The organism is Methylobacterium terricola (assembly GCF_006151805.1).
GTDB lineage: Bacteria > Pseudomonadota > Alphaproteobacteria > Rhizobiales > Beijerinckiaceae > Methylobacterium > Methylobacterium terricola.
Map to the genome: position 1 here is coordinate 1 of NZ_VDDA01000022.1, position 55934 is coordinate 55934.

55 protein-coding genes and 2 pseudogenes (1 of these 57 running past the window's edge) are annotated in these 55934 nt (G+C 71.3%); 30 read left to right on the plus strand and 27 right to left on the minus strand.

What is annotated here, in order from left to right; translation table 11 throughout:
* The 6 genes from FF100_RS28720 to serB form a co-directional block, all read right to left on the minus strand.
* A partial coding sequence (locus tag FF100_RS28720) for a 1-deoxy-D-xylulose-5-phosphate synthase N-terminal domain-containing protein (protein WP_139039212.1) occupies window positions 1–138 on the minus strand: 138 nt, incomplete at its 3' end.
* Between the two features lie 69 nt (window positions 139–207).
* Complete coding sequence (locus FF100_RS28725; RefSeq protein WP_139039213.1) at window positions 208–498, minus strand: exodeoxyribonuclease VII small subunit; 291 nt, start codon at window positions 496–498, stop codon at window positions 208–210.
* Window positions 499–639: 141 nt separating this feature from the next.
* Complete coding sequence (locus FF100_RS28730) at window positions 640–1152, minus strand: tyrosine phosphatase family protein (RefSeq protein ID WP_139039214.1); 513 nt, start codon at window positions 1150–1152, stop codon at window positions 640–642.
* A gap of 32 nt (window positions 1153–1184) precedes the next feature.
* On the minus strand, window positions 1185–1799 hold the full coding sequence (locus FF100_RS28735; RefSeq protein ID WP_139039215.1) for a YfbR-like 5'-deoxynucleotidase: 615 nt from the start codon (window positions 1797–1799) through the stop codon (window positions 1185–1187).
* Window positions 1796–2425 carry a DNA-3-methyladenine glycosylase I gene (locus tag FF100_RS28740; protein ID WP_139039216.1) on the minus strand — a complete coding sequence of 210 codons (630 nt, stop codon included), beginning with the start codon at window positions 2423–2425 and terminating at the stop codon, window positions 1796–1798. Before FF100_RS28740 ends, FF100_RS28735 begins: the two co-directional genes overlap by 4 nt.
* A gap of 36 nt (window positions 2426–2461) precedes the next feature.
* Window positions 2462–3358: a phosphoserine phosphatase SerB gene (gene serB / locus FF100_RS28745; protein WP_139039217.1), complete on the minus strand. Its 897-nt coding sequence runs from the start codon at window positions 3356–3358 to the stop codon at window positions 2462–2464.
* Between the two features lie 59 nt (window positions 3359–3417).
* Here serB and miaA point away from each other — a divergent pair, with 59 nt between their 5' ends.
* A complete protein-coding gene (gene miaA, locus FF100_RS28750; protein ID WP_139039218.1) occupies window positions 3418–4350 on the plus strand; it encodes a tRNA (adenosine(37)-N6)-dimethylallyltransferase MiaA in 933 nt (310 codons plus the stop codon).
* A 238-nt stretch (window positions 4351–4588) separates the two neighbouring features.
* Here the strand turns inward: miaA and FF100_RS28755 are convergent, their stop codons facing one another.
* The 5 genes from FF100_RS28755 to FF100_RS28775 all read right to left on the minus strand — a co-directional run bounded on the left by FF100_RS28755 (window position 4589) and on the right by FF100_RS28775 (window position 13291).
* Window positions 4589–6667 carry a hypothetical protein gene (locus FF100_RS28755; RefSeq protein ID WP_139039219.1) on the minus strand — a complete coding sequence of 693 codons (2079 nt, stop codon included), beginning with the start codon at window positions 6665–6667 and terminating at the stop codon, window positions 4589–4591.
* Window positions 6668–6695: 28 nt separating this feature from the next.
* A complete protein-coding gene (locus tag FF100_RS28760) occupies window positions 6696–9518 on the minus strand; it encodes a DUF4159 domain-containing protein (RefSeq protein WP_139039220.1) in 2823 nt (940 codons plus the stop codon).
* 9 nt (window positions 9519–9527) lie between these two features.
* Window positions 9528–10442 carry a DUF58 domain-containing protein gene (locus FF100_RS28765; RefSeq protein ID WP_139039221.1) on the minus strand — a complete coding sequence of 305 codons (915 nt, stop codon included), beginning with the start codon at window positions 10440–10442 and terminating at the stop codon, window positions 9528–9530.
* Between the two features lie 4 nt (window positions 10443–10446).
* Window positions 10447–11454 (minus strand): AAA family ATPase, encoded by a 1008-nt coding sequence (locus tag FF100_RS28770; RefSeq protein WP_139039222.1) that lies wholly within the window; start codon window positions 11452–11454, stop codon window positions 10447–10449.
* A 169-nt stretch (window positions 11455–11623) separates the two neighbouring features.
* On the minus strand, window positions 11624–13291 hold the full coding sequence (locus FF100_RS28775; protein ID WP_139039223.1) for a tannase/feruloyl esterase family alpha/beta hydrolase: 1668 nt from the start codon (window positions 13289–13291) through the stop codon (window positions 11624–11626).
* A 173-nt stretch (window positions 13292–13464) separates the two neighbouring features.
* Here FF100_RS28775 and FF100_RS28780 point away from each other — a divergent pair, with 173 nt between their 5' ends.
* Together FF100_RS28780 and FF100_RS28785 are read left to right on the plus strand one after the other, a co-directional pair.
* A complete protein-coding gene (locus FF100_RS28780; protein WP_139039224.1) occupies window positions 13465–14016 on the plus strand; it encodes a DUF3237 domain-containing protein in 552 nt (183 codons plus the stop codon).
* 40 nt (window positions 14017–14056) lie between these two features.
* Window positions 14057–14626, plus strand: coding sequence for a Uma2 family endonuclease (locus tag FF100_RS28785; RefSeq protein WP_139039225.1), 570 nt, complete (start codon window positions 14057–14059; stop codon window positions 14624–14626).
* Window positions 14627–14635: 9 nt separating this feature from the next.
* Here the strand turns inward: FF100_RS28785 and aroB are convergent, their stop codons facing one another.
* Both aroB and FF100_RS28795 read right to left on the minus strand, forming a co-directional pair.
* The gene (aroB, locus tag FF100_RS28790; protein ID WP_246102490.1) at window positions 14636–15745 is read right to left on the minus strand and encodes a 3-dehydroquinate synthase; all 1110 of its coding nucleotides are present in this window, start codon (window positions 15743–15745) and stop codon (window positions 14636–14638) included.
* Between the two features lie 43 nt (window positions 15746–15788).
* Window positions 15789–16472 (minus strand): shikimate kinase, encoded by a 684-nt coding sequence (locus FF100_RS28795; protein WP_139039227.1) that lies wholly within the window; start codon window positions 16470–16472, stop codon window positions 15789–15791.
* Window positions 16473–16705: 233 nt separating this feature from the next.
* Here FF100_RS28795 and FF100_RS28800 point away from each other — a divergent pair, with 233 nt between their 5' ends.
* From FF100_RS28800 to FF100_RS28820, 5 genes are all read left to right on the plus strand, one after another.
* Window positions 16706–16852 carry a histidine kinase gene (locus tag FF100_RS28800; RefSeq protein ID WP_139039228.1) on the plus strand — a complete coding sequence of 49 codons (147 nt, stop codon included), beginning with the start codon at window positions 16706–16708 and terminating at the stop codon, window positions 16850–16852.
* Window positions 16853–16862: 10 nt separating this feature from the next.
* Entirely contained in the window at window positions 16863–17783 is a 921-nt protein-coding gene (locus tag FF100_RS28805) for a site-specific tyrosine recombinase XerD (protein ID WP_139039229.1), read from the plus strand.
* Between the two features lie 80 nt (window positions 17784–17863).
* Window positions 17864–18934, plus strand: coding sequence for an endonuclease/exonuclease/phosphatase family protein (locus FF100_RS28810; RefSeq protein WP_139039230.1), 1071 nt, complete (start codon window positions 17864–17866; stop codon window positions 18932–18934).
* Between the two features lie 103 nt (window positions 18935–19037).
* Entirely contained in the window at window positions 19038–19793 is a 756-nt protein-coding gene (locus tag FF100_RS28815; protein WP_246102492.1) for a FadR/GntR family transcriptional regulator, read from the plus strand.
* Window positions 19794–19809: 16 nt separating this feature from the next.
* Window positions 19810–20736, plus strand: coding sequence for a dihydrodipicolinate synthase family protein (locus FF100_RS28820; RefSeq protein WP_139039231.1), 927 nt, complete (start codon window positions 19810–19812; stop codon window positions 20734–20736).
* Between the two features lie 143 nt (window positions 20737–20879).
* On the opposite strand, the gene FF100_RS28825 is transcribed toward FF100_RS28820, so the two are convergent.
* From FF100_RS28825 to FF100_RS28840, 4 genes are all read right to left on the minus strand, one after another.
* Window positions 20880–22028, minus strand: a complete 1149-nt coding sequence (locus FF100_RS28825) for an acyl-CoA dehydrogenase family protein (RefSeq protein WP_139039232.1) — start codon at window positions 22026–22028, stop codon at window positions 20880–20882.
* A 248-nt stretch (window positions 22029–22276) separates the two neighbouring features.
* The gene (gene pimC, locus FF100_RS28830; RefSeq protein WP_139039233.1) at window positions 22277–23485 is read right to left on the minus strand and encodes a pimeloyl-CoA dehydrogenase large subunit; all 1209 of its coding nucleotides are present in this window, start codon (window positions 23483–23485) and stop codon (window positions 22277–22279) included.
* 236 nt (window positions 23486–23721) lie between these two features.
* Window positions 23722–25827: a 3-hydroxyacyl-CoA dehydrogenase NAD-binding domain-containing protein gene (locus tag FF100_RS28835; RefSeq protein ID WP_139039234.1), complete on the minus strand. Its 2106-nt coding sequence runs from the start codon at window positions 25825–25827 to the stop codon at window positions 23722–23724.
* A 77-nt stretch (window positions 25828–25904) separates the two neighbouring features.
* On the minus strand, window positions 25905–27107 hold the full coding sequence (locus FF100_RS28840) for an acetyl-CoA C-acyltransferase (RefSeq protein ID WP_139039235.1): 1203 nt from the start codon (window positions 27105–27107) through the stop codon (window positions 25905–25907).
* Window positions 27108–27351: 244 nt separating this feature from the next.
* Between FF100_RS28840 and FF100_RS28845 the strand changes: the two genes are divergently transcribed.
* On the plus strand, window positions 27352–28125 hold the full coding sequence (locus FF100_RS28845; RefSeq protein ID WP_139039236.1) for an SDR family oxidoreductase: 774 nt from the start codon (window positions 27352–27354) through the stop codon (window positions 28123–28125).
* Window positions 28126–28186: 61 nt separating this feature from the next.
* Window positions 28187–29911 carry a class I adenylate-forming enzyme family protein gene (locus FF100_RS28850; RefSeq protein WP_139039237.1) on the plus strand — a complete coding sequence of 575 codons (1725 nt, stop codon included), beginning with the start codon at window positions 28187–28189 and terminating at the stop codon, window positions 29909–29911.
* Window positions 29912–30027: 116 nt separating this feature from the next.
* On the opposite strand, the gene FF100_RS28855 is transcribed toward FF100_RS28850, so the two are convergent.
* The gene (locus FF100_RS28855; protein WP_139039238.1) at window positions 30028–30348 is read right to left on the minus strand and encodes a PilZ domain-containing protein; all 321 of its coding nucleotides are present in this window, start codon (window positions 30346–30348) and stop codon (window positions 30028–30030) included.
* Between the two features lie 222 nt (window positions 30349–30570).
* On the opposite strand from FF100_RS28855, the gene FF100_RS28860 reads away from it, so the two are divergent.
* From FF100_RS28860 to FF100_RS28940, 18 genes and pseudogenes are all read left to right on the plus strand, one after another.
* On the plus strand, window positions 30571–31056 hold the full coding sequence (locus tag FF100_RS28860) for a hypothetical protein (protein ID WP_246102494.1): 486 nt from the start codon (window positions 30571–30573) through the stop codon (window positions 31054–31056).
* 280 nt (window positions 31057–31336) lie between these two features.
* Window positions 31337–31663: pseudogene (locus FF100_RS38530) on the plus strand (DUF1217 domain-containing protein); the annotation flags it as partial.
* Window positions 31664–32539 (plus strand): DUF1217 domain-containing protein, encoded by an 876-nt coding sequence (locus FF100_RS28865; RefSeq protein ID WP_342779030.1) that lies wholly within the window; start codon window positions 31664–31666, stop codon window positions 32537–32539. It begins immediately after the preceding pseudogene.
* A 7-nt stretch (window positions 32540–32546) separates the two neighbouring features.
* The gene (flgF, locus tag FF100_RS28870) at window positions 32547–33275 is read left to right on the plus strand and encodes a flagellar basal-body rod protein FlgF (RefSeq protein WP_139039239.1); all 729 of its coding nucleotides are present in this window, start codon (window positions 32547–32549) and stop codon (window positions 33273–33275) included.
* A gap of 1 nt (window position 33276) precedes the next feature.
* Entirely contained in the window at window positions 33277–34605 is a 1329-nt protein-coding gene (gene fliI / locus FF100_RS28875) for a flagellar protein export ATPase FliI (protein WP_139039240.1), read from the plus strand.
* Window positions 34606–34791: 186 nt separating this feature from the next.
* Entirely contained in the window at window positions 34792–36063 is a 1272-nt protein-coding gene (locus tag FF100_RS28880) for a flagellar hook protein FlgE (RefSeq protein ID WP_139039241.1), read from the plus strand.
* A gap of 49 nt (window positions 36064–36112) precedes the next feature.
* Window positions 36113–37552: a flagellar hook-associated protein FlgK gene (flgK, locus tag FF100_RS28885; RefSeq protein ID WP_139039242.1), complete on the plus strand. Its 1440-nt coding sequence runs from the start codon at window positions 36113–36115 to the stop codon at window positions 37550–37552.
* A gap of 41 nt (window positions 37553–37593) precedes the next feature.
* Entirely contained in the window at window positions 37594–38634 is a 1041-nt protein-coding gene (locus FF100_RS28890) for a flagellar hook-associated family protein (protein ID WP_139039243.1), read from the plus strand.
* Between the two features lie 56 nt (window positions 38635–38690).
* A complete protein-coding gene (flaF, locus tag FF100_RS28895) occupies window positions 38691–39038 on the plus strand; it encodes a flagellar biosynthesis regulator FlaF (RefSeq protein ID WP_139039244.1) in 348 nt (115 codons plus the stop codon).
* 8 nt (window positions 39039–39046) lie between these two features.
* Window positions 39047–39418 (plus strand): annotated as a pseudogene (gene flbT, locus FF100_RS28900) (flagellar biosynthesis repressor FlbT); the annotation flags it as partial.
* Window positions 39419–39593: 175 nt separating this feature from the next.
* Window positions 39594–40022: a flagellar hook assembly protein FlgD gene (gene flgD, locus FF100_RS28905; RefSeq protein ID WP_139039246.1), complete on the plus strand. Its 429-nt coding sequence runs from the start codon at window positions 39594–39596 to the stop codon at window positions 40020–40022.
* A 23-nt stretch (window positions 40023–40045) separates the two neighbouring features.
* The gene (gene fliQ, locus FF100_RS28910; protein WP_139039247.1) at window positions 40046–40312 is read left to right on the plus strand and encodes a flagellar biosynthesis protein FliQ; all 267 of its coding nucleotides are present in this window, start codon (window positions 40046–40048) and stop codon (window positions 40310–40312) included.
* Between the two features lie 74 nt (window positions 40313–40386).
* The gene (gene flhA, locus FF100_RS28915; protein ID WP_139039248.1) at window positions 40387–42474 is read left to right on the plus strand and encodes a flagellar biosynthesis protein FlhA; all 2088 of its coding nucleotides are present in this window, start codon (window positions 40387–40389) and stop codon (window positions 42472–42474) included.
* The gene (fliR, locus tag FF100_RS28920) at window positions 42471–43226 is read left to right on the plus strand and encodes a flagellar biosynthesis protein FliR (RefSeq protein WP_246102496.1); all 756 of its coding nucleotides are present in this window, start codon (window positions 42471–42473) and stop codon (window positions 43224–43226) included. Before flhA ends, fliR begins: the two co-directional genes overlap by 4 nt.
* On the plus strand, window positions 43226–43642 hold the full coding sequence (locus FF100_RS28925) for a hypothetical protein (protein ID WP_139039249.1): 417 nt from the start codon (window positions 43226–43228) through the stop codon (window positions 43640–43642). The genes fliR and FF100_RS28925 overlap by 1 nt, the downstream gene beginning before the upstream one ends.
* A 50-nt stretch (window positions 43643–43692) precedes the next feature.
* Window positions 43693–44166, plus strand: coding sequence for a rod-binding protein (locus tag FF100_RS28930; protein ID WP_139039250.1), 474 nt, complete (start codon window positions 43693–43695; stop codon window positions 44164–44166).
* A gap of 5 nt (window positions 44167–44171) precedes the next feature.
* Window positions 44172–44507 (plus strand): flagellar protein FlgN, encoded by a 336-nt coding sequence (locus tag FF100_RS28935; protein WP_139039251.1) that lies wholly within the window; start codon window positions 44172–44174, stop codon window positions 44505–44507.
* On the plus strand, window positions 44504–44950 hold the full coding sequence (locus tag FF100_RS28940; protein ID WP_139039252.1) for a hypothetical protein: 447 nt from the start codon (window positions 44504–44506) through the stop codon (window positions 44948–44950). The genes FF100_RS28935 and FF100_RS28940 overlap by 4 nt, the downstream gene beginning before the upstream one ends.
* Window positions 44951–44970: 20 nt before the next feature.
* Here the strand turns inward: FF100_RS28940 and FF100_RS38535 are convergent, their stop codons facing one another.
* The 4 genes from FF100_RS38535 to FF100_RS28955 all read right to left on the minus strand — a co-directional run bounded on the left by FF100_RS38535 (window position 44971) and on the right by FF100_RS28955 (window position 48464).
* Window positions 44971–45144: a hypothetical protein gene (locus FF100_RS38535; protein WP_342779028.1), complete on the minus strand. Its 174-nt coding sequence runs from the start codon at window positions 45142–45144 to the stop codon at window positions 44971–44973.
* Window positions 45145–45158: 14 nt separating this feature from the next.
* The gene (locus tag FF100_RS38075) at window positions 45159–45365 is read right to left on the minus strand and encodes a hypothetical protein (protein ID WP_246102498.1); all 207 of its coding nucleotides are present in this window, start codon (window positions 45363–45365) and stop codon (window positions 45159–45161) included.
* Between the two features lie 340 nt (window positions 45366–45705).
* The gene (locus tag FF100_RS28950; RefSeq protein ID WP_425463367.1) at window positions 45706–47169 is read right to left on the minus strand and encodes a DegQ family serine endoprotease; all 1464 of its coding nucleotides are present in this window, start codon (window positions 47167–47169) and stop codon (window positions 45706–45708) included.
* A gap of 38 nt (window positions 47170–47207) precedes the next feature.
* On the minus strand, window positions 47208–48464 hold the full coding sequence (locus tag FF100_RS28955) for a glycosyltransferase family 4 protein (RefSeq protein ID WP_139039254.1): 1257 nt from the start codon (window positions 48462–48464) through the stop codon (window positions 47208–47210).
* A gap of 142 nt (window positions 48465–48606) precedes the next feature.
* On the opposite strand from FF100_RS28955, the gene FF100_RS37355 reads away from it, so the two are divergent.
* Window positions 48607–48783 (plus strand): hypothetical protein, encoded by a 177-nt coding sequence (locus FF100_RS37355; RefSeq protein ID WP_171070368.1) that lies wholly within the window; start codon window positions 48607–48609, stop codon window positions 48781–48783.
* Window positions 48784–49158: 375 nt separating this feature from the next.
* Window positions 49159–50424, plus strand: coding sequence for a GGDEF domain-containing protein (locus FF100_RS28960; RefSeq protein WP_139039255.1), 1266 nt, complete (start codon window positions 49159–49161; stop codon window positions 50422–50424).
* Window positions 50425–50434: 10 nt separating this feature from the next.
* On the opposite strand, the gene FF100_RS28965 is transcribed toward FF100_RS28960, so the two are convergent.
* The 5 genes from FF100_RS28965 to FF100_RS28985 form a co-directional block, all read right to left on the minus strand.
* The gene (locus FF100_RS28965; RefSeq protein ID WP_139039256.1) at window positions 50435–52111 is read right to left on the minus strand and encodes an acyl-CoA dehydrogenase family protein; all 1677 of its coding nucleotides are present in this window, start codon (window positions 52109–52111) and stop codon (window positions 50435–50437) included.
* Window positions 52112–52219: 108 nt separating this feature from the next.
* Window positions 52220–52990, minus strand: coding sequence for a glucose 1-dehydrogenase (locus tag FF100_RS28970; RefSeq protein WP_139039257.1), 771 nt, complete (start codon window positions 52988–52990; stop codon window positions 52220–52222).
* Between the two features lie 100 nt (window positions 52991–53090).
* Window positions 53091–54008 carry an outer membrane protein gene (locus FF100_RS28975; protein WP_139039258.1) on the minus strand — a complete coding sequence of 306 codons (918 nt, stop codon included), beginning with the start codon at window positions 54006–54008 and terminating at the stop codon, window positions 53091–53093.
* Between the two features lie 172 nt (window positions 54009–54180).
* On the minus strand, window positions 54181–55017 hold the full coding sequence (locus FF100_RS28980; protein WP_139039259.1) for an outer membrane protein: 837 nt from the start codon (window positions 55015–55017) through the stop codon (window positions 54181–54183).
* A 167-nt stretch (window positions 55018–55184) separates the two neighbouring features.
* A protein-coding gene (locus FF100_RS28985; protein WP_139039260.1) for an outer membrane protein crosses the window boundary here: on the minus strand, window positions 55185–55934 show its 3' portion. Its footprint extends 183 nt past the window's final position; 750 of the gene's 933 nt are visible here — the last part of the coding sequence; its start codon lies beyond the right edge, outside the window — the gene reads right to left on this strand; its stop codon occupies window positions 55185–55187.

A 55934-nucleotide genomic window follows, 5' to 3' on the forward strand; every position in this document is an offset into this window, starting at 1 on the left:
GCCGCCGGTGACCGAGACGGCGTCGATGGTCTCGGTGCGCAGCTCGGCGGCGAGCTGCGTCAGGTCGCTCTCGGGCAGCTGGCGCAGGTCCGCGGGAACGCGGACGCGGTCGAGGAGGGGAAGGTTGAGCGGTGACACCGGAGCCATCCTCACGTCCGGAAGGAGAGACCCCGCCGCCGGATGCCGGGGCGGGAAGAATGGGAGCGATCAGGCGACATCGAGCGGCGCGGTCCCGGCGGCGCGTCCGTCCGCCCCGAGCGTGATGCGCTGGATGCGCGCCTCGGCGCGCTGCAGCAGCGTCTCGCAGTGGCGCTTGAGGGCCTCGCCGCGCTCGTAGATCGCGACGGATTCGTCGAGCGGCACGTTGCCCTGTTCCAGGCGCTGAACGATGCCCTCGAGTTCCTCGAGGGCCTTCTCGAACGGCAGATCCGCGGTTCCGGTCGGGCCGGCGGGTGCGGAGACGGCCGCGCGGCTGGCTTCGGACCGGGCTGCGGACATGCGCTACTATGCTCCCATGATGAGCGTTGGGTTATGGCGAGTGAGGTCGCACGAAACAACCCTCCGGCGGCGCCGCAGGGCGCCGGGAGCACCACTCGGTGCCCGTTTGCGCGCCAGGGCTGCCTTTCGGCCACAGTGGAATCAGTCAATGGTGACGCTGAACGGCTCACCCTCGAAGGCGTCCGCACCGCGGCCGATCGCCGCGATCGCCGCCGCCATCCGGCCGTCGCGCCCGAGGAGGGCATCCGCCACCGCGACGAGGCGCCGGTTCGGCGTCGCCGACGGCGAGGCCTCGCGTAGCTCACGGGCGATCTCGGCCTCGTCCCGGTCCGGCCGCAGGGCGCAGGTCGCGATGAAGGCGGCGGCGGTCGAACGGCTGATGCCGGCATAGCAGTGGATCACCAGGGGCTGCTCCCGGCCCCATGCGCGCACGAAGTCGATGAGACGCCGGACATGCACCTCGTCGGGCAGGACGTGGCCGTCGAGGGCATCGGTGATGTCGCTGATGCCGACGAACAGGTGGTCGGTTTCGGCGACGCTCGGCGGCCGGGTCACCGGCGTGCCGACGTTGATCAGCGTCACCACGTGGCGCGCGCCCGTCTCCGCGACGGTCTCGGGCAGGCGGGACAGGGCGCAGACGTGCAGGGTCGGCATGGTGGCGGAGGATCCTTCTCGATGAGGCCGTTCTATGAGGCCGCGGCCGGGTGCATCGCCTCGGCGAGGGCGTGGAAGCGGGCGAGGAAGGCACCCTGCGCCTCGGCGGTCGGCCAGGGGTCCAGGAGGGCATCGAGGGCGATGTCGAGGCGGTCGGGCTTGCCGAAGACCCGCCCGGCCTCGGCTTGCGAGAACCCTGCCAGCCGGGTCGCCTCCAGGTAGGCGCTGAGGCGGTCGGCGCGCTTGATCAGCCGCTGCATCGCCGCGCTCGGCTCCGGGGTCAGGCCGAAGCGCAGGCGGATCGCCGCCAGCAAGCGGTTCTCCACCGCCTTGTAGGAATGGCCGATCGCCGCCTTGAACGGCGAGATGATGTCGCCGATCACGTATTCGGGCGCATCGTGCAGCAGCAATTCGAGACGACCGGCCGCATGGGTCGCCGGCTCGAAGGCGCCGCCGATCGCCTCGACCAGCAGCGCGTGCTGGGCGACCGAGAAGACGTGCGGGCCGGCCGTCTGGCCGTTCCAGCGCGCCACCCGGGCAAGGCCGTGGGCGATGTCGACGATCTCGACGTCGAGCGGTGACGGGTCGAGGAGGTCGAGGCGGCGCCCCGACAGCATGCGCTGCCAGGCGCGAGGCTGGCTGCTCATCGCGGCACCCCGAGGCCGCCCGGGCCCGGCAGGGCGGCGCACGGGCCGTGGCGGCAGCAGCCGACGAGGTGGTCGTTGATCATGCCGACCGCCTGCATGAAGGCGTAGACGATGGTCGGGCCGCAGAAGCCGAAGCCTTCCGCCTTGAGCGCCTTCGACATCGCCCGCGAGACCGCGCTCTCGGTCGGAATCTCGGCCCGGGTCGCCGGGCCCGGCTGGAGCGGGCGCCCGTCGACGAAGTCCCACAGGAAGGCGGCGAAGCCGGGCCCGCGTTCCTGGATCGCCAGGTAGGCGCGCGCGCTGCGGATCGTCGCCTCGATCTTGGCGCGGTTGCGGATGATGCCGGTGTCCCGCATCAGCGCCTCGACCTCGGCGGGCCCGAACCGTGCGATCGCCTCCGGCTCGAACTCCGCGAAGGCGCGGCGAAAGCCGTCGCGACGGCGCAGGATGGTGATCCAGGACAGGCCGGCCTGGAAGCCGTCGAGGATCAGCTTCTCGTAGAGCGCGCGGTCGTCCTGCTCCGGTACGCCCCACTCGGTGTCGTGGTAGGCGACGTAGAGCGGGTCGGTGCCCGGCCACCAGCAGCGCTGGCGGCCGTCGTCATGCAGGATCAATCCGGTCGACATCCGGTGTCGTGTAGCGGTGCAGGGGCGGAACGCAACCTACTCCACGAACTCGGCCGCCGCGAAGCCCTGCAGGTAGAGCAACCCGGTCAGGTCGCCGTGATCGATCCGGGCATGGGCCACGGCGGCGACCGCGGGCTTGGCGCGGAACGCCACGCCGAGACCCGCCTCCTCCAGCATCGCGAGGTCGTTGGCGCCGTCGCCGACCGCCAGGGTCTCGGCCGGGTCGAGGCCGAAGCGGGTGCGCAGCTCGACCAGCGCGGCACGCTTGGCGTCGCGCCCCACGATCGGCTCCGCCACGGCGCCGGCGAGCGTGTCGTCCTCGGTTTCGAGCACGTTCGAGCGGTGCTCGTCGAAGCCGATGAGTGCGGCCACCGGCCCGGTGAACAGGGTGAAGCCGCCGGAGACCAGGGCCGTGTAGGCGCCGTGGGCCTTCAGGGTCCGCACCAAGGTGCGCCCGCCCGGCGTCAGGGTGATGCGCTCGGCGATCACCTCGCCGATGGCCTTCAGGGGCAGCCCCTTGAGCAGGGCGACGCGCTCGCGCAGGGCCGGCTCGAAGGCGATCTCGCCGCGCATCGCCCGCTCGGTGATCGCCGCGACGTGCTCCTTCAGCCCGACCTGATCGGCAAGCTCGTCGATGCATTCCTGGCCGATCATGGTCGAATCCATGTCGGCGAGGAACAGGCGCTTGCGCCGATGCGGGCCCATGACCTGGACCGCGACGTCGATCGGCTCGCCCTGGAACGCATGCCGCAGGCGCTCGGCGAGGCCCTGGGCGGCGGCGGGTGCGCCCTCCGCCAGGATCTCGGCCGCGACCTCGCCGTGCAGGATGCGGGGCTGATGGTCGGTCGCCAGCAGCGCCCTCGCCTCGGCCAGCACCGCGTCGGTGATGGCGGGGCGCTCCGGGTTTGCTATCAGGGTGGCGACCAGGGTCATCGGGGCTCTCGGGCTCGGCTCAGGCGGCGCGTCCCGCCCACGCGTGGAGGGGGGCAGGCATGGACGGGCGGGTTCGGGCGATCCTCATCGCAGGGCCGACCGCCTCGGGCAAGTCGGCGCTGGCGCTGGCGTTGGCCCGCCGGCATCGCGGCGTCGTGATCAACGCCGATTCGATGCAGGTCTACCGCGACCTGCATCGCCTGACGGCGCGGCCGAGCGCGGAGGAGGAGGGGCTGGCGCCCCATCGCCTGTACGGCACGGTCGACGGGGCGGTGAACTTTTCCGTCGGTCATTACCTCGCGGAGTCCGGCGCCCTGTTGCGCGAGGCCTGGGCGGCGGACCGCCTCCCGATCGTGGTGGGGGGCACCGGCCTCTACTTCATGGGCCTGACCGAGGGGCTGTCGGAGATTCCGCCGGTGCCGGAGACGGTGCGGGCCGAGGTGCGGGCCGGGGCCGAGGGACGCGAGACCCCGGCCCTGCACGCCGCCCTCGCCGGCCGCGACCCTGACAGTGCCGCCCGCCTCGACCCCCACGACCGCCTGCGGGTGCTGCGGGCCCTCGAAGTCCTGGCCGCGACGGGGCGTCCGATCGCCGATTTCCACGCCGCACGCCGTCCGGGCCCGCTCACCGGTCTGCCCTGCCGCAAGCTGTTCCTCACCCCCGACCGCGAGGTCTTGCGGGCCCGGATCGACGCCCGTTTCCTCGCCATGATGGCGGCCGGAGCCCTCGACGAGGTGCGGGCGCTGGCCGCCCGCGGTCTCGATCCGATGCTGCCGGTGATGCGTGCCCATGGCGTGCCGGGGCTGATCGCGCATCTGCGGGGCGAGGTCTCGTACGACGAGGCCGTCGCCCGGGGCCAAGCGGATACGCGGCGTTACGCCAAGCGGCAGGTGACGTGGTTCCGGCACCAGGCGGGGGCGGACTGGACGTGGGTGGCGCCGGAGGCCGCGATGGCGGGGGTGGAGGCGGGATTGTGGGCGGGGACGGACTGACGGCACGGTCCTCTCGCCGAACCCGGGCCGGATTTCGAACGAGAGCATTCCCTCGTCAGGGACGGCCTCGTGACGGTGTCGCGGAAAGCCGGCGGACGTGACCGCCTTTCACCCGGTATCGCAGTCGGTTGGCGAGGTTTCTTGAGAGCCGCTGTCAGGCAGCGTCAACGAGGCGCGGGATCGTCGACCAGGATGAGCCGACGGCGACAAGCTCTTGAGAGACAAGCCTGGTCATCCTTCACACCCGCCCTCGCCGCCCCTCCACCAGCCACATCGCCAGCACCGCCGCCGCCAGCGCCGCCAGGGCCGCGAGGCCGAGGCCGAGCGGATACACCGACACACCCCGGACCACGGCGCTGTCGCTCGGGCGGAACCCGATCCAGTCCGAACCGGAGAGCCGGCCGGAGCGGGCGATCTGGAGCCGCGGAATGGCGAGCCCGCCGCTGGCCTCGGCGAGGCGGCGCACCGAACCGCCGCTGGTTTCGGCGATGCCGCGCAGGCGCTCGGTGTCGCTGAACACGTCGACCAGCTCGCGCGGGTTGGCCGGGCCGACGCTCACGAAGGCCACGAGCGGGCCGGCTCGCAGGGTGTGCAGCCCGAGCTCGTCGGCCTCGAAGGTGGCGGTGAACAGGCCGGGCTTGTCGGGGTTCAGCGTCAGGGTGCGGGCCTTGCCGCTCGGCGCCGTCACGGTGACCGGGTCGGCGGTGTCGCCCATGGTCTGGCGCTCGACCCGGACCTCGCGGCCGTGGCCGGTGGCGCTGGCCCGCAGCGCCTCCTCCTCCAGGGCCGGCTCCTTCATCAGCCAATGGCCGAGGCGACGCAGCAGGTCGAGATGCGGCCCGCCTTCCTGGTAGCCCCGGGCCCAGAGCCAGGCATGGTCGGAGAGCAGCAGCGCCACCCGGCCCTTCTCCTCGCGGGACAAAGCCAGCAGCGGCTGCGACTCGGCGCCGGCCATGATCGGGGTCACACCGGGCCGGACCTCGGCGCCGATCAGGCGCAGCCAGTCGCCCCAGGCCGGGGGCGAGGCCTCGGAGCCCGGCAGGTCGCGGGTGACGGGGTGGCGCTGGCCGCTGTTGGTCAACGCCGCCTTGTAGGGCCGCTCGATCACCCGTCCGTTCGGCTCGCCCGGCAGGATCGCGGCGAGCCGCGTGCGGGCGAGGCTGGCAGCGGAGGCGAATTCCGGCCCTGCGGCGATCAGCAGCGCCCCGCCCTCGCGCACGTAGCGGACGATGTTGTCGAAGTAGCTCGACGGCAGCACGCTCTGGTTGGCGTAGCGGTCGAAGATGATGAGGTCGAAATCCTTGATCTTCTGCTGGAACAGCTCGCGGGTCGGAAAGGCGATCAGCGACAGTTCGGAGATCGGGGTGCCGTCCTGCTTCTCCGGCGGGCGCAGGATGGTGAAGTGGACGAGATCGACGTTGGCGTCGGACTTGAGCAGGTTGCGCCAGGTGCGCTCGCCAGCATGGGGCTCGCCCGAGACGAGCAGCACCCTGAGCTTCTCGCGGATGCCCTCGATCGGCAGCACGGCACGGTTGTTGGCGGTGGTCAGCTCACCCGGCAGCGCCTCGGCCTCGATCTCGACGACGTTGGGCCCGCCATGCTCGACCCGCAGGGTCAGGTTGAAGGGCTGGCCGGTGCGCACGGATTGGCGCGTCACCTCCTCGCCGTCGCGGCGCACCGTGACCACCGCCGAGCCGGTGCCGCCGCGCTCCATCACCTCGGCCCGGATGGTCTGGTCGCGCCCGACGATGCCGAAGCGCGGCGCCTCGATCAGGCGGATCTGCCGGTCGCGCTCGTCGGGCCGGCCGGTGACCAGCACGTGGAGCGGCGCCTTGAAACTCGCCGAGGCGAGGTTCGCCGGAACGTCGTGGACGACGCCGTCGGTCAGCATCACGACGCCGGCCAGACGATCGGGCGGCACGTCGGCGAGCGCGCTGGACAGGGCCGTGAACAGCCGTGTGCCCTCGTCGCCACCCGTCTCCGGCACCTCGACGAAGCGCGGCTCGATCTCGGTGAGCGTGCCGAGGCGCCGCTGCAGCTCGGCCCGAACCCGGTCGGTCATCGCCGGCCGGTCGCCGAGGCTCTGCGAGCCCGAACGGTCGACCACCACCGCAACCACGTCCTTCACCGGCTCGCGCTCCTCCTGGACCAGCGAGGGATTGGCGAGCGCCAGCAGCACCAGGGCGAGGACGAGGACGCGGAGCAGGGCCACCGGCCCGCGGGCGAGGACCGCGACGGCGGCGAGAACCGCGGTGAGCCCGCCCAGGGCCCAGAGGATCGGCACGGGGACGAGCGGGGCGAGGCTGAGACTCAGCATGACAGATACCGTTGTGTGATCCGATGCCTCACTGCCCCAACCGCTCCAGCAGCGCCGGCACGTGGACCTGATCGGCCTTGTAGTTGCCGGTGAGCGCGTACATCACGAGGTTGACGCCGCCGCGGAAGGCCATCTCGCGCTGGCGCGGGTCGCCGCCGACAAGGGGATAGAGCGCCTCGCCGCGCCGGCCGATCGCCCAGGCGGAGGCGAGGTCGTTGCCCGTGATCACGATCGGCGAGACGCCGTCGCCGGCTCGGGCCGGACGACGCTCGCCGCCCTCGCCGACGGGCGGCAGCGCCTCGACCCAGGTCTGGCCGGTGGCGTAGCGACCGGGAAAACTGTCGACGAGGTAGAACGCCTTGGTGAGCACGTGGTCACGGGGCACCGGCTCGAGTTCCGGGACCTCCAGCGTCGCGAGCATGCGCTGGAGATAGAGCGCTTCGGGCGTCGGCGAGCCGCCCGGGCGCGCAGTCATCGCGTCGCGGGTGTCGAAGATCACCGTGCCGCCGTTCTTCATGAAGGCGTCGATGCGCCGGATCGTGTCCGCGCTCGGCAGCGGCCGGCTCGGCACGATCGGCCAGTAGATCAGCGGGTAGAAGGCGAGCTCGTCCCGGGCGGGGTCGATGCCGGCGGGCTCGCCGGGTTCGAGGGCGGTGCGGCTCGCCAGCATCTGGGTCAGGCCGGCGAGGCCGGCCCGGCTGGTCTCGTCGACGGCGGCGTCACCCGTGACCACGTAGGCGATGCGGGTGACGAGGGCCGACTCGATGCCGTTCGGCCGGTTGGCGGCGGGCTCGGCGGCGCGTGCGGCGTCGGGCGCGGCTCCCAGCAGCAGGACACCGAGGATCAGGGCCGCGGTCGCCGGCCGGCGGCGCAGGTGCGCCGTCATCCGCCCGAGGAAGCCGCCGAGCCACAGGCTCGCCAGGGTGTCGAGCCCCAGGAGCAGCAGGGCGGCGAGGAAGAACGGCCCGCGCAGGTCGCGGGTGCGGGCTTCTTCCAGGCCGCCGAAGCGGGCGCCGGTGAGACTCGAGAGGTCGAGGGGCTTCAACCGATCCTCCGCGGTGAGCGCGTTGACGGCCAGCCCGCCATCGGCCGGGCCGTAAAACCCCGGCGGGTGCTCGGCCGTCGCCCGTTCGGTCCAGGTCGCCGGGACCGCCCGGGCGGTGGCGGGGGGCGTCTTGAGGGCGCCGAAGCCGTCGAGGGTCAGGCGCGGGGCCAGCACCGGCGGCGGGGTGCCGGGGTTGGTGCCGGCGGTCGGCGGGGTGGTGCCGGCGAGCGCCACGACCCGGCGCAGCATGGTGACGAACAGCCCCGAGAGCGGCAGGTTCGACCAGGTGGTGTCGGCGGTGACGTGGACCAGGACCACCATGCCCTCCCCGCGCTTCGCGGCGGTGACGATCGGGGTGCCGTCCTGCAGGGCGGCCCAGGTGCGCCGGGCCAGGTCGCCGTCCGGCTCGGCCAGGATCTGGCGCCGCACGCCGATATCGGCCGGCTGCGTCAGGCCCGCGAAGGGGCTCTCGGGCGCGAATGGCGCCAGGGTGCGCGGGCTGTCCCAGGACAGGGTGCCGCCGAGCGTCCGCCCGCCGCGGCGCAGGCGCACCGGGACGAGGTCGTCGCTGCCGGCGGCAAGCCGCGGCCCGGCGAAGCGGAGCAGCAGGCCGCCCTTGTCGACGAAGGCCGAGACCCGCTCCAGGGTCGCGGGATCGAGGGCGCCGACATCGGCGAGCACCAGCACCGAGACCTGGGAATCGAGCATCTGCCCGATCGATTCGGCGACGCCGCGCCCGGGCCGGGGCTCCTGCACGTCGGCGAAGGGGGTCAGGGCGCGGGAGAGATAATAGGTCGGCGAGAGCAGGGGCTGGGCCTGGTCGGCGGTGCCGCCGAAGACGAGGCCGACCCGGCGGCGGCGGCCGCGCTCGTCGGCGAGCACCACCGCGCCGGCCGAATGCTCGCCCGCGATCTCGAACCGCGCGATGGCGTTGCGCAGCTCGACCGGCAGGTCGAAGCGGATCTCGGCCGCGTCGGCAGTGCCGCTGAACGCGAAATTCGTCTCGGCGAGCGGCAGGCCCTTGGCGTCGAGGGCGCGCACCGTGCCGGCATCGCGCCCATTGGGCGCCGCCCGCACCACGCGGACGCCGAGCTGGCCGCCCGAGGAGTCGGGGCCGGCGAGCGCCAGGGCCGGCGGGCGCTCGGCCTTGAGCACGGTGATCGCGGCATTCGTGCGGGCGGCCGCCTGGGCAAGGGCTTTCGGGAAGGCGTCGCCCTCCGGCCCCGCCACGCCGTCATGCACCCAGACCACCGCGCTGCCCGGGTTGCGATCGAGGAAGGCGGTGAGCGCCGGCGCTTGCGCGGCACGATCCGCGAGGTGCGGCAGCGGCTCGATGGCGCGCAGGCGCTCCAGGGCGGGGCCCGGACTGGTCGCCTCCAGCGCCGACGGAGCCGAGGCGGTGGCGAGCAGGGCCACCGGCCGCCCGGCGCGGGCCGCCGCCTCGACCTCGGCGGTCGCGACGCGGACCCGGTCGCGCCAGTCCTGCGCCGCGGTGAAGCCGTTGTCGAGCACGAGGACAAGGGGCGTGCGCCCGTCGCCCGCGCCTTGCGGGCTCGGGTTCCAGACCGGTCCCGACACCGCCAGGATCAGGCAGGCGGCGGCCAGCAGGCGCAGCGCCAGCAGCCAGGGTGGCGTGCGGGCCGGTGTCTCGCGCTCCGGCAGCAGGTCGGCGAGGATCCGCAGCGGCGGGAAATCGATGCGGCGCGGCCGCGGCGGCGTCACCCGCAGCAGGTACCAGAGTGCCGGCAGGGCGAAGAGCGCCGCCAGGGCGGCGGGGGCGGCGAAGCTGAGGGGCAATCCGAACATGAGGAATCCTCAGCCCGCGCTGCGGGCGGCGGCGACCAGGGTGACGAGGCGGAACGCCGCCTCGCTCGCCGGCCGGTCGGTGCGGTGCAGCGTCAGCGTCCAGCCCTGGGCCCGGACGATCTCGGCCAACGCGTCGCGGTGTTGGCGGATCCGCCGCCGATAGGCCTCGCCCCAGGCCGCGGCATCGCCGACCCGGAGGGACAGGCCGGCCTCCAGGTCGTGCAACTCGGCCTGGCCGGAGAACGGGAACGTCTCCTCGACCGGATCGACCACCATCACCAGATGGCCGCGGCTGCCGCCGGCCGCGATGGCCGAGACCGCCGAACGCACCTGCTCGGGGGGAGAGAGGAAGTCACCGACCAGCACCACCTCGTCGAAGCGGCCGACGGGGGCGCGGGGCGGCAGGTCCTCGTCGAGGCCGGAGGTGTCGGCGGCCAGCGTCTCGGCCATCCGCTCGACGATGGTGCGGGTGGCGAGCGGGCGCGACAGGCCGAGCAGCCCGACCCGCTCGCCGGCCTCCACGAAGGTGTCGCCGAGCGCCAGCGCCAGGACGAGGGCGCGCTCGATCTTCGGCGCCTGGGCGAGGTCCGAGCCGAAGCCCATTGAGGCCGAGCGGTCGACCCAGAGCCAGACGGTGTGGGCCGCCTCCCATTCGCGCTCGCGGACGTAGAGCCGGTCGTCCCTCCCTGAGCGGCGCCAGTCGATCCGGCTCGCCGCCTCGCCGGCGACGAAGGGCCGGAACTGCCAGAAGCTCTCGCCCGGCCCTGCCCGGCGGCGGCCGTGCAGGCCATGCGCCAGGGTGGCGGCGACCCGGCGGGCCTCGAGGATCAGCCGCGGCATCCGCTCGGCGAGCGTGAGGGCGGTCTCGGTCTCCCGCCGGCCGGGCGCGCGGGCGGCGGCGTCGAGGACGCGCGTCGGGGCCACCGGGTCAGAGCCGCCCGACGAGGCGGCCGATCAGGCCGGGAATCGTCTCGCCGTCGGCCCGCGCCGCGAAGGTGAGCGCCATGCGGTGCTTCAGCACCGGCTCGGCCAGCGCCGCGACGTCGTCGACGGAAGGAGCGACCCGGCCCTCGATCAGCGCCCGGGCGCGCACCGCCAGCATCAGGGCCTGGCTGGCGCGGGGGCCCGGGCCCCAGAGCAGCTTGTCGGCGACAGCTGCGTCGCCGCCGACCGGGCGGGCCGAGCGCACGAGGTCGAGGATCGCGTCGACCACCGCCTCGCCGACCGGCAGGCGCCGGACCAGGCGCTGGGCCGAGAGCAGGGCGTCGGTGTCCATCACCGCCGTTGGCCGGTGCTCCTCGGCACCGGTGGTCTCGAGCAGGATGCGGCGCTCGGCGGCGCGGTCGGGATAGCCGACATCGATCTCGAGCAGGAACCGGTCGAGCTGGGCCTCGGGCAGCGGATAGGTGCCCTCCTGCTCGATCGGGTTCTGGGTCGCCAGCACGTGGAAGGGCCGCGGCAGGTCGTGGCGGGCGCCGGCCACCGAGACGAAGCGCTCCTGCATCGCCTGGAGCAGGGCCGACTGGGTGCGCGGGCTCGCCCGGTTGATCTCGTCGGCCATCAGCAGCTGAGTGAAGATCGGCCCGCGCACGAAGCGGAACGAGCGGTGCCGGTCCTGGTCCTCGTCGAGGATCTCGCTGCCGAGGATGTCGGAGGGCATCAGGTCGGGGGTGAACTGCACCCGGCGGGCGTCGAGCCCGAGCACGGTGCCGAGGGTCTCGACCAGCTTGGTCTTGGCGAGGCCCGGCAGGCCGACGAGCAGGCCGTGGCCGCCGGCCAGGATCGTCACCAGCGCCAGGTCGACCACCTGCTCCTGCCCGAAGATGACCCCGTGGATCGCCTCGCGGGCGCGCCCGACGCTGGCGAGGCAGGCCTCCGCGGCGGCGACGATGCCGTCATCCATCGGGGTCGCGGCCGGCGCGCTGGCTTCCATCATGCGGTGTCCTCGTCATCGTCCGGCGTGCCTTGAGGCAGCGTCCGGGATCCGCGAGTGTGGATCCCTTCCGCACCGCAAGGCAAGGTCGGCGCGACGACGCAGGGCGGTGCGGCACGCGGGTGCGAGCCCATGCTCCGGCCTCTCACGCAGGCTTGATCGGCCGCGCCCCTCATGGCTCCCGGCAGGCGAAGCTCTCCGCCTTGTCCGCCTCGCCGCCATCGTACCGCGCCTCCTTCGGGTAGGGGCAGAGCGGCCGGGTGCGGCCCGGGAACGCGGTGCCGCGGGCGGGCATCGTGTCGGGCGCCTTGCCGCCCTCGACCCAGGATTCGATCGCGGCGAGCGGGTCGAAATCGTCGAGGGCGGGGCCGCCGCCGCAATGGGTCATGCCCGGAACGAGGAACAGCCGCGCCCGCTCCGACAAGGCCGCCGCGCCGCCGTTGTCGCGGGCGAGGGCTTGCCAGTGCGCGACGAGATCGCGGGCGGAGAAGACCGGATCGGCGACGCCCTGATAGACGAGGAGCCGCCCGCCACGGGCGGTGAAGGTCGACACGAACGTCCCGGTCGGGTCGTTGATCGCGGCGGTCTCGGCGGTGCGCGCGACGTCGCGGTCGAAGTCGAAGCGCAGGGCGTCGAAGCCCGGGTCGGGCGGGGTCAGGAAATAGTTCGCGATCGCCGCCGGCCCGAGCGTCGCGTTGCGGGCGTTCGGCACCGCGGTCTTCGAGGTGCCGAGCTTCCAGGCCCGCCAGCCCGGCGCCGCGAGGCCGGGATCCCACGGCCACGCGGCGTAGACCGGTTTTCCTTGCGAATCCTGCGCGCCCCGGAAGGCCCGGCGCAGGGCCTCGACCTGGCGCTCGCCGAGGCAGGACGCGGTCTTGTCGCCCGGGCAGGCAAGGCTCGCCGGGTCGAAGCGGCAGGACGCGACCGCATCGACCATGCCGTCGGCCAGCCCGTCGGCGGCGTCGCAGGCCTTGAGCACCGCGCCGGCGACGAGAGCCAGGTCGGCCTCGCTGAAGGACTCCGCCAGGATCGGCCTTCCCTCGGCATCCTTCGGAGCGGCGGCGAGGAAGGCCTGGGTGTCCCAGACCTGGCCGAGGCCGGCGCGGGTGAGCCGGAAGGCCGGGGCGCCGGCGACGATGCCGTCGAAGGCGGTGGGAAAGCGCGTCGCCGCCATCAGGGCGGAGCGGCCGCCATTGGAGCAGCCCATGAAGTAGGCATGCGCAGGCGCACGGCCGTAACGAGCCGCGATCAGGCCCTTCGCCTCCCGCGCCACGGTGCCGATAGCGCCATAGGCGAAGTCGATCCGCGCCTGCTGGTCGAGCCCGAAGGACGCATCGGCATTGTCGCGGCCGCGATGGCCGGAATCGGTCGAGGCGACGGCGTAGCCGCGCAGCAGGGCCGGCGGCGCCGTCGCGCCCGAGACCGGGATCGCGCCGATCGCCTCGTTGACCACCCCGTCGAGGCCGCCGCCGCCCTGGAACAGGAAGCGGCCGTTCCACGCCTCCGGCAGGCGGAGCTGGAAGCCGATGCCGTAGGAAACGCCCCCTGCCCCGACCCGCGGGTCGATCGTGCCCTCGACGAGGCAATGGGCCGGCAGGGCCGCCCTCGCCCGGGCGGCCCCGGTGAGGGCGGCGCGGCCCGGATTGTCGGCCGGCAGGGTGCCGGCGGGGATCGCCTCGGCCCGGGTGATGCGCAGGTCCGATCGCGCCAGCCGCGCGAGGTCGCCGCAGGCGAGCGGATCGGCGAGAGCCGGCAGGGAGAGGCCGGTGAGGCCGAGGACGACCGGCAGGACGTGTCCCGCCCTCCCTCTGCCGTTCCGCCGAGTCGCGCCGCTGGTCATCATCGCTCCTCACCCAGGGTTTCGCCGCCACTCGGCCCGGGCCGTCGCTGTCCGTCAAGCGATGGCGCCGGAATCGTGGTTCGAAACGCTGCGGCAGCCCATCCCCGCCCCTGTCGCCACGTGTCGCGCAGGCGCATGATCGGCGGACGAACAAGATCGAGGGAGGATCCGCCATGCCCGACCGGGACGCCCTGAAACCCGACCGACGTGCCCTGCTGCTGGCCGGCGCCGGCCTCGCCCTCACCGGCCCCGCCTTCGCGGCGGAGACCTCCGCGCCCCTCACCGACCTGCCGCTGGCGATGCCGAAGACGGAGTTCGTCTACGAGGCGGTGGTCGAGATCGCCCCGATGGTGCCGCTGGGCGAATCGCCCCTCGGCGAGCGCCGCATCGTGCCGATCACCGGCGGGGTCTTCCAGGGGCCGCGGATCCGCGGCACGGTCCTGCCCGGCGGCGCCGACCGGCAGCTCGTGCGCAAGGACGGCGTCCGCCGCCTCGATGCCCTCTACGAGATGAAGACCGAGGACGGCGCGATCCTGACGGTGCGCAATCAGGTTCTGGTCGATCCGGGCCGTGACGGCGCGCCCGATTACCGCTTCTCGACCATCGACGTGACGGCGCCCGAGGGGCCGCATGCCTGGCTCAACCGGCTCGTCCTGGTCGGCACCCTCGCGAGCCTGCGGCCGGCGCGGGAGGCGGTGCTGGTGCGGGCCTTCCGCTTGGCGTGACACATGGTAGACTAACGGGGAGCAGCCGGGAGCGCCTGCCATGCGCGCCGCCGAGACCCACGACCCACCGATGAGCCTCGATGGCTTCCTGGCCTTCCTGGAGGAGCGGCCGAAGGGGGAACGCTGGGAACTGGACGACGGGGTGCCGCTGAAGAACCCGCAGCCGACGCGGCGGCACGACTGGATCCAGGTCAACATCCTCGAGGCCCTGCGGCAGCACCGGCGCCGTCATGGCAGCCCCTGGCGTCCGTCCGGCCCGAGCCAGGTGCCGGTGCCGGACGCCGCCCGAACCGTTGCGCCCGACGTCATCGTGGCGATCGACGACGGTCGCCACGATCTCTGCATCACGCCTGCACCGCTCGTCGTGTTCGAGGTTCTGTCGCCGAGCGAGAGGCCGAAACGCCGCGCGTCCAAGCTCGCCGCCTATGCCGCCGTTTCATCGATCGGGAGCGTTGTGCTCGTGAGGCAGGATCGCCAATCCGTGACAGTATATCGCCGCAATCCGGACGGCGGCCTCGCACCGATCGTCTGCACCGCATTCGTCGAATTACCGGAAATCGGTGTCACGCTGGCGTTCGAGACGATCTACGACGACATGCCGCTCGCCTGAGCTCGGGGCTTACCCCAATTCCTCCACCAGGAACTCCCGCACCGCGCCCGCCTCGATCCCCGGCGCGATGAAGCTCCGGCCGATCCCCCGCGCCAGGATGAAGGTGAGCGCCCCGTCGCGAACCTTCTTGTCCTGGCGCATGGCGTCGAGGAGCTGGTCGGCGTCGCCGCAGCCACCCGGAACCTGGGCGAGGCGCGTCGGCAGGCCGGCGAGCGCCAGGTGGTTGGCGACGCGGCCGGCATCCTGGCCCGGGCACAGGCCGAGGCGCGCGGAGAAGCGGAAGGCGAGGCACAGGCCGATCGCCACCGCCTCGCCGTGGACGAGGCGGGCGGAGTCGTAGGCCGTCAGGCGCTCGAGGGCGTGCGCGAAGGTGTGGCCGAGGTTGAGCAGCGCCCGCTCGCCGTCCTCGCGCTCGTCGCGCACCACCACGCCGGCCTTCGCGCGACAGCAGGACGCCACCGCCGCCTCCCGCGCCGGGCCGCCGGAGAAGATCTCGGCGATGTTCGCCTCGCACCAGGCGAAGAAGGCGGGATCGTCGATCAGCCCGTACTTCGCCACCTCGGCGTAGCCGGCGCGCATCTCGCGCAACGACAGCGTATCGAGGGAGGCGGTGTCGGCCAGGACCAGGCTCGGCTGGTGGAAGGCGCCGACGAGGTTCTTGCCGTAGGGCGAGTTGATCCCGGTCTTGCCGCCGACCGAGGAATCGACCTGGGCCAGAAGCGTGGTCGGCGCCTGGACGAAGCGCACGCCCCGGCGCAGGGAGGCGGCGGCGAAGCCCGCCAAGTCCCCGACGACGCCGCCGCCGAGGGCCAGGACGAGGTCGCCGCGCTCGATCCGATGGGCGATCAGCCCGTCGCAGACCTGGGCGAAGCCGGCGTAGCTCTTCGAGCCCTCGCCCGGCGCCACCGCGATCAGGGTGGTGCGCAAGCCCGCCTCGGCCAGCGAGGCGGTGACGGCCGCGCCGTATTGCGCCGCCACGGTCTCGTCGCTGACCACGCCGACCGCCCGGGCCTTGAGCGCCGCGACACGGGGGCCGATCTCGGCGAGGAGCCCCCGCCCGACCAGGATGTCGTAGGCCCGGCCGCCATCGAGGGGCACGTGAACGGTCTGGCTCTGCACGGTTGTCACATCCGGTCGTCGGGAGCGGTCGAGGCGAAGGCGGCTATTGCGCGGCGAGGGCCGGGCCGGCGGGCTCGTGCTGGCCACCGGCATCCGGGCCGCCGGACTCCGAACCGCCGCCCCGCGCCTCGCCTGGCAGGGCTCCCGCCGGCTCGCCGACCATGTAGGCGTCGAGGGCCTCCAGCACGTCCTGCACGACCCGGTCGTGCGAGACGTCGCGCGACAGCACCATCACGTCGGCCCCGCCATAGACGGGATAGCGGATGTCCATCAGGCGGCGCATCGTGCCTTCCGGATCCTCGTTCTGGAGCAGCGGCCGGCCGGGGCGCTTGCGCACCCGGCGCATCAGCACGTCGAGATCGGCCTTGAGCCAGACCGAGACGCCGGCCTCGGCGATGCGGGCCTGGGTCTCGGGCCGCATGAAGGCGCCGCCGCCGGTGGCGAGCACCATCGGGCCCTCGCGCAGGAGGCGGGTGATCACCCGCTCCTCGCCATCGCGAAAGCTCGGCTCGCCGTAGATGGCGAAGATGTCCGGGATGGTCAGGCCGGCGGCCGCCTCGATCTCGTGGTCGGCATCCTTGAAGATCAGGCCGAGGCGCCCCGCCAGGCGCTTGCCGACGGTGCTCTTGCCCGCGCCCATGAGGCCGACCAGCACGATCGAGCGCAGGCCGAGGCCCCGGCGCACGCGCGACTCGATCGACTGTTCATGAGGGGGACGCTGGTTCATGCGGCGTTCTTTAGCCTGTTTTTCGCGCAGGGCGAAACGGCGGAAACCGGAAAATCCCGCCTGTCCCGGCTCACCGCGGAGGCGCCCGCGCAACAGCCGCCGGCATTCCGCCGGCCGCCGCCCGGGCGGCCTTGCCTCGGGACGCCGCGCATGGTCGAACCGACGGCCAAGGTGGCCGACGCCAGGGCGTCCGCGCCGCTCATTGTCACGCGTAGTCCCGGGGCCCGTCCGACGTGCCGACCCTCTTCCGCTTCCTGGCCGTGGTGGCGATCCTGGCCGGGCTCGCCTTCGCGGCGATGTTCGCGCTCGCCACCTTCGTCGAGCCGACGCCGCGCGAGATCTCCGTCACCATCCCCGCCACGAAGCTACAGCCGAAATGAGCGTCCGGATATGAGCGGTTCGGCCCCCCAGGGCCTGATGCACGCCTATCTCGACATGCTGGCGGCCGAGAGGGGCGCCGCCGCCAACACCCTGGCGGCCTACCGGCGCGACCTCGACGACTATCTCGCCTATCTCCAGGGCAAGCGCCTCGCGCCGGGAGACGTCGAGGCCTCAGGGATCCGCGCCTACCTCGCCGAGCTGGAGGCGCGGGGGCTCAAGAGCACCTCGGCGGCGCGGCGGCTCTCCTGCGTGCGCGGCTTCCACCGCTTCCTCTACGCGGAAGGGCTGGCGGAGAGCGACCCGACCGCCCCGGTCTCCGGGCCGAAGCGCGGCCGCGGCCTGCCCAAGGTGCTCTCGGTCGCCGAGGTCGACCGGTTGCTCTCGGTCGCCAAGGAGGCTGCCGCGACGGCGCCGAATCCGGTCGAGGCGGCGCGGGCCGGGCGGATGCACTGCCTGATCGAGCTCCTCTACGCCACGGGCCTGCGCGTGTCGGAGCTGGTCGCCCTGCCCCGCGCCGCCGGCTCCACGAAGGAGCGCTTCCTGGTGGTGCGCGGCAAGGGCGGGCGCGAGCGCCTGGTGCCGCTGACCGAGGTCGCCCGCCAGGCGATGGCAACCCATCTCGCGACCCTGGCCGCGCCCGGTCCGTGGCTGTTTCCCGCCGACAGCGAGACGGGCCACCTGACCCGGCAGGCCTTCGCCCGCGACCTGAAGGCCGTGGCGGCGGCAGCCGGCATCCGCACCGACCGGATCAGCCCGCACGTCCTGCGCCACGCCTTCGCCAGCCACATGCTGCAGAACGGCGCCGACCTCCGGGTGATCCAGGAGCTGCTCGGCCATGCCGACATCTCGACGACGCAGATCTACACCCATGTCCTCGACGAGCGGCTGAAGCAGATGGTGCGCGACCTCCATCCGCTGGCGAGCGCCTGACGCCGCGACGGGTGACGCGCGGACCGGCGCGACCTATCTCGCCCCCGTGAGCGGCGGCAAGCCGCGGGGGGAAGCAGCACGTGCCGGTCACGACCCTGTCCATCGTCGCGCAGGCCCTTGCGGCTGTCCTCATCGTCGCGACGCTGCTGCCGTTCTGGCGCAGCCGCGCCGGGGTGGTGCGCACCTTCGACTTCCCGCGATTCCAGATCGCGAGCGCGATACCGCCGGTCCTGATCCTGCTGGTGGTGGCCGGACACGATCCGGTCTCCCTCGCCCTCGGGGCCGGGCTGCTCGCCGCGCTCGGGCTGCAGTTGCGGCATATCCTGCCCTTCACCCGCCTGGCCCGGCCGACAGCCGCCGCGGCGCCGGTGGATGCGGATCCGGCAACCTGCGTCTCGATCCTGATCGTCAACGTGCTGCAATCGAACCGGGCCTATGATCGCCTGCTGCGGCTGGTGCGGCGACACGATCCCGACCTGATCCTGGCCCTCGAGACCGATGCGGGCTGGCGCGACGCGCTCCACCCGCTGCGGGCGCGCTATCCCCACGGCGTCGACCAGGCGCAGGACAACACCTACGGTCTCATTTTCTATTCGCGCCTGCCGCTCGACGACGTGACGGTGCGCTTCCTGATCGAGCGCGACGTGCCGTCGGTACGCGCCGGCGTCACGCTCCCGTCGGGAGAGCGCTTCACCTTCCACGGCGTGCATCCGCGCCCGCCCCATCCGGGCCACAGCAGCGCGACGCGGGACGGCGAATTGGTGCTGGTCGCCCGGGAGGTGGCGCGGGAGGGAGGGCCGACGGTGGTGGCCGGCGACCTCAACGACGTCGCCTGGTCGCGCACCACCCGCCTGTTCCAGGCCATCGGCGGCCTCCTCGACCCGCGGGTCGGGCGCGGGGCCTATCCGACCTTCCATGCGGGCTGGCCGATCCTGCGCTGGCCCCTCGACCACGTGTTCTTCTCCGAGCACTTCCTGGTCGCCCGGCTGGAGCGGCTGGACAACGTCGGCTCCGACCACTTCCCGATCCTGATCCGGCTCTGCCGCCACCACGCCGCCGAGGCGGTGCAGGAACCGCCGGCGGCCGATGCCGAGGAAAGGCGGGAGGGGGACGAGGCGGTGGCCGAGGCGCGGGAGGCCGCCCAACCCTGACACGGCGCGGCCGGTAAAAGTCAAACAGTATGACTATTCAGCGAGGCGCTGGCGTGGTGTAACGGGACGACCGGCGCCGCGGAGCGCCTCGTCCGGGACACGAATGCGCGCGCCCTTCACCATGTGTCACGCCCCGGGAGCGGACGGCCTCGTGGTGATCCCGTCCGGGCGGGCGCGGTCGAACCACGCCGAGGTGGCGCGCAGCCTCGGCACGGCGATCATCGGCGGCCGTTACGCGGCGGGCGCCAAGCTGCCGGGGGACGGCGACCTCCTGGCGATGTTCGCGGTCTCGCGGCCGGTCCTGCGCGAGAGCGTCAAGACGCTGGTGGCGAAGGGGCTGCTCACCACCAAGGCCCGGGTCGGCACGGTGGTGCGCGAGCGCGCGGCCTGGAACATGTTCGATGCCGACGTCCTCGCCTGGCATCTGGAGGCCGGGATCGACCGCCGCTTCCTGCGCGACCTCGCCGAGATCCGCCTCGCCGTCGAGCCGGCGGCGGCAGCGCTGGCAGCCGAGCGCCGGACCGCCGAGGACCTCGCCGCCCTCGAAGCGGGATTGGCCAGGATGCGCGCCGCACCGTCCGATTCGGACGGCTTCGCCGAGGGCGACCTCGCGCTTCACGTCGCCGTCGCGGTCGCCTCCGGCAACCCGTTCATGCGCTCGATCGGCGGGGTCATCGAGGTGGCTTTGCGGGCCTCGTTCCAGCTCAGCGCCCCGGTCGAGGCCGCGGAGCGCGAGATCGCGCTCGCCGCCCACGCCGCCATCGTGGCGGCCATCGCGGCCGGCGACCCGGACGCCGCGGCGCAGGCCGTCCGCCACGTGATCCATAACGGCCTGCGCCGCCACGGAACTGCTGCCTGACCTGAGGAGACAAGCCATGACGACAGCGCCCCGCCCCTATCGCGGCGTCTTCCCCGTCGCCCCGACGATCTTCCACGACGACGGCACCCTCGACCTCGACGGCCAGCGCCGGGCGATCGACTTCATGATCGAGGCCGGCTCGAACGGCCTGTGCATCCTCGCCAACTTCTCCGAGCAGTTCGTGCTCACCGATGCCGAGCGCGACGAGGTGATGACGGCCGTGCTGACGCACGTCGCCGGCCGTGTGCCGGTGATCGTCACCACCACGCATTTCGCCACCCATATCTGCGCCGAGCGCTCGCGGCGGGCGCAGGACCTGGGTGCCGCCATGGTGATGATCATGCCGCCCTATCACGGAGCGACGATCCGGGTGACGGAAGCCGGCATCGAGCGCTTCTTCCGGACGGTCTCGGACGCGATCTCGATCCCGATCATGATCCAGGACGCCCCGGTATCCGGCACGACGCTCTCGGCGGCCTTCCTGGCGCGGCTCGCCCGCGAGGTCGCGAACGTGTCGTACTTCAAGATCGAGACGGCGCAGGCGGCGGCCAAGCTGCGGACGCTGCTGGAACTCGGCGGCGACGCGATCGAGGGACCGTGGGACGGCGAGGAGGCGATCACGCTGCTCGCCGACCTCGATGCCGGCGCCACCGGCGCCATGACCGGCGGCGGCTACCCGGACGGCATCCGCCAGATCCTCGACCCCTACCTCACCGGGCGCCGGGACGAGGCGGTGCAGGCCTATGGCCGCTGGCTGCCGCTGATCAACTACGAGAACCGCCAGACCGGGCTTGCCGCGGCCAAGATCCTGATGAAGGAGGGCGGCATCATCCGGTCGGATGCGCTGCGTGCGCCCCTCGAGCCGGTCCATCCGGCGACCCGGGCCGGGCTGATCGAGATCGCCGGGAGCCTCGACGCGGCGGTGTTGCGCTGGGGGCGGTGATCGGCAGGCGCGAGGAGCGGGCTTCAGCTCGCCCTCTCCGTCGCCCGCACCGGCCTGGCGTCGAGACCGGAGGCCGCTCTCGGCACCCTCCGGTCTCGGACGGGACGGTTCCAGCCCGGAGATGAGCCGGACCCGCCTCGCGATCAGGCGGCGATCAGCCCGCCCATCCGGGCGACGCGGCCGAGATGGTGGTCGGCGTCGCCGAACAGCTGGTCGATCATCGTGACCCGCTTAAAGTAGTGGCCGACGCTGTACTCCATCGTCACCCCGACGCCGCCATGGAGCTGCACCGCACCCTGGCCGACGATGCGGCCGGAGCGGCCGATCTGCACCTTGGCGCCGGCGATGGCGCGGGCGCGCTCTTCCGCATCGTCCTCGCCCGCCATCATGGTAGCGAGGAAGGCCATCGAGCGGGCCTGCTCCAGGGCGATGAACATGTCGGCGGCCCGGTGCTGGAGCACCTGGAACGAGCCGATCGTCACCCCGAACTGCTTGCGGGTCTTCAGGTACTCGACCGTCAGGGTGTGCATCCGGTCCATCGCGCCGACGGCCTCGGCGCAGAGCGCGGCGATCGCCTCGTCGGTCACCCGCTCGATCACCGGCAGGCCGCCCGCGGGATCGCCGATCACCGCGTCGGCCCCGACGCGCACTGAGGACAGCGACACCTCGGCCGCCCGCATCCCGTCCTGGGTCGGGTAGCCGCGGCGGGACACGCCCTCCGCATTGGCCTCGACCAGGAACAGGCCGATGCCGTCACGGTCGCGCCGGGAGCCTGCGGTGCGGGCCGAGACGATCAGCCGGTCGGCGCTGTCGCCGTGCAGGACCAGGGACTTCTCGCCCTCCAGCACCCACGCATCGCCGTCGCGGCGCGCGGTGACCCCGACGTCGTTGAGATCGTAGCGGGCCTGGCGCTCGGCATGCGCGAGGGCGTAGCGGGTCTCGCCGGCGATCAGGCCGGGGAGCCATTCGGCGCGCTGCTCGGGGCTCGCCGCGTGGCGCAGCACGCCGCCGGCGAGCACGACCGTGGCGAGGTAGGGTTCGAGCGCCAGCGCGCCGCCGAACGCCTCCATGACGATCATCGTCTCGACCGGCCCGCCGCCGATGCCGCCATCCTCTTCCGAGAACGGCACCGCGAGCAGGCCCTGCTCGGCGTAAGCCGACCACATCGCCGTCGCGAAGCCCTCGGGTTCCTTGCCGTAGCGCTTGCGGGATTCGAAGTCGTAGCGGTCGGCGAGGAGGCGCTCGACGCTGTCCTTGAGAAGGCGCTGCTCCTCGCTCAGATCGAAATCCATCGATGTATGTTCCTGGTCGATCGGGGGCCGGCCGCACGGCCGAACGGTCTGGCTCCCCTGTCCCGGGCCCATGCAGCGTCAGCGGAATGCGATCCGGGATCCAGCACAAGACTCGCGACGCGTCCGATCGTCGGCGACGGTGCAACGAGCAGAGCCGCGTCGCGGCACATCTTACGGCTGGTTCCCGGATCTCGTTCCACTTCGTTTCAGTCGTCCGGGACAGGGGGAGCGAGCGAGAAATCCGAGGGCTACAGCCCCAGGATCGCCTTCGCGATGATGTTCTTCTGGATCTCGTTCGAGCCGCCGTAGATCGAGATCTTTCGCCAGTTGAAGTAGGTCGGTGCGGCGGGACCGGCCCAGTCGGGACCGACCGGCGGCTCGTTGCTCAAGGCCTCGTCGCCCTCGTCCTCCGGGACGTATGGAAGCGCGTAGGGCCCGACGACCTCCAGCAGCAATTCGGTCGTCGCCTGCTGGATCTCCGAGCCCTTGATCTTGAGGATCGAGGAGGCCGGATCGGGCTTGCCCTTCTCGCGGGTGCGCTCGGCCGCGACGACGCGCAGCTGCGTCATCTCGAGCGCCTTCAGCTCGATCTCGAGCGCCGCCAGCTTCTCGCGGAAGCGCGGGTTCTCCAGGATCGGCGTGTCGCCGACCCGCTCGAGCGCCGCCAGCTCCTTCAGGCGCCGGATGCGCTGCTTGGAGACGCCGACCCGGGCGATGTTGGTGCGTTCGTTGCCGAGCAGGAACTTGGCGTAGTCCCAGCCCTTGTTCTCCTGGCCGACCAGGTTCTCGACCGGCACCTTCACGTCGTCGAAGAAGACCTCGTTGACCTCGTGTCCGCCGTCGATGGTCTGGATCGGCCGCACGGTGATGCCGGGCGTCTTCATGTCGATGAGGAGGAAGCTGATGCCCTCCTGCTTCTTCACGGTGGCGTCGGTCCGCACCAGGCAGAAGATCCAGTCGGCGTACTGGCCGAGCGTGGTCCAGGTCTTCTGACCGTTGACGATGTAGTGGTCGCCCTCGCGCACGGCCTTGGTCTTGAGCGAGGCGAGGTCGGAGCCGGAGCCCGGCTCGGAGAAGCCCTGGCACCACCAATCGTCGAGATTGGCGATGCGCGGCAGGAAGTGCTTCTTCTGGTCGTCGTTGCCGAACTGGGCGATCACCGGACCGACCATATAGACGCCGAATTGCAGCGGCGACGGCGCCGGGAAGCTCTGGAGCTCGTCCAGGAAGATGTACTGGCGCACCGGATCCCAGCCGGTGCCGCCCCATTCGACGGGCCAGTTCGGCACCGCCCAGCCCTTCGTGTTGAGGATCTTCTGCCAGGTGACGATGTCGTCCTTCGACGGATGGCGCCCGTCGATCATCTTCTGGCGGATCTCTTGCGGCAGGTTGTCCTGGAAGAAGCTGCGGACTTCCTGGCGGAAGGCGCGCTCCTCGGGGGTGAAGCGAAGGTCCATGGATGCCTCCTCGGGAGGTGATTTGCTCGTGTCAGTCTGGCTCGACGCTTGAACCCTCCCCCCTCTGCGGGGGAGGGTGGCCCCTGCGTCAGCAGGGGCCGGGAGAGGGACAGCGCGACGGTGAAGGATGTGGCGCCCTTCAGAACGGTTCCGCCTTGTCCGGCAGCGGCGTCCCCTCTCCCGCCCGGCTCCGCCGGGCACCCTCCCCCGCAGAGGGGGGAGGGTTCGCAAGCGCGCTACAGGTCCTTGAAGCCTTTGCCTTCCGCGGCCAGCCGCTCCAGCAGCGCCGACGGCTTGAACGCGTCGCCGTACTCGGCCTGGTAGGCGCGCAGGCGCTCCAGAACCTTGGGCAGGCCGATCGTGTCGGCCCAGAACATCGGGCCGCCGCGATAGACCGGCCAGCCGTAGCCGTTGATCCACACGATATCGATGTCGGAGGCCCGGATCGCCTTGCCCTCTTCCAGGATCTTCGCGCCCTCGTTGACCATCGGGTAGAGGCAGCGCTCCAGGATCTCCTGGTCGGTCGCATCCTTCCGTGCCACGCCCTGGCGCTCGGCGACCGTCGCGATGATCTCCTCGGTGACCTTGGACGGGGTCGCCTTGCGCTTGGCGTCGTAGTCGTAGAAGCCGGCGCTGGTCTTCTGGCCGCGTCGGTCCTGCTCGCAGAGCAGGTCGCGCACGCTCTCGGACTTGTTGGTCTCCCGGCTCCAGCCGATGTCGAGGCCGGCGAGGTCGCTCATCGTGAACGGTCCCATCGGCAGGCCGAACTCGTAGATCACCCGGTCGACGTCCCAGGGGGTGACGCCCTCGAGGATCAGGCGGTTGGCCTCGCGCTGGCGCTCCGCCAGCATCCGGTTGCCGACGAAGCCGTGGCAGACGCCCACCAGCACCGGGATCTTGCCGACCTTGCGGCCGATCTGCATCGCCGTGGCGATGACGTCCTTCGCCGTCTTCTCGCCGCGCACGACTTCCAGCAGGCGCATGACGTTGGCCGGCGAGAAGAAGTGCATGCCGATCACGTCGGCCGGGCGATGGGTCATCGCCGCGATGGCGTCGATATCGAGATAGGAGGTGTTGGACGCCAGGATCGCGCCGGGCTTGGCGATGGTGTCGAGCTTGGAGAAGATCTCCTTCTTGATCCCCATATCCTCGAACACGGCCTCGATGATGAGGTCGCACTCGGCGAGCCGTTCCAGCTCCAGGGTATCGCTGAGGAGGCCCATACGGGTCTCGACGTCCTCAGCCTTCAGGCGGCCCTTCTTGGCGGTGTTCTCGTAGTTGGTGCGGATGGTCTTGAGGCCGCGGTCGAGCGCCTCGCGCTTCGTCTCGACGATCGTCACCGGGATACCGGCATTCAAGAAGTTCATCGAGATGCCGCCGCCCATCGTGCCGGCACCGATCACGCCGACGCGGGCGATCGGGCGGGCGGGCGTGTCGTCCGGCACGTCCGGGATCTTGGCGGCCTGGCGCTCGGCGAAGAACACGTAGCGCTGTGCCGCCGACTGGGTGCCAGTGACGAGTTTCTGGAATTCCGCCCGCTCGAAGGCCATCCCCTCGTCGAAGGGCAGCCGGCAGGCCGCCTCGATGCAGGCGATGCAGGCCTCCGGCGCCTCGAAGCCGCGGGTCTTGCGGGAATTCTCATCGCGAAAAGCCGCGAACAGGCCGGGATCGTCGCGGCCTTCCGCGATCTTGTCGTCGCGGTCGCGGATCTTGGTGAGCGGCCGCCCCTCCGCCACCACCCGCTCGGCGAAGGCGACCGCGTGGGCGCGCAAGCCATCCTCCGGCGCCAGTTCGTCGATCAGCCCCATCCCGGCCGCCGCCTTGGCGCCGATCGGCGAACCGCCGACGATCACCTCGAGCGCCTTGCGCGGCCCGACCACCCGCGGCAGGCGCTGGGTGCCGCCGGCGCCGGGCAGGATGCCGAGCTTGACCTCGGGCAGGCCGACCTTGGCGGACGGCACCGCCACCCGGTAATGGCAGGCGAGCGCGGTCTCGAGCCCGCCGCCGAGCGCGTTGCCGTGAATCGCCGCGACGACCGGCTTGCCCACCGCCTCGATGCGGTTGAGCAGCTCCGGCAGGCCGATGCCGCTCTGCGGCTTGCCGAACTCGGTGATGTCGGCCCCGGCCGAGAACATCCGGCCGCCGCCGATCAGCACGATCGCCTTCACGGCGGGATCGGCCTCCGCGGCCTCGATCGCCGCCAGGATGCCCTGGCGCAGGCCCGAGCCCAGCGCGTTCACCGGGCCGGATTGCAGCGTCAGCACCGCGACCGCGCCCTCGCGGGCGGTCGCGACGACGTTGTCGTTGGTGGGCTTACCTTGGGCGTTCGCGTCTTGCGCCATGGTCGGCTTCGTCCCTCTGCCGGCGTCCTCCGGGCGCCTCTTGGCGGGCGCCGTCATGAGCCGGGATGGTGGCAGGTTCAGTAGATCTCGAACAGGCCCGCGGCGCCCATGCCGCCGCCGACGCACATCGTGACCACGCCGTACTTGGCGCCGCGCCGGCGGCCTTCCAGCAGGATGTGCCCGGTCATCCGCGCGCCCGACATGCCGTAGGGATGCCCGATCGAGATCGCGCCGCCATTGACGTTCAGGCGCTCGTCCGGGATGCCGAGCCGGTCGCGGCAATACAGCACCTGGCTGGCGAAGGCCTCGTTCAGCTCCCACAGGTCGATGTCGTCGACCGTCAAGCCGGCTTGAGCGAGGAGCTTCGGCACCGCGAAGACCGGGCCGATGCCCATCTCGTCCGGGTTGCAGCCGGCCACCGCCATGCCGCGATAGGCGCCGAGCGGTTGCAGGCCCCGGCGCTCGGCCTCGCGGGCCTCCATCAGCACGACCGCCGCCGCCCCGTCCGAGAGCTGGCTGGCATTGCCGGCGGTGATGAACCGGCCTTCCGCGATCCGCTGGCCGTCCTTGAACACGGGCTTGAGGCCTTGAAGGTCCTCGAGCTTGGTCTGGGGCCGGTTGCCCTCGTCCTGCGAGAGCGTGATCTCCTTGTGCGAGACCGCCCCGGTCGCCTTGTCGACGACCGCCATACGGGCCGCCATCGGCACGATCTCGTCGGCGAACAGGTTCTCGGCCTGCGCCCGGGCCGTGCGCTGCTGCGAGTGCAGGGCATACGAATCCTGCGCCTCGCGGCTGATACGATAGCGCTCGGCCACGTTCTCGGCGGTCTCGATCATCGTCATGTAGATCGCCGGGACGTGCTCGACGAGCCACGGATCCTGCGCCCGGAACCGGTTGATCTTGTCGTTCTGGACGAGCGAGATCGATTCGAGGCCGCCGCCCACCGCGACGTCGAGCCCGTCCGAGATGATCTCCTTCGCCGCGGTGGCGATCGCCATCAGGCCCGAGGCGCATTGCCGGTCGAGGCTCATGCCGGCGACGGTCTCGGGGAGGCCGGCGCGCAACGCCGCCTGGCGGGCGATGTTGCTGCCGGTGGCGCCCTGCTGGAGCGCGGCGCCGATCACCACGTCGCCGATCTCGGCCGGATCGATGCCGGCGCGCTGGACCGCGTGCGCGATGGCGTGGCCGCCGAGCGCCTGGGCCTGCGTGTCGTTGAAGGCGCCCCGATAGGCCTTGCCGATGGGGGTGCGCGCGGTGGCGACGATGACGGCTTCCCGCATCACGGTTTCCTCCGACCGCCCCGTCCGCCGCTCTGTCGGCGGGGCGGGGTTCTGCCTCATTATCGGGGATCGGGTATGGAGCCGCAAGGCCTCCGGAACCCAGGTCCGGACCTACGGCGGCGCCCCGGTCCTGCCCTCCCCACGGCCGCGTTTTCGAAAACACGGCTTGCTTAATCGCCATACAGGGCTAAGGTCGGGCCAAAAGCAAGGCCTGTTTTGGCAGCGCCGACAGGAGGGACGCCGCATGCAGACGCCGCTCTTCGACCTCACCGGTCGCGTTGCGATCGTCACCGGCTCGTCGCGGGGCATCGGCCGCGCCATCGCCGAGCGCCTGGCCGAGCACGGGGCCCGGGTCGTCGTCTCGTCGCGCAAGGCGGAGGCCTGCGCGGCGGTGGCCGAGGCGATCAACGCCCGCCACGGCGAGGAGCGGGCCGTGGTGATCCCGGCCAGCATCTCGTCGAAATCCGACCTGGAGCGCCTGGCGAAGGGCACCGAGGACCGCTTCGGCCGCATCGACACGGTGGTCTGCAACGCCGCCTCGAACCCGTATTACGGCCCGATGAGCGGGATCTCGGACGATCAGTTCCGCAAGATCCTCGACAACAACGTCATCGCCGGCCACTGGCTGATCGGCTTCTGCGCGCCCGGCATGATCGCCCGCAAGGACGGCGCGATCATCCTGGTCTCGTCGGTCGGCGGCCTGAAGGGCTCGGGCGTGATCGGCGCCTACAACGTCTCGAAGGCGGCCGACTTCCAGCTCGCCCGCAACCTCGCGGTCGAGCTCGGGCCGCACAACGTCCGGGTCAACTGCATCGCGCCGGGGCTGATCCAGACCGATTTCGCCCGTGCCCTGTGGGAGGATCCGACGTCCCGCGCCGCCTACACGGCGCGTACGCCCTTGGCCCGCATCGGCCAGCCCGACGAGATCGCCGGCGCCGCCGTGTTTCTGGCCAGCCCGGCCGGCGCGTTCATGACCGGCCAGAGCATCGTGATCGACGGCGGCCAGACCATCACCTGATGTCCCTCGCCTGATCGTGCCCTTCCCGCCCCGAGAGTCGAAACGAGTCACGAGTGCGCCGATGACCGAGCCGACGACCCCCCCGTCTTGGCCCGCAATCTCCCTCGCCGAGGCGACTGCCCGCCTGACCGCGCCGGGCGCGCCCTTCGCCATCGCGGAAATCCCGATCCGTGGTGTGCCGACGCGGATCTGGGCCAACGCGCCGCTCACCTTGCGCGACATCGTCGTGGCCGGGCGGGCGCATGGCAACAAGACCTTCCTGGTCTACGAGGACGATCGGGCGAGCTTCGAGGCGTTCAGCCGCGCCACCCTGGCGCTCGCCGAGAACCTGATCCGCGGCGGCGTCCGCCCGGGCGACCGGGTGGCGATCGCGATGCGCAACCTGCCGGAATGGCCGGTGGCGTTCTTCGCCGCGATCCTCGCCGGCGCCATCGCCACGCCGCTCAACGCGTGGTGGACCGGCCCCGAGCTCGACCACGGCTTCACCGATTCCGGCGCGTCGGTCGCCATCGTCGACGAGGAGCGCTGGGCACGCATCGCCGAGCGCCGCGGCGGCTACCCGGCGCTCGCCCGGGTCCTGATCGCCCGCGCCCCGGCCGCCCCCGGCACCGAGAGCCTGACCGACCTCATCGGCCCGGTCGCGGCCTGGGGCGACCTGCCGGAAGGAACCCTGCCGGAGGTGGCGATCGGCCCGGAGGATGTCGCCACCCTGTTCTACACCTCGGGTACCACCGGCCGCTCGAAGGGGGCGATCGGCACCCACCGCGCCGGCGCCAGCAACGTGATGGCGCACCCGTTCTCGGCGGCGCGCGCCTTCCTGCGCCGGGGCGAGCCGGTGCCGGTGCCGTACCCGGGCGCCCCCCAGAAGGTGGCGCTGCTGTCGATCCCGCTGTTCCACGTCACCGGTTGCTTCGCCACCCTGGTGACCAACCTCTATCGCGGCGGGTGCCTGGTGATGATGCGCCGCTGGGACCTCGCGCGGGCCCTGGCGCTGATCGAGCGCGAGCGCTGCACCAGCGCCGGCGGCGTGCCGACCATCGCGTTCCAGCTCCTCGACGGGATGGCGGCCGGCACCCACGACCTGTCGTCCCTCGAGACCATCAGCTATGGCGGCGCCCCGGCGCCGGCCGAGCTGGTGCGCCGCCTGCGCGCCGTCTTCCCGAAGGCGCAGCCGGCCACCGGCTGGGGCATGACCGAGACCACCGCCACCTTCACCCACCACCAGGCCGAGGATTACGTCCACCGCCCCGACAGCTGCGGCCCGCCTCTACCGGTCGGCGAGGCGAAGGCGGTCGATCCCGAGGGCAACGCCCTGCCCGCCGGCGAGGTCGGGGAATTGTGGGTCAAGGGCCCGGTCGTGGTGGCGGGCTACTGGAACCGGCCCGATGCCGATGCGGAGGTGTTTCGCGAGGGCTGGCTGCGCACCGGCGACTTGGCGCGGATCGACGACGAGGGCTTCATCACGATCGTCGACCGGGCCAAGGACATGCTGATCCGCGGCGGCGAGAACATCTACTGCGCCGAGGTCGAGAGCGTGCTGCACGAGCACCCGGCGGTGGTCGATGCCGCCGTGGTCGGCCTCCCGCATCCGACGCTCGGCGAGGAGCCCGGCGCCGTGGTGGCGATCGCCCGCGGGGCGGAGACGAGCGAGGAGGCGCTGCGCGCCTTCGTCGCCGACCGGCTCGCCGCCTTCAAGGTGCCGGTGCGCATCCTGCTCCACGAGGAGATCCTGCCGCGCAACCCGAACGGCAAGATCCTGAAGAGCGCGCTGAAGACGCTGTTCTGAGGACCGTCCGGCCGCACCGGCCCGCTGCCGGCGGGTCGGACCCGCGGGAGCGGAGCCCGGGACCGCCTCGTGCGGCAGATGCCGGGACGCGCCGCGCGGGGGCGGTCCCCGACCCCTCAGGCGATGTAGGCCCCCGCGCCCTCGAACGTCACCCCGGCGAAATCGCCCCGGCGCCAGCGCAGGCGGACGGCCACCGTGCGCAGGTCGTCGCCGACGATGACCAGGGAGAAGGCCTCCGGCAGCGCGACCCGGGCCGGAACGCGCAGGCGGGCGCCCGCGACCGAGAGGTCCGCGACCTCGCAGGCGACGAGGCGGTCGGGGCCGAGGACGAGCCGCCCCTGCTGGAACACGCGCCGGCGCCGGCCCGCCCGGGGGACCGGGTCGGCCTTTCGGCCCTCCGCATCCTCGGCGGCGTCGCTGTCCCGCAGGTCGGTCATGGAATCCCCGCACCGGGCCCCGCGCCCGTCCGCCGACGCTTACGGCATTTCTGTCCGGGGCGGAAACCGGGCCGGCCCTCGCGGCGGGCCCGTTAACCGCCCGTCAAGCATGTTCCTTCATTCCTCGTTAGCCATCAACCTGACGATCGAATCCCGGCCATGCCCGCTGCCCCGGCCACATCCAAGCGTTCCCCCCTCCCGCCCGCAAGCCCGGTCGCCAGCTTGGTCGCCCGACGCCGGGCCCGGGAGGCGGCGGCGGAGCGGGGCGTGTTCGGGGCGGTCATCCTGCTCGCCCTCACCGCCTCGGGCTTTGCCGGCTACACGCTGTCCCAGCCGGTCCGGCCCTACGACGTGCGGGCGGTGCTGCCGGCCTCGGCCGGGCCCTTCGCCTGGAAGCGGACCGTCGCCGAGGGCCGCGCGCCCGAGCCCGACCTCGATCCGCTGATCACCGGCTCGCTGCCGGACGCCCCGGCGGCGCCGGCCGCGCCGGCCGCGGCCCTGCCGGCGCTCAGCGCGCCGCCGCCCACGGGCTATGCCCTGCGCCGCGCATCGGCCGGCCAGGCCGTGGTCGAGGGGCGCGACGGGATCCACCAGGTCGCCGTCGGCTCCCTCCTGCCGGGAGCCGGCCGTGTGCTGTCGATCCGCAGCACGGGCGCCGGCTGGATCGTGATCACCACCGAGACGATCATCGGGCCGACCGCGCTGTGAGCGCTCCGCTGCACGCCACGAGCGGGCCGCGGCAAGCCACGAGCAGGCCGCTGCAAGCCACGAGCAGGCCGCTGCAAGCCACGAGCAGGCCGCTGCAAGCCACGAGCAAGCCGCTGCAAGCCACGAGCAAGCCGCTGCAAGCCACGAGCAAGCCGCTGCAAGCCACGAGCAAGCGTGGCCGCCTAGTACCGAGGCTAGATCGGGGCCTCGCGCCGCTGCGGCCGACCGCAGCGGACGGACGAGCCGGAGACCTGACGCCGTGACCACCCTGACGAGCTACATGCTCCTGTCGCGAAACCTCGCGACCTCGCTGCAGCGCAAGGGCGCCGAGCCGATCGTGTCTCGCGAGACTGCCTATTACCAGGCCAATATCGGCAAGGTGAAGTCGGTCGACGACTTCATGGCCGATACCCGCCTCTACAACTATGCCGTCAAGGCGTTCGGCCTCGAGGACATGGGCTACGCCAAGGCGCTGATGCGCAAGGTCCTGACCGAGGGCACGAGCGATGCCACGGCCTTCGCCAACCGGCTGGCCGACGACCGCTACGTCGCCTTCGCGAGGGCCTTCGATTTCACCCAGGGCGCCTCCGCGACCGGCACCGACGCGGTGCTGACCGATACGAGCCAAGTCTCGGCGATCGGCGCGCAGCTCTCGCTGCCGACCCCGCTCGCCGACAGCTACGACTTTTCCGGCACCAACGAGGCCCGCTTCACGATCGCGTCCCGGGTCGACCAGACCACGACGAAGACCGCGACCATCGTCCTCAACCGCGCCAGCCTCGCCGGCAAGGTCGCCGACCTGACGAAGGTCACGCAGGACGAGATCCGGGACGCGATCGGCGACCAGATCGAGGCCTCCGGCGCCAATGGGCTGATGGGCAAGGTGCAGGTCGGCACCGGCCCGAACGGCAACCTGTTCTTCCAGACGAGCGCCTACGAGGATTACGGTGCCGACGGCGTCCCGGGCGGCACGGGCTTCAACGCCGACACCTTCTACGCCGCCGGCGGCAAGGTCCGCACCGTGAGCGTCAACAACACCGCCCTGTCCGCCGCCGGCCAGAAGGCGGTCGATATCGGCATCGGCACCGACATCCCCCCCGACGCCAACGTCCAGAGCGTGGTCGACGCCTACCTGCAGCAGAGCCTGGAGGACGATGCCGGTGACGAGGATACCGGCGTCCGCCTCGCCCTCTACTTCGCCCGCAAGGCGCCGATGCTCAACAGCGGCTACGACATCCTGGGCGATGCCGCCCTGACGAAGGTGATCAACACGGTCATCGGCCTGCCGGAAACCAGCAACGCCACAACGAGCGAGGCCCTGGCCGCGCGCGCGACGCTGATCTCCAAGAAGATCGATTTCGCGAGCTTCCAGGACCCGGCCAAGGTCGAGGCCTTCGCCCGGCGCTTCGCGGCGATCTGGGACGCCCAGAACAACACCGCCGCGGATCCGATCCTGGCGCTGTTCAGCAACGCTCAGGCGTGAGGCGGCCATGCAGAGCAGTCTCTACGTCAACCTCTCGGCCCAGGTCGCCCTCGAGAAGCGCCTGAACGCCACCGCCAACAACGTCGCCAACATGGCGACGTCGGGGTTCCGCGCCGAGGAGACCAAGTTCTCCGCCCTGCTCGCCCAGGCGACCAAGGGCACGGTGGCCTTCGTCGGCTCCGGCGACACCTTCCTGTCGCGGGCCTCCGGCCCGATCACCCGGACCGATTCCCCCCTCGACGTCGCCATCCAGGGTGATGCCTGGCTCGGCGTCGGCGGTCCCTCCGGCCCGGTCTATACCCGCGACGGGCGCCTGACGATGGACGCGACCGGCCAGCTGCGCACCCTCACCGGGCAGCCGGTGCTCGACCCGGGCGGCTCGTCCCTGCTGCTCGACCCGCAGCAGGGACCGCCGACCATCGGACGCGACGGCACCATCTACCAGGGCACCAACCAGGTCGGCGCTCTCGGTCTCTACATCCTCGACAAGAAGGGGACGCTCACCCGCGCGCCCGGCAACGCCGTGACCTCCAGCCTCCCGGTCCGGCCGGTGCAGGACTTCACCGGGATCGGCGTCCTCCAGGGCCACGTCGAGGGCTCGAACGTCAACCCGATCATGGAGATGACGAAGCTCGTCACCATCCAGCGCGCCTTCGAGAGCGCCGCCACGGCGACCGCCGAGGCCGAGTCCTCGCTCCTGAGCGCCGTCAAGTCGCTCTCGCCGCAGGGAGGCTAGGATGGCGACGGATCCGATCGCGCGCCTGACCGAGGCGATGGCCGGCGCGAGCCGCGACGGTGCCCTGGTGCGGATCGGCGGGCCGATCCGCGAGGTGACGGCGAGCGCCTGCCGGATCGGCGGCGTCGCGCCCTTCGTGCGCCTGGGCGACCGGATGGGCTTCTCCGTCAGCGGCCGGCCGCAGGTCGGCGAGATCGTGCGGATCGATGCCGAAGGCGCGACGCTCAAGGCTTACGAGAGCCGGATCGAGGCCGGGATCGGCACCCTCGCCCACCGCCTCGGGCCGGCGGAGCTGCGGCCCGATCCGAGCTGGAAGGGCCGGGTCATCGACGCCCTCGGGCGACCGATCGACGGGGCCGGGCCGCTGGCCTCCGGCGCGACCGCCGCCGCCCTCGACGCCGATCCGCCGGCGGCGCTCGGCCGGGCCCGGGTGCGGGCGCCGTTGCGCACCGGCGTGCGGGCGCTCGACCTCTTCACGCCGCTCTGCGCCGGCCAGCGCATCGGCATCTTCGCCGGGTCCGGCGTCGGCAAGTCGACGTTGCTCGCCATGCTGGCGGGCGCGGAGGGGTTCGACAGCGTCGTCGTCGCCCTGGTCGGCGAGCGCGGACGCGAGGTGCGCGAGTTCCTCGAGGGCCCGCTCGCGCCGAGCCGCGGGCGCGCCGTGGTGGTCGTCTCGACCGGCGACGAGAGCCCGATGATGCGTCGCCAGGCGCCCAAGGTGGCGCTGGCGGTGGCGGAGGCGTTTCGCGATCGCGGCGAATCGGTGCTGCTGATCGTCGATTCGGTGACCCGCTACGCCCACGCCGCCCGCGACGTGGCGCTGGCGGCGGGCGAGCCGGCGGTGGCCCGCGGCTTCCCGCCGAGCGTCTTCTCCGACCTGCCTCGCCTGCTGGAGCGGGCCGGCCCCGGCCTCGAGGGGCGCGGCACCATCACGGGCGTGTTCTCGGTCCTCGTCGACGGCGACGACCACAACGACCCGGTCGCCGACAGCATCCGCGGCACCCTCGACGGCCACGTCGTCCTCGACCGCGCCATCGCCGAGCAGGGCCGCTACCCGGCGGTCGACCTCCTGGGCTCGATCTCGCGGCTCGCCACCGAGGTCTGGACGCCCGAGCAGCGCGACCTGATCCGCAAGCTCCGGGCGATGATGGCCCGGTTCGAGGAGACGCGGGACCTGCGCCTGATGGGCGGCTACCGCAACGGGACCGATGCCGAGCTCGACCAGGCCATCGCCCTGGTGCCGCGGATCTACGACGCCCTGCGCCAGGATCCGAGCCAGCCGGCGAGCCGGGACGCCTTCCTGGAACTCGCCCAGAGCCTGAGGGGCTGACACGATGAGCGTCTCCTCTCGCCCACAGGTCTCGCTGCCCGGGAGCTCCACTTCCAAGCTCCGCGCAAGCCTGAGCGTTTCTAGTCCGCCCTGAGCCACACTCATCCCGGGCCAAGGTCCGTCACCGGCCGAGCCCCGTCCCGCCTGCGCCCTACCCGCACTTTTCTCGACGAACGAGGTCCCGCAATGAGTCTCATCGGCGTGCTCCGCACCGGTGTCTCGGGCATGAACGCCCAGTCGAACCGCATCTCGACCGTGGCGGAGAACATCCAGAATTCCGGTACCGCGGGCTACAAGCGCAGCTCGACGGAGTTCTCCTCGCTGCTGATCGCCGATACCGGGACCGGCAACTACAATTCGGGTTCGGTCGAGACGACGGTGCGGCGCGCGATCTCGGAGGGCGGCACCCTCAACGCCACCACCTCCAAGTCGGACCTCGCGATCGACGGCAACGGCTTCTTCGTGGTCAAGGACCCGGCCGGCGCGCCGCTCCTGACCCGCGCCGGCAACTTCAGGATCGACGCCACCTCGACCAACTTCACCAACGCGGCCGGCATGACCCTGATGGGCTACAGCCTGCTCGACGGCGGCGAGCCGACCACGACGCTCAACGGCGTGGCCGACATGGTGCCGATCAGCCTCGCCGCGGTGAGCAGCCGGGCGACTCCGACCACCGAAGGCGCCCTCTCGGGCAAGCTCCCGGTCGACGAGACCGCCGTCGCCAACACCAGTCAGTACTCGAAGAAGTACTCGGTCGTGACCTTCGACAACGTCGGCAAGTCGCGGACTCTCGACGTCTACCTGGCGAAGAACGCGGACAGCACGTGGACGGTGTCGCTCTACGACGCCGCCGCCAACCCGACCCCGAGCGGATCCACCCCGACCCTGCCGTCCGGCACGGCACTGGGCTCGACCACGATCGGCTTCGATGCCCAGGGCAAGATCACCGGCACCGGCGCCAGGGGCACGGGCCCCTTCACCGGCGCGAAGTCCATGACCGTGACCGTCCCGGGCGGCCAGAGCATGACGGTCGACCTCTCCGGCCTGACCCAGCTCGCCGGCGACTACGCCGTGGAGGGCAAGGCCAACGGCAAGTCGCCGGCGGCGGTGACCGGCACGTCGTTCGACGCGGACGGCACCGTCTATGCCACCTTCGACGACGGCTCGCGCATCGCGGCCTTCAAGGTGCCGGTCGCCACGGTGTCGAGTGCCGACAACCTCGAGCCGCGCTCGGGCAACGTCTACCGGCCGACGGTCGAGTCGGGCGACATCCAGGTCGGTTTCGCCAACCAGGGCGGGCGCGGGACGATCAAGTCGGGGGTGCTCGAGCAATCGAACGTCGATGTCAGCACCGAGCTCACGGCGATGATCGAGTCGCAGTCAGTCTTCACTGCCAACTCCAAGGTGTTCACGACCGGCAACGAGATGCTCGACACCCTGATGAGCCTGAAGCGGTAGCGGTCGATCGGCTCACAAGGTTACCACCAAGGCCACCAGGAACTGACAGATGGGCCTCTCGCTCGCGCTCAACACCGCACGCTCGGCACTCTTCGCGACGTCGAGCCAGATCGCCACCTCCGCCCGCAACACGGCGGGAGCGAACGATCCCGGCTATTCGCGCAAGGTCGTCAGCCTGGTGAGCGGCGCGGGCGGGACCACCCTGGTGGTCACCCGCGCGAGCGACGCGGCCCTGTTCGGCCGCAAGCTCGCCGCGACCTCATCGGCGGCGGAAGGGCAGGCCCTGCTCGACGGCCTGACCGCCCTGTCGAAGACGGTGGGCGATACCAGCGACGCCGAATCGCCGGCGGCGCGCCTCGGCGCCCTCAACGCGGCGCTCCAGGCCGCCGCCAACCGCCCGAACGACGCCAACCTCGCCCGCGCCGCGGTCGAGGGTGCGCGCGACCTCGCCACCAGCCTGAAGAGCGCGTCCGACGCGGTGCACGCCGTGCGCGAGCAGGCCGACCAGGCCATGGTGGGCTCGGTCGCGACGATCAACGACCTCCTCGGCCAGTTCGACCGCGCCAACAAGGCGGTGATGCGGGGCACCAACGCGGGCCAGGACGTCAGCGACGCCCTCGACGACCGCGACCGCGTCCTGTCGCAGCTCTCCGCCGAGATCGGCATTACCGTCAGCGAGCGCCCCGGCGGCGACATGGCGGTCGCCACCGACAGCGGCGTGATCCTCTACGATCGCGGCGCCCGCGCCGTGACCTTCGCCCCGACGACGGCCTATTCGGCGGGCACGCGGGGCGCGGCCGTGGTCGTCGACGGCGTCCCGGTCACCGGCAGCGGTTCGCCGATGCGGCTCTCGAGCGGGCGGCTCGCCGGCCTCGCCACCCTGCGGGACGAGAGCACCGTCACCTACGAGAACCAGCTCGACGCGATCGCCGGCGCCCTGATCGACACGTTCCGGGAGTCCGACGGGACCGTCTCGAAGACGGGCCTGTTCACGGCGGGCGCGAGCGGCGCCCTGCCGACCTCGACCCTCGGCCTCGCCGGGCGCATCGCGGTCAACGCCGCCGTCGACCCGAATGTGGGCGGCGACGTCACGACCCTGCGCGACGGCGGCATGAACGGCAGCACCTACCGGTCCAACCCGAGCACCGACGCCGCCTATTCGACACGCCTGACCGACCTGATCGGCCGCCTCGCCACCGCGCGCAGCTTCACCCCGGGCCCGCCGCTGAACGAGACCACGACGCTGACGAGCTTCGCGGCCGATTCCGCCGGCTGGCTCGAGGCGACCCGCAAGGCCGCCTCGGGCGATGCCGAGTACCAGAAGACGCTGCTCGGCCGGGCGACCGACGCCCTGTCGAACGCCGTCGGCGTCAACGGTGACGACGAGGTCGCCCTGACCCTGCAGCTCCAGCGCTCCTACACCGCCTCGGCCAAGTTGCTGACCATGGTCGACGACATGCTGAAGACGCTCCTGGACGCGGTCCGGTGAGCCGTCGCGGCGTCGCTCCCTGAGACAGAGGCTCACACCCCATGATGACCACGAGCTACATCTCCAGCCTCAGCCTGCTGAACGCGCCCCGCGCCGCGTCGATGCGGCTCCAGTCCGAGATCGAACGGGCGACCCAGGAGATCACGACCGGGCGCTACGCCGATACCGGCCTCGCCCTCGGGAGCCAGGTCGGTCGCAGCTTCGGCCTGCGCCAGAGCACGGCGGAGATCGCCGCCCTCCAGGACGGCAACAGCGCCACGGCTCTGCGCCTCAGCACGAGCCAGACCATCCTGCAGCAGTTGCAGAAATCGGCCGATGCCCAGTTCACCACCCTGACCGGCCTGACGGCGGACAAGCGCATGGCCGCGATGGCGGCCTCGTCCGGCGACATGCTGACCTCGCTCACCGGCCTGCTCAACAGCACGGCGGGCGGCCAGGCCCTGTTTTCCGGCATCAACACCGACGTCACGCCGATGCGCGATGGCGCGGCGGCGAATGCCAAGGCGGCGGCGATCGCGGCCTTCACGGCGACCTTCACCTTTCCGCCGAGCGATGCCCGGGCCGCGAGCCTGACGGCGGCGCAGATCAAGACCTTCCTCGAAGGGACGGTGGCGACCCAGTTCGCCGATACGGGCTGGGGCACCACCTGGTCGCAGGCCTCCGACACCGCCATCACCAGCCGGATCTCGCTGAGCGAGAGCGCGACCACCTCGGTCACCGCGAACGCCACGGCGATCCGCCAGCTCGCCGAGGCGGCGACCCTGGCCGGGCTCGGCCTCTCCGGCCTGTCGGCCGATGCTCAGTCCGTCGTCTCCGACCGGGTGATGAGCCTGTTGAGCAAGAGCAGCGCCGGCCTCGTCTCGATTCAGGCCGATCTCGGCCGCAGCCAGGCGCGGCTCACCGACGCCAATACCCGGCTCGACGCGCAATCCACCCTCATCACCAAGGAGATATCCCGACTCGAGGCGGTCGACACGGTCGAGGCGAAGACCCTGCTCGACGCCGCGACGAAGCAGCTCAACATCTCGTACGCGCTCACCGCGCAGCTCCAGGAGCTGTCGCTCCTGAAGTACGTCGCGTAGCGCGACGCGCCCGCCCCCGACCGCGCACGACACCAGACCGACGAGGCATCGGCCCGATGTACCGCTTTTCCTATTCCGAGATCCTGGAGGACGCGCCGGAGGTCGGCCGCGAGCGCGAGCGCGCCGCCTTCGACCGGGCGCTCACCCTCCTGCGCGACGTCGAGGCCCGCGGCCTCGCCGGCCCCGAGCGGACGGCCGCGATCGGCTTCGTGCAGGACCTCTGGAACGTGCTGATCGCCGACCTGCTGGCGCCCGAGAACGCGCTGCCGGAGGCCCTGCGCGACGACCTGGTGTCGATCGGCGCCTGGAACATGCAGGAAGCGGGCGCGGTGCTGCGCTCGCCCGAGCGCAGCCTCGCCGCCCTGATCGAGGTGAACACCTCGATCCGCGACGGGCTTCGGTGAGGGGCGCCATGCGTCTGTCGCTGCGCGCCGGGGAGCGGATCTACATCAACGGCGCCGTGCTGCGGGTCGACCGCAAGGTGTCGATCGAGCTCCTGAACGACGCCACCTTCCTGCTCGAAAGCCATGTCCTGCAGGTGGAGGAGGCGACGACGCCGTTGCGCCAGCTCTACTTCGCGGCCCAGACCATGCTGATCGACCCCGCCCGGATCGCGGCGGCACGGTCGCTCTACGACGGCATCCGCGACGGCCTGATGGCGACGATCCGCGATCCGGGCCTGCGCGAGGGGCTGGAGGCCGCCCACGGCTTCATCGAGGCCGGTCGCCTCTACGAGGCGCTCAAGCAGATCCGCGGGCTCTACCCCACCGAGGCGCTTCTCCTCAGCCCGGATGACGGGCCGGTGGTGCCGGTTCCAGCCCTCGGCGCGCTGGCTCGCCGCACCCGTGGCCCCGAGCGCCCGCGGGAGCGGCCGTCGCCCGGATCGGAGGTCCGACGGTCGCAAGCCGCGCGAGGCCGCACTCCCCAGACCCTGCCCGCCCTCGACCCGGAGGCCTGAAATGTCCGTCGCCATCACGTCCAGCACCGCCGCGGGCACCTCATCCACCGCGACCTCGACCGCGGCGGCGGCGGCCAAGGCCGGCAGCTCCGTCGCCGCCTCGATGAACTCGGACACCTTCCTGACGCTGCTGATGGCGCAGCTGAAGAACCAGGACCCGACGAAGCCGATGGACTCGACGCAGTATGTCGGCGAGCTCGCCACCTTCTCGCAGGTCGAGCAGGCGACGAAGACCAACCAGAAGCTCGATTCGCTGCTCGCATCGAGCTTCCTCGACCAAGCCGACACGGTGATCGGGCGCACCCTGACCTCGGCCGACGGCACCACCACCGGCACCGTCCAGTCGGTGCGGGTGACGAGCGAGGGCGCGCTGGCGCGGCTGACCAGCGGCCAGGACGTGCTGCTGGCCTCCGGCATCGTGATCCAGTAAGGGCTCCCCGGCGGGAGGGGATCATGAACGAGATCGACGCCCTCGAACTCGTCCGTTCGGCGATCTGGACGGTGCTGGTGGCCGCCGGTCCCGCGGTCGGCGCCGCGATGCTGGTCGGCATCGCCGTGGGGCTGCTGCAGGCGCTCACCCAGATCCAGGAGGTCACCCTGACCTTCGTGCCGAAGATCGTGGTGATCCTGCTGGTGCTCCTCGTCACCGGCACCTTCGTCGGCGGGCAGATCCACTCCTTCGCCGAGGCCGCCTACGGGCGGATCGCGACCGGGTTCTGAAGGCTCCCCAACCTCCGCACAAGCCAAAGGTGGCACACCCTCCGGCTCAGGCAGTCGCGGAGCATGGGGACGTCATGGCGGTGGGCGCGGCACTCGCGACGGAGCGCAAGTCGCGGCGGGATTTCGGCTTCGCGGCCGGCATCGTGGCGATCCTGGCGGTGCTGTTCCTGCCGGTGCCGGCGGTCCTCATCGATGTCGGGCTCGCCTTCTCGATCGCCCTGTCGGTGCTGATCCTGATGGTGGCGCTGTGGATCCAGAAGCCGCTCGAATTCTCGTCCTTCCCGACCGTGCTGCTGATCGCGACGCTCCTGCGCCTGGCGCTCGGCATCGCCACGACCCGGCTGATCCTGGCCAACGGCCAGAAGGGCGTGGACGCCGCCGGCCACGTCATCCAGGGCTTCTCGCAGTTCGTGATGAGCGGCGACTTCGTGATCGGGATCGTGGTGTTCCTGATCCTGATCACCGTCAACTTCCTCGTCATCACCAAGGGCGCGACCCGCATCGCCGAGGTCGGCGCCCGCTTCACCCTCGACGCGATCCCCGGCAAGCAGATGGCGATCGACGCCGATCTCAATGCCGGGCTGATCGACGACAAGGAGGCGCAGCGCCGGCGCAGGGAGCTGGAGGAGGAGAGCGCCTTCTTCGGCTCGATGGACGGCGCCTCCAAGTTCGTGCGCGGCGAGGCGGTGGCCTCGCTCATCATCATCGCGGTCAACGTCTTCGGCGGCATCATCATCGGGACGACGCGGCACGGCCTGCCGCTCGGCACCGCCGCCGACATCTTCACCAAGCTCTCGGTCGGCGACGGCCTGGTCTCGCAGATCCCGGCCCTGATCGTCTCGCTCGCCGCGGGCCTCCTGGTCTCGAAGGGCGGCACGCGGGGCACCGCCGAGCAGGCGGTGATCGGCCAGCTCGGCGCCTATCCCCGGGCGCTCCTCGTCGCGGCGGCGATGATGGGGGTGTTCGCCCTGGTGCCGGGCCTGCCCTTCCTGCCCTTCACGGCGTTGAGCGGCCTCCTGTTCTTCGTCGCCCGCACGATCCCGCGCCGCCTCCAGGCCCAGGCCGACGCGGCGGAGGCCAAGTCCAGGGCCGAGGAGGCGGTGAAGCAGGCCGAGGCCAAGGAGAAGGACTCGGTCAAGGAATCGCTCAAGACCCCGGAGATCGAGCTCTGCCTCGGCCGCCAGGCCGCCTCGCAGATCCAGGCCTCGCAGGCCGAGCTCGGCCACCGGGTCGCCAAGATGCGGCGCAAGTTCGCCCGCCAATACGGCTTCGTGGTGCCGGACATCAAGGTCTCGGACAATCTCGCGCTGCCGCCGAAGACCTACCAGATCCTCATCCACGGCACCGTGGCGGCGGCCCAGGAGATCCGCCCCGGCGAGATGCTGGTGGTGGTCGGCGACGGGCCGAAGCCCGACGTGCCGAGCGACGAGGTGCGCGAGCCTGCCTTCGGCCTCAAGGCGCTCTGGGTGATGGATTCCTACGCCGCCGAGGTGCGCCGCGGCGGCTTCGAGCCGATCGACGGCGCCTCGGTCCTGCTGACCCACCTCTCCGAGGTGATCCGCAACAACCTGCCGCAATTCCTGTCCTACAAGGACATGCGCGGCCTCCTCGACCGCCTCGACCCCGAGTACAAGCGCCTGCTCGAGGAGATCTGCCCGTCGCAGATCTCCTATTCCGGATTGCAGGCGGTGCTGAAGCTGCTGCTGGCCGAGCGGGTCTCGATCCGCAACCTGCACCTGATCCTGGAGGCGGTGGCCGAGATCACCCCGCATGCGCGCCGGGCCGAGCAGATCGCCGAGCACGTGCGGATGCGCATGGCACAGCAGATCTGCGGCGACCTCGCCGAGAACGGCGTGCTCAACGTGCTGCGGCTCGGGGCCAGCTGGGACCTGTCGTTCCACCAGAGCCTGAAGCGCGACGCCAAGGGCGAGGTGGTGGAATTCGACATCGACCCGCGCCTGGTCGAGCAGTTCGGCACCGAGGCCTCCGAGGCGATCCGTGCCCGGATGAAGGAGGTGCACGGCTTCGCCCTCGTCACCGCGCCCGACGCCCGACCCTATGTGCGGATGATCATCGAGCGGATCTTCCCGACCCTGCCGGTGCTGTCGCATCTCGAGATCGCGCGCGGCGTCGAGATCAAGTCGCTGGGCACGGTCTCGTGACGAAGATCGGGCCGGACAGCTTCCTTGCCGTCTTCCTGATCTTCTGCCGGGTCGGCGGCTGCCTGCTCGTCGTCCCGGGCTTCTCCAGCCCGCGGGTGCCGCAGCAGGTCCGTCTCCTCATCGCCGCCGCGGTGTCGCTGGCCATCGCGCCGCTGATCGTGCCGCAATTCGAGCCGCGGCTCGCCGGCCAGGCGCCGACCCAGACGCTGGCCTGGATCGTCAGCGAGACCCTGACCGGGCTGATGATCGGCTTTCTCGGCCGGATCTTCATCCTGGTGCTGGAGACGGTGATGAACGCGACCTCGACCATGGTGGGGTTCGGCGGCATGCCGGGCTCGCCGGTCGAGGGCATCGACCCGGTGCCGGCGGTCGAGGCGCTGATCCTGCTCACCGCGACCGCGATCCTGTTTGCCGCCGACCTGCACTGGGAGCTGTTTCGCGGCCTCGTCGAATCCTACGCCCGCATCCCGCCCGGCGAGGGCGTCGGCTCCCAAGTCATGCTGACCCGGATCGTCGACCAGATCGCCACCGCCTTCATGCTGGGCTTGCGAATCACCGCGCCGTTCATCCTCTACGCGATCCTGGTCAACTTGGCGGCGGGCTTCATCAACAAGCTCACGCCGACGATTCCGGTCTACTTCATCGCCACGCCGTTCGTGATGTTCGGCGGGCTCCTGATGCTCTATTACCTGGCGGGCGAGTTCATGATGCAGTTCCTCCTCGGCTACGCGACCTGGCTGCAGCGCGGCTGATGGCGGGCCGTACCGGGGACCGGCTGAAGCGCGCCCAGCGGCTCGTCGCCGTACAGGAGCAGATGCGCCGGGTGGCCGAGATGGAGCTGGCGGCGACCCGCGAGCGCGCGGCCGGGATCGAGGCCGACCGGGCGCGGCTGCTGTCGGCGCTGGCCTCCTCCGATCACGGCCCGATGCTGCTCGAGGCCACGGCGAAGCGGTTGCGCCACCTCGCCACGGAGGCCACCGCGCTCGAGGCGGAGGCCGCCGCGCAGGCCGAGGCCGTCCGCGAGCGCGGCCTCGCCCGGAAGCGGGCCGAGGCCCTGTCCGAACGCCGGGCCGAGGATCACCGCCGCGCGGCGGACAAGCGCGAGGACCTCGAGCGCCTCGACGGGATCGCGGCCCGCCTCGGCCGCCCCGGCACAAGCCTCCCGTAAGCCAGCGGGCTTAGAGAAACCCTTCACCACGAGACTTCCGAGCTGAGCCGATGAGCATCTCCCCGCCCTCCGACATCGTGCTCGACGTCGCCCGGGCCGCCGATCCGGCGCGCTACCAGGAGGCTGCCGCCAAGCTGTCGCAGCCCGGCAGCGCCGGCGCCACCGCCTTCGCGGATGCGGCCCGCGACGTCGGCCTCTCGACCCACATGCCGCTCGATGCCCGCGGCGCCCTCACCGGCCTGCAGAACCAGACCAGTCTCTCGGGCACCGGCAGCGATCCGTACAAGAAGTTCGAGGGGCTGGTGCTGCAGCAATTCGTCGAGGCGATGATGCCGGAGAAGTCCGAGACCGTGTACGGCAAGGGCAATGCCGGCGGCATCTGGAAGTCGATGCTGGCCGAGCAGATCGGCACCCAGATCGCCAAGGCCGGCGGCATCGGCGTCGCCAAGATGCTGAATGCCGCCCATCCGGCCGGCCCGGCCGCCGCGCCGGCGGATGCCGCCAATCCGGCGGCCAAGGTCTGACCGCCGTGCTGCTGTCCTGCGTCAAGCGACTCGAGGCCGTGATCGAGGAAGAGACCGAGGCGCTGGAGACCCGGGCCCCGGTCGATCTCGACGCCCTCAACCATCGCAAGAGCCAGGGGCTCCTGGAACTCACCCGCCTGACCCGCGGCCTCGACGTCACCGCCCTCGACGCCACGGTCGCGATCCATCTCGCACGCCTGCGCGACAAGCTCGCCCGCAACCAGCAGGTCGTCGCCCTGCACCTGCGGGCCGTGGAGGAGATCGGCGAGACCCTGGCCCAGGTGGCGCTGGCCGCGGAGTCGGACGGCACCTATTCCGCGCGGAGGGAGCACTGGTCATGAAGATCCTGATCACCGGCCTGTGGATCTGCGCCGTCACCATCGCGTCCTGCTACGCCGCCGTGACCTTCGGCGGTGGCCTGATGACGAAGAAGACCGAGCCCTACCTGGAGGGCCTCCAGTACCAGAAGCTCGCGCCGATCAACATTCCGATGATCGCCGACGGCAAGGTGCAGGGCTATGTCATCGCCGTGCTGGTCTTCACGGCCGACGCCAAGCTGATGCACACCTTGCCGGTACCGCCCAACGCCTTCGTGGTCGACGAGGCCTTCCGTCAGATCTACGCCGACCCGGCCCTCGATTTCCGCAAGCTCGCGAAATACGACATCACCAAGCGGTTGAACGAGGTGCGGGCGAAGGTGAACGAGCGTCTCGGCGGCGACGTGGTCAAGGACGTGCTGGTGGACGAGATCAACTTCGTGGCCAAGCGGGAAGTGCGATCGTAAGCGAGCAAGCCTCGGGAAGCCTAGCTGGACGCCCGCGCTCGTTCCTTGACCGTACCCTGGTGAAAAAGCAACTGCCACCGATCGTCATGGCGCTTCCAGATCGAGCTCCGCAAAACATACCGCCTCGCTCCGTCGCCCTGAGTACTCTCGCTGTCATACGTCAACAGTACTGCGTCATCCGAAATCATTATCATTGAATAATTATCTGCTAAAATATCATTTCCGCTATGCCATCTTCGCTAATAAGACGTTCGATGATCGTATCTCTATTATAAACGATACCCGATGCCCAAAATTCTACGAACCCAACTGCAAGCAGGGATTCTAGAGCAACTCTCGAACGCCTTACTTCCGGGCGGTGAAGCAACTCTTCCAGGAATTGGATATCGACGATTTCTGGCTGTTGGCTGGTCATCGTTCGAAGCTCCAATACGAGGGCCTTGATACGGTCGCCATCACTCGATCGACATCATCTTCACTACGCGCGTCGTACTGTCGGCGTCCAAGATGGTTTCAGTAGAAATTGGTCCTACCGGCGAATCAGCGTCGTGTCTCAAGGGCACGCCTCCTCATCACTGCCGCCGCTTCAGACCCCAGGCCGCGCAGCGTATCCCGGCATCCAGACCCGGTGGAGGTGCAGGACGGGGCAGATAGCGTGCCGCCACTGCCTTCAACCACCTGAACGTCCGGATTCCGGGCTCCGCCGCGCGGCCCCGGAATGACCAGGAGGGTGCTTAACCCTCCGGTGGCCGGCCCTATCCCCCGAAGACGGATGTCAGCTGCTGCCCGCCCCGGTTGATCGTCACCTCCCACATCGAGGCCGGCGCCCGGGTCATGCGCTCCAGGTCCTTGGTCGAGGCGACCGGGGCGCCGTTCACCGCCACGACGATGTCGCCCTTCTGCAGGCCGACCCGGTTGGCGACGGTGCCGCCCTCGACCTCCGCGATGATGACGCCGTCGCCCTGCGCCTGGGCCGACAGGTCCATCTGCATCTCCTCCGCCACCGCCGGCGACAGGTTGACCGCCGTGGCGCCGAGGAAGGGCGAGCGGGTCTTCACCTTCAGGGTGTCGCGCGGGCGGGTCTCCGGCGCGGGACCCAGGCGCACCGGCACCGTGGTGCGGGTGGCGCCGCGCAGGACCGTCAGCTTGGTCTCGCCCTTGATGCCCTTGAGCGCGAAGCGGTAGCCGAAGGCCTCCGGGTCGTCGACGGTCTGGCCGTCGACTGCCAGGATCACGTCGCCGCGCTTCAGCCCCGCCTCCTCGGCCGGGCTCTTCGGCTGCATCGAGGCGACCAGCACGCCGGTCGGGTGGTCGAGGCCGACGCTGTCGGCGATGTCCGGCGTCACGTGCTGGAGCCGGGCGCCGAGCCAGGGCCGCCGCACCGTGCGGGCACCGCCCTTGGCGGTCTCGACCACCGCCTTGACCATGCTGGCGGGGATGGCGAAGCCGATGCCGTGGCTGCCGCCCGACTGCGAGTAGATCGCGGTGTTGATGCCGACGAGGCCACCGTTGAGATCGACCAGCGCGCCGCCCGAATTGCCGGGGTTGATCGCCGCATCGGTCTGGATGAAGAATTGGTAATCGGCCGAGCCGACCTGGGTGCGGGCCAGCGCCGAGACGATGCCCTGCGTCACCGTCTGGCCGACGCCGAACGGGTTGCCGATCGCGATCACGAAATCACCGACCTGAAGCCCCTCCGAATCACCGATCTCCATCGGCGTGAGGCCGCCGGTCGGGCTCTTGATCTTCAGGATGGCGAGGTCGGTGCGGGGGTCGCGCAGGATGATCTGCGCCTCGAACTCGCGCCGGTCGTTCAGCGCCACCTTCACCTCGTTCATGTTCTCGATGACGTGGTTGTTGGTGACGATCAGCCCCGAGGCATCGACGATGACGCCCGAGCCGAGGGAGCGCTGCGCCCGCTCCTGCGGCAGGTTCGGGCCGGCATCGCCGAAGAAGCGGCGCAGGAACTCGTCCATGGCGCCGCGGTTGCCGGCGCGCTTCTCGACATGGGTGCCGTAGACGTTGACCACGCTGGGCGCGGCGCGCTTGACCAGGGGCGCGAAGGAGAGCTGCACCTGCGCCTTGGATTCGGGCAATGCCCGGTTGTCCTGCAGGGCGCGGTACGGCGGCACCGACGGGGCCTGCGCGGCCGCCGGATGGGCGACCCCGAGGAGGAGCGCGGCGAGCAGCAGAGGGGGCGTCGGGCGGCGCATCGGCATTCGGCTCCTGATATCGGGCTCGTGGGCTGGATGCTCTCTCACATGACAGCACTGCGCTGAAAAGATGGCGCCTCGGCCGCTTCCGTCATCCCGGCATAGAGGTCGCACAGGGCGCCGGCATGGGCCTCGAGGGTCATCGGAGCGGACCAGTAGCGGGTATGGGCCGCCTCGCCCAAGCGCCGCACCAGGGCGTCGTCCTTCAGCCGGCCGAAGACCTCGGCGAGCGCCGCGACGTCGGGGGCGACGACGAAACCGGTCTCGGCCTCCCGGATCTTCTCCCCGGCCCCGGCCCGGTCCGACGCCACGGCCGGGATGCCGGCGGCGAGCGCCTCGTAGACTGTCAACGGGCCGGTCTCGAGCCAGCGCGCCGGCGCCGCCACCGCCCGGGCGCGGCGGCGCAGCAGCGCCTCGACCTCCGCCGGCGGGCGCCAGCCGACCACCTCGGCCCCCGGCACGGCCCGCAATGCGTCGGCGAGCGGCCCGTCGCCGATGAACAGCGACGGCAGGCCCGCCCGCCGGGCCGCCTCGGCGACGAGGTCCGCCCCCTTCTCGCGGGTGAGGCGGCCGACGAAGGCCACCGCGTCGCCCGAGGCCGGATCGGCCGGGGCGGCGCGCGCGACCCGGACCGGGTTGTCGACCCGGCGGTGGCGAAAGCGCCCGTCGCCCAGCATCGGCGCGAGCCGCGCCCGGCTGCCGTCGGAGACGTGGACGAGATCGAGCGGGCGCCCGGTGAAGCCCCGGGCGATGGCCGCCGATTGCACGGCGGAGCGGACGAGCCGCACCCCCTTGTGCGCTGGCGATTGCGGATCGCAGGAGGCCGTCAGGCAGCCGGCCGAGAGCGGCGTGAGCGTGCAGGGCTCGGCGGTGTCGAAGCGATAATAGACCCCGTTCGGGCAGGCCAGGAAGTAGTCGTGCAGGGTCACGGCCACGGGCAGGCCGCTGCGCGCCAGCACGGAAAAGACCGCCGGCGACAGCGAGCGGGTCCATTGGTGGAGGTGCAGCAGGTCGGGCCCGGCCGGCAGGGCCGCCAGGGCGGCGGCGAGGCGCCGCGCCGCCTCGCGGTTCCAGATTCCCTCGATCGCGCCGCGCCAGGCCGGCCGCTCCCACACGTCGGTGAGGCCGAGCCCCACCCGGTGAATGCCGGGATGGTCGAGCAACGGGTCGGCCTGGCCGTCGACGCCGTGGATCAGCGTGACGGCGACACCGCGCTCGGCGAGGCCGCGGGCCGATTCGATCGCGACCTTCTCGGCGCCCCCCTTCGGCGTGGCAAAGTTCGTCAGGATGGCGACGTGCATCGGCGGGTCCTCTCGTCGACCAAGCCTAGCCGGCGGGGCACCATCGTCCCGTTAAACACGAGGCGCACGCAACAGGCCCGGGCCCCGCGCGTTAGCCGGGCAGTGAGTCCCCGAGCGGGGACGCTCGACAGGAGAGATCGCGATGAGCGAGTCCAAGACCCCGGACAAGGATCAGGCGGGCTTTCGCCGCGACAGCGCCTCGCCGGAGGACAAGGCGCGGCCGGAGAACCAGCAGGGCAAGCTGAACGAGCGCCTCGACGAGGGTCTCGAGGAGACCTTCCCGTCGAGCGACCCGGTCTCGGTGAAGATCACGAAATAGTCGTGGGCCTTGCCGGTCCCGATTCTCCCCTCCCGGGCGGGAGAGGGAAATCGGGACCGGCGAGCGCGCAAGAGGACGACACGCCTCGGCGTGGAACTCCGAGCATGGTGCGATCGCTCGACGCTCGGGTTCCGCTCACGACCGCCTCGCCCTGCGCGCGTCGATCGCCCCGGACGCTCTCCCCTCCCTTGCAGCGGCACCATGGAAGTCTGGCGTCGCAGGGAGAGTGTTTCGCGCCGGCAAGTTAAACCCTGAGTTTTATCAACGGATCGTTGGCTTGCCGTCACGGAGGCTGGCGCTTACACCGGCTCCCGGCGCAACGGTGACCCACGGAACAGCCATGTCGGGGTGACGCGCCGAAATCGCCCCGTCAGCATGATCCGCTCGCTCCTTCGCCCCTCTCGCCTCGCCGTCGCGCTGCTGCTGCTTGGCGCCGGCCCCGCCCTCGCCCAGTCCAGCTTCGCCCGCGGTACGCCGCTCGACTGGTCGGCCGTGCTGACCGGGGCTTTCCTCGGCTTCCTGCTGCTGCCGACCGCCTACAACGTCGCGTTCTTCGTCATCCTGCGCGAGCGCTTCCTGCTCTGGGACATCGCCCGGATCCTGACGCTCGTCGCACTGACGCTCTGCCTGTCGTCGCTGCCCCTGGGCTCCATCGTCACCGCCGAGGGGTTCGCCCGGCAGGTCGCGATCAACGTCCTGTTCGACGGGGTCATCGTCCTGATGGGACCGTTCCTCGGCACCCTGCTCGAACCCGGCGCGTTGCCGCCGCGCCTGCGCCGGTGCTTGATGTCTCTGCCGTTGTCCGTCGCCCTGACGACGCCCGCGATGCTCCTCGCCCCCTGTCCGCCGGCCTACATGGCCTTGCGCAGCCTCGTGCTCGTCGGCGTCCTCGCCCTGTACGGCACGTCGCTCGGGGTGGCGCTCGCGCGCGGGAGCCGGGCGGCGCGGTTCCAGACCGCGGCCTCGCTCGGCGTGCTGGCGGTCTGCGGGGTCAGCCTCTTTCACGACGTCGTGCTCGGCCGGCCGTTCGGGCTCTTCCTGTACGCCCTGTTCGGCGCCATCGCCCTGGAGATGCTGCTGAACGCCGCCGGCGTCGGCGACCGCTTCATGCGGCTCAAGCGCGAACGCGATCAGGCACAGGCCCGGGCCGACACCCTGGACCTCGTCGCCCATACCGACCCGCTGACCGGCCTGCCGAACCGCCGCGGCCTGGAGCGCCGGTTCGCGACGACGCGCCCGCGTGCGGTCGCGATCCTCGACATCGACCATTTCAAACGGATCAACGACGCTTTCGGTCACGATCAGGGCGACGCGGTGATCGTCGCGGTGGCGGAGGCGCTGGCCGATGGCACGGCCTATGCGGGCCGCCTCGGCGGCGAGGAATTCGCGCTGCTCCTCGACGACGACGACCCGGTCGCCACCGTCGAGTCCCTGCGCCGGCAGATTCCGTCCCGAACCGTGGCACGGGCTCCCGCCGTGACCCAGCCGGTCACGGCGAGCGCCGGTGTCGCGCGGGTGGGCGACGCCATGACCTACGCCGAGGCGCTGAAGGCCGCCGACCTCGAACTCTACGCCGCCAAGGCCGCAGGCCGGAATTGCTGCGTCGCCGACCGCACCGTCTACCGGGCGCGGGCGGCGTGAATCCTGCCCGTCACTGCACCTCGAGCAGGCGCCGGGCGATGACCTGGGCCTGGATCTCGGCCGCGCCCTCGAAGATCGACAGGATGCGGGCGTCGCAGAGCAGGCGGCTCACCGGATATTCGAGGGCGAAGCCGTTGCCGCCGTGGATCTGCAACGCGTTGTCGGCCGCCGCCCAGGCGACGCGGGCGGCCAGCAGCTTCGCCATGCCGGCCTCGAGGTCGCAGCGCTTGCCCTCGTCCTTCTGGTGGGCGGCGAAGTAGGTGAGCTGGCGGGCGATGGCGATCTCGACCGCCATCAGGGCAAGCTTGTCGGCGACCCGCGGGAACGAGACCAGCGGCTTGCCGAACTGCACCCGCTCCTCGGCGTAGCGCAGGCCCACATCGAGGGCCGATTGCGCCACGCCGACCGCGCGGGCCGCGGTCTGGATCCGGGCCGATTCGAAGGTCTGCATCAGCTGGGCGAAGCCCTTGCCCTCGACCCCGCCGAGCAGGTTGCCCTCCGGCACCGCGAACCCGTCGAAGGCGAGCTCGTACTCCTTCATGCCGCGGTAGCCGAGCACCTCGATCTCGCCGCCCGACAGGCCCTCGACCGGGAACGGGTCCTCGTCGGTGCCGCGGGGCTTTTCGCCGAGCAGCAGCGACAGGCCCTTGTGGCCCGGCTCCTCGGGCTTGGTGCGCACCAGCACCGTCATCAGGTCGGCCCGGACCGGATGGGTGATCCAGGTCTTGTTGCCGCTGATCCGCCAGGTATCGCCGTCTTTGACCGCCTTGGTGCGCAGGGACGCGAGGTCCGAGCCGGTATTCGGCTCGGTGAAGACCGCGGTCGGCAGGATCTCGCCCGAGGCGATCTTCGGCAGGAAGCGCTGCTTCTGCTCCTCGGTGCCGCCGCACAGGATCAGCTCGGCGGCGATCTCCGAGCGGGTGCCGAGCGAGCCGACGCCGATATAGGCCCGCGACAACTCCTCCGAGACCACGCACATCGAGATCTTCGGCAGGCCCATGCCGCCGTATTCCTCCGGAATGGTCAGGCCGAACACGCCGAGCTCGGCCATCTGGCCGATGATCTCGAGCGGGATGTAGGCGTTCTCCAGGTGCCATTCATGGGCATGGGGGGCGACCTCGGCTTGGCCGAAGCGGCGCATCTCGGCGCGGATTGCCTCCATGTCCTCGTCGAGGCCGGTCTCGCCGACCGTCGCGGATCCCGCGCCGTCGCGGATCATCCGCACCAGGGCGGCGCGGTTCGGGGCGGTGTTGCCCTCGGCGATCAGGGTCTCGACCGCCTCCGAGCGGTGGCGCGCCACCTCCTGGGCCTTCAGACCGAGCGAGGTCGTCGGGCGCACCATCTCGCCCTGGCTCATCGGGATGCCGCCGAAGAGCTGTTCCAGGTATTCGCCGAGGCCGATCCGCACGAGCAGCGTCTCGGTCTCGCCGAGGCGCCCCTCCCCGGACAGGCGGGCCGCGTAGGCGCCGAGTTGGGTGATCGCCTCGGCATAGGTCGAGAGCCAGGCGAGGCCGTGGGCGGCGTGCTGCTCGGCCTCGATCCGCTCGGGCGAGAGCCGGCCGTCGGGCCCGAGCAGGCCGGCCCGCACCCGGCGGGCGGCGTCGGCGGCGAGCGCCTTGGCGGCGAGCCCGGCTTCCTGCGCCAGGGTGACGAGGTCGGTCGGGGCGGGGGCGGCCTGGGCGGACATCGGTCAGGTCTCCGGGGATTATGCTGCGGCGCATACAAATAGCGGTGAATCGCCGGCCTGTAGAGGGGCCAGCCTGCCGCTGGGGTCCGACTTTCGGGGGGAAGGGGATTATTGCGCGGTGACGCCGCCGTCGATCACCATCTCGGCCCCGGTGACGAAGCCGGCCTCGTCGGAGGCGAGGTAGGCGGCGAGCCCGGCGATCTCGTCGGCCGCGGCATTGCGCCCGAGCGGCACCGCGGCGCGCAGGCGTTCGCTGAGCGCTTCCGGCGTGTAGCGGCTGCCGGCGGCGAGGTCGCGCAGCATGTCGGTCTCGGTGAAGCCGGGATGGATCGAGTTGCAGCGCACGCCGTATTTCTGGCGGGCGCAGTGCAGCGCGACCGATTTGGTGAGGAGCCGCACCGCCCCCTTCGAGGCGTTGTAGGCGGCGAGGTTGTGCCCGCCGACGATGCCGGAGACCGACGAGAGGTTGATGATCGCCCCTCCCCGCCCGGCCGGCGGCTTCATCGCCCGCACGGCGTGGCGGCAGCCGAGGAAGGTGCCGTCGACGTTGATGTCCTGAACCCGGCGCCACTCCGCGAGCGTCACCGACTCGATGGTGCCGACCACCGCGATCCCGGCATTGTTGACCAGCACGTCGAGGCCGCCGTGGCGGGCGACCGTGCGGTCGACGGCCTGCGTCCAGTCCTCGTCCCTCGTCACGTCGAGGGCGCAAGGATGGAAGGCCGGGTTCTCCGGCGCGACGCGCTCGGCCTCCGTCTCGTCGATATCGGCGAGGATCACCGCCGCCGCCCCCTCGCGGGCGAAGCGCCGCGCGATCGCGAGCCCGATCCCCCGCGCGCCGCCCGTGATCAGGGCGACCTTGCCGGCCAGACGCTGCATCCGGATTTCCTTCCCTCGCGTCCCGCCTCTTGCCGTGAAGCTCTCGCCTCGGGCGGTCCGCCAGGGTGGCGCGGCCGGAGGGCCGCCGCAAGCCTCGCCCTCAGAACTTCACCGCCGCGCCGCCGCGCACGGTGTTGAGGTTCATCTTGTGGCCGTCGAAATCGTTGAACAGCACGTACTGGTACTCGGCGCGCAGCAGCAGGTTCGGCGTGATGGCGTACTCGATGCCGGCCCCGGCCGCGATGCCGCCGACAACCTTCTCCTTGGTGCGATGGGTGATGTCCGGATCGGCCAGGATGCTGTTGCCCGGATCGGTCTGCAGGAAGGTCTTGTAGCCGGAGTAATTCACGAAGACCCGCTGCGAGGGGTCGGCGAGGGCCTGGTTGGCGCGATAGGTCGCCTGATCGTACTCGTAACCCCGCACCGCCACCGTCTCGGCGATCTGCGCCCGGCCGATGGCGAAGCCGCCGGTCACGAAGGGCATGAACCCGTCGACGCTGTAGCCGAAGCGCGCCCGGATGGTGGCGTAGTCCTGGATCTGCGTCGTCGCGTCGCCGGAGAGCTTTGCACCCCTGAGGAAGCCCAGGCTGTCGACTTGGTACTTGTGAATTGCGTCGCCGCTTCGACCGGTGAGCCCGAGATGGGTGTAATCGAGCTCGACGCCCACGATCGTGTCATCGAATTGGTAGTTCACGCCCGCGAAGGCGCCGAAGGTGATGCCGTTGCGCCGTACGTCGCGCGCGTGCATGAGCGAGGAAGCACCGAGCGTCGATTCGATCGCGGTGGCACGCAGCGCCTGGGCGACGGGGCTGCGGAACACGTCGCCGAAGCCGAAGCTGGCGCTCGACCAGCCGCCATGCCCGCCGACATAGATGCCCTCCCAGACATCCGGCACGGATACCGCCACCGGCTCGGAGGCCGTGCCCCGCAGAGCCCCGAAATCGAGATCCGCAGCCTGCGCCGCCACGGGCGCGCCCAGACCCAAGCCGACGAGAATTCCTAAGGTCGTGAAACGCATCTGGGCCGCCTCCGGCACGAGGATCGGCAAAATTTGCCGTGCCGCAGGCATCACAATGACTCGGTAACCTTAAAACTGCGTTACGGGCCTCAAAAGATGGTCCGAAATCAGACATGCGAAACGCCCGGTGCGGTGGGCGCACCGGGCGTTTCGCAGCGTCAGCCGAACAGGATCAGTAGGTCAGGCCGCCCAGTCCCGGCAGGGCGAGACCGTTGCCGAAGGCCCAGCGCAGGCCGACCCGGAACTCGTTGGCGGCGATGTCCTTGATCCGGGTGTTCTGGTTGTAGACGTCGAAGCCGGTTCGCGCCTTGCCGACCTCGAGGTAGCGGTAATTGGCATCGATGCTGACGCCGGCGCCGATCTCGTAGGAGATGCCCGCCATCGCCGCCCAGGCGAGGCCGACCGCCGTGTGGTTGGCGCGGGCATCGAACCCCTGCGCGCCGAGCTGGTAGGCGCCGTCGACGCCGCTGCCGCAGGCGGTCGTGAAGCAGGTGGTGCCGGTCCAGGCGTCGTGGAAGCGCTTGCTCGCCATGCCGACGCCCGCGCCGATATACGGCGTGACCCCCCACCAGGTACCGAGATCGACGTAGACGTTGAACAGGCCGGTCAGCACGTCGAGCTTGCCGGCCTCGGTGTTGAAGCCCTCGACGAAATTGGTGCGGGAGGAATAATCGCGGAAGCGGCTGCGGGTGCGGCCGTCGATGGTCACGTCGGCGCGCAGGAAGCTGTTGAAGCGGTAGCCGATGCCGCCGCCATAGCCGTCGGTGTCGCCGAGGCGGAAGCCGACGAGCTTGGCGCCGTCGGTGCCCGGCAGGGTGTCGTCCTTCGGGTGACGGAAGTCGCTCGCCGTGTAGTCGCCGCGCAGGTACCAGCCCGAGCCGACCTCCACCGGAACGGGAAGCGGCGGCGGTGGAGGCGGGGGCGGCAGCAGGTCGGCGGCAAGTGCCGGCGCGCCGAGCAGGCCGAGCCCGAGAAGTGCGACCGGGAAGCAGTGACCGAACCGTGCCATGGGGCGCCCTTTCCTGCCCTTCGACTCCTTGGCCGGGGCGTACTGCGCGATTGGTGATGGGCCCTGCGGCCCGGAAACAAACGTAACGTCAGGAGGTTAGCAGGCACTTAACCCTAACGGGCCGCCGGGACGTCCTCCGGCGTGGCGCCGGAGGACGGTCAGGTCGTTCAGTACTTGCGCACCAGCGGCATCATCGGGGGCGGCTCATAGGCGGCGGCGACGACCGGCGCGCCGAACATCCAGCGCATGCCGAGCTTGATGTCGTGCGCCTCGATGTCCTTGACCTTGAACGGCTGGTAGGTCTGCGCGCAGAAGCAGTTCAGCACGCCCGTCGCGCCCTCGCCGAGGTTGAGGTAGCGATAGGCCAGTTCGAGCTTCAGGTTCGGCGTGACGGCGTAGGACAAGCCGGCATGCAGGGCCCAGGCGAAATTGGTGCGGATGCGGTTCTTGTAGGTCCCGCCGCTGGTCCCGCCGAAGGACGTGTCGGCGTAATCGGTGTTGTCCGGATAGCTCAGCACGGTCTTGTTGATGCTGACCTCGGACAGGCCGGAGAAGCGGTTGAACGCCGCGCCAACGCCGGCGCCGGCGAACACGCCGAGACCGCCAAACAGCTCCTTCTCGACGTAGCCGTTCACCAGCACGACCGCGGCCGAGTAGTTGCCGCTGGTCGATTCGTCGAGCTGGGTCTTGGAGACGGTGCGCAGGCCGATGTCGTTGTAGTACTCGGACTTCGAGTTGACGCGATCATTGGTGCGGAAGCCGCTCGAGAAGCGGTATTCGCCGGTGATGTCGGCACGGAACCAGGGGGTGAACTGGTAGCCGACGCCGCCGCCGGCGAAGCCGCCGCCGCCGAGATCGCTGTTGTAGTAGTGGACCGGATCCGGATCCGGCACGGTCGACACTTTCGGCGTCGCGTA

Coding starts and splice junctions, on each gene's coding strand:
- FF100_RS28970 (WP_139039257.1), bottom strand. CDS start 52,990: ATGCAGCGTCTGGCCGGCAAGGTCGCCCTGATCACGGGCGGCGCGCGG.
- FF100_RS28815 (WP_246102492.1), top strand. CDS start 19,038: ATGCGCGCGCCCTTCACCATGTGTCACGCCCCGGGAGCGGACGGCCTC.
- FF100_RS28940 (WP_139039252.1), top strand. CDS start 44,504: ATGAAGATCCTGATCACCGGCCTGTGGATCTGCGCCGTCACCATCGCG.
- flaF (WP_139039244.1), top strand. CDS start 38,691: ATGTACCGCTTTTCCTATTCCGAGATCCTGGAGGACGCGCCGGAGGTC.
- FF100_RS28950 (WP_425463367.1), bottom strand. CDS start 47,169: ATGCCGATGCGCCGCCCGACGCCCCCTCTGCTGCTCGCCGCGCTCCTC.
- miaA (WP_139039218.1), top strand. CDS start 3,418: ATGGACGGGCGGGTTCGGGCGATCCTCATCGCAGGGCCGACCGCCTCG.
- flgF (WP_139039239.1), top strand. CDS start 32,547: ATGCAGAGCAGTCTCTACGTCAACCTCTCGGCCCAGGTCGCCCTCGAG.
- flgK (WP_139039242.1), top strand. CDS start 36,113: ATGGGCCTCTCGCTCGCGCTCAACACCGCACGCTCGGCACTCTTCGCG.
- FF100_RS28755 (WP_139039219.1), bottom strand. CDS start 6,667: ATGCTGAGTCTCAGCCTCGCCCCGCTCGTCCCCGTGCCGATCCTCTGG.
- FF100_RS28890 (WP_139039243.1), top strand. CDS start 37,594: ATGATGACCACGAGCTACATCTCCAGCCTCAGCCTGCTGAACGCGCCC.
- flhA (WP_139039248.1), top strand. CDS start 40,387: ATGGCGGTGGGCGCGGCACTCGCGACGGAGCGCAAGTCGCGGCGGGAT.
- FF100_RS28850 (WP_139039237.1), top strand. CDS start 28,187: ATGACCGAGCCGACGACCCCCCCGTCTTGGCCCGCAATCTCCCTCGCC.
- FF100_RS38535 (WP_342779028.1), bottom strand. CDS start 45,144: ATGATAATGATTTCGGATGACGCAGTACTGTTGACGTATGACAGCGAG.
- FF100_RS28840 (WP_139039235.1), bottom strand. CDS start 27,107: ATGCGGGAAGCCGTCATCGTCGCCACCGCGCGCACCCCCATCGGCAAG.
- fliI (WP_139039240.1), top strand. CDS start 33,277: ATGGCGACGGATCCGATCGCGCGCCTGACCGAGGCGATGGCCGGCGCG.
- FF100_RS28785 (WP_139039225.1), top strand. CDS start 14,057: ATGCGCGCCGCCGAGACCCACGACCCACCGATGAGCCTCGATGGCTTC.
- FF100_RS37355 (WP_171070368.1), top strand. CDS start 48,607: ATGAGCGAGTCCAAGACCCCGGACAAGGATCAGGCGGGCTTTCGCCGC.
- FF100_RS28735 (WP_139039215.1), bottom strand. CDS start 1,799: ATGAGCAGCCAGCCTCGCGCCTGGCAGCGCATGCTGTCGGGGCGCCGC.
- FF100_RS28880 (WP_139039241.1), top strand. CDS start 34,792: ATGAGTCTCATCGGCGTGCTCCGCACCGGTGTCTCGGGCATGAACGCC.
- FF100_RS28955 (WP_139039254.1), bottom strand. CDS start 48,464: ATGCACGTCGCCATCCTGACGAACTTTGCCACGCCGAAGGGGGGCGCC.
- FF100_RS28820 (WP_139039231.1), top strand. CDS start 19,810: ATGACGACAGCGCCCCGCCCCTATCGCGGCGTCTTCCCCGTCGCCCCG.
- pimC (WP_139039233.1), bottom strand. CDS start 23,485: ATGGACCTTCGCTTCACCCCCGAGGAGCGCGCCTTCCGCCAGGAAGTC.
- FF100_RS28805 (WP_139039229.1), top strand. CDS start 16,863: ATGAGCGGTTCGGCCCCCCAGGGCCTGATGCACGCCTATCTCGACATG.
- FF100_RS28825 (WP_139039232.1), bottom strand. CDS start 22,028: ATGGATTTCGATCTGAGCGAGGAGCAGCGCCTTCTCAAGGACAGCGTC.
- FF100_RS28730 (WP_139039214.1), bottom strand. CDS start 1,152: ATGCCGACCCTGCACGTCTGCGCCCTGTCCCGCCTGCCCGAGACCGTC.
- fliQ (WP_139039247.1), top strand. CDS start 40,046: ATGAACGAGATCGACGCCCTCGAACTCGTCCGTTCGGCGATCTGGACG.
- FF100_RS28740 (WP_139039216.1), bottom strand. CDS start 2,425: ATGTCGACCGGATTGATCCTGCATGACGACGGCCGCCAGCGCTGCTGG.
- FF100_RS28775 (WP_139039223.1), bottom strand. CDS start 13,291: ATGACCAGCGGCGCGACTCGGCGGAACGGCAGAGGGAGGGCGGGACAC.
- flgD (WP_139039246.1), top strand. CDS start 39,594: ATGTCCGTCGCCATCACGTCCAGCACCGCCGCGGGCACCTCATCCACC.
- FF100_RS28960 (WP_139039255.1), top strand. CDS start 49,159: ATGATCCGCTCGCTCCTTCGCCCCTCTCGCCTCGCCGTCGCGCTGCTG.
- FF100_RS28835 (WP_139039234.1), bottom strand. CDS start 25,827: ATGGCGCAAGACGCGAACGCCCAAGGTAAGCCCACCAACGACAACGTC.
- FF100_RS28965 (WP_139039256.1), bottom strand. CDS start 52,111: ATGTCCGCCCAGGCCGCCCCCGCCCCGACCGACCTCGTCACCCTGGCG.
- FF100_RS28780 (WP_139039224.1), top strand. CDS start 13,465: ATGCCCGACCGGGACGCCCTGAAACCCGACCGACGTGCCCTGCTGCTG.
- FF100_RS28795 (WP_139039227.1), bottom strand. CDS start 16,472: ATGAACCAGCGTCCCCCTCATGAACAGTCGATCGAGTCGCGCGTGCGC.
- FF100_RS28725 (WP_139039213.1), bottom strand. CDS start 498: ATGTCCGCAGCCCGGTCCGAAGCCAGCCGCGCGGCCGTCTCCGCACCC.
- serB (WP_139039217.1), bottom strand. CDS start 3,358: ATGACCCTGGTCGCCACCCTGATAGCAAACCCGGAGCGCCCCGCCATC.
- FF100_RS28770 (WP_139039222.1), bottom strand. CDS start 11,454: ATGATGGAAGCCAGCGCGCCGGCCGCGACCCCGATGGATGACGGCATC.
- FF100_RS28925 (WP_139039249.1), top strand. CDS start 43,226: ATGGCGGGCCGTACCGGGGACCGGCTGAAGCGCGCCCAGCGGCTCGTC.
- FF100_RS28930 (WP_139039250.1), top strand. CDS start 43,693: ATGAGCATCTCCCCGCCCTCCGACATCGTGCTCGACGTCGCCCGGGCC.
- FF100_RS28845 (WP_139039236.1), top strand. CDS start 27,352: ATGCAGACGCCGCTCTTCGACCTCACCGGTCGCGTTGCGATCGTCACC.
- FF100_RS28980 (WP_139039259.1), bottom strand. CDS start 55,017: ATGGCACGGTTCGGTCACTGCTTCCCGGTCGCACTTCTCGGGCTCGGC.
- FF100_RS28760 (WP_139039220.1), bottom strand. CDS start 9,518: ATGTTCGGATTGCCCCTCAGCTTCGCCGCCCCCGCCGCCCTGGCGGCG.
- FF100_RS28855 (WP_139039238.1), bottom strand. CDS start 30,348: ATGACCGACCTGCGGGACAGCGACGCCGCCGAGGATGCGGAGGGCCGA.
- FF100_RS38075 (WP_246102498.1), bottom strand. CDS start 45,365: ATGACCAGCCAACAGCCAGAAATCGTCGATATCCAATTCCTGGAAGAG.
- FF100_RS28975 (WP_139039258.1), bottom strand. CDS start 54,008: ATGCGTTTCACGACCTTAGGAATTCTCGTCGGCTTGGGTCTGGGCGCG.